The sequence below is a fragment of the Pseudomonas sp. v388 genome (assembly GCF_003935425.1).
In the GTDB taxonomy this organism is placed as follows: Bacteria; Pseudomonadota; Gammaproteobacteria; order Pseudomonadales; family Pseudomonadaceae; genus Aquipseudomonas.
In genome coordinates, this window is the sequence record NZ_RHQN01000010.1 from 55,973 (window position 1) to 110,566 (window position 54,594).

63 protein-coding genes and 4 pseudogenes (2 of these 67 only partly in view) are annotated in these 54,594 nt (G+C 58.0%); 24 read left to right on the plus strand and 43 right to left on the minus strand.

The window, feature by feature from the left end; all coding sequences use genetic code 11:
- The 6 genes and pseudogenes from EGJ27_RS21475 to EGJ27_RS21500 form a co-directional block, all read right to left on the minus strand.
- Positions 1-747, minus strand: the beginning of a protein-coding gene (locus EGJ27_RS21475; RefSeq protein WP_177523084.1) for a toprim domain-containing protein. 1,965 nt of this gene lie to the left of the window's left edge; only the first 747 of its 2,712 coding nucleotides appear in the window; the start codon lies at positions 745-747; the stop codon falls past the left edge of the window.
- 114 nt (positions 748-861) lie between these two features.
- Positions 862-1,158: a hypothetical protein gene (locus EGJ27_RS21480; RefSeq protein WP_177523076.1), complete on the minus strand. Its 297-nt coding sequence runs from the start codon at positions 1,156-1,158 to the stop codon at positions 862-864.
- A gap of 2 nt (positions 1,159-1,160) precedes the next feature.
- A complete protein-coding gene (locus EGJ27_RS25215) occupies positions 1,161-1,661 on the minus strand; it encodes an ogr/Delta-like zinc finger family protein (protein WP_306085292.1) in 501 nt (166 codons plus the stop codon).
- A 35-nt stretch (positions 1,662-1,696) separates the two neighbouring features.
- Positions 1,697-1,765, minus strand: a pseudogene (locus tag EGJ27_RS25365) (hypothetical protein); the annotation flags it as partial.
- Between the two features lie 19 nt (positions 1,766-1,784).
- Positions 1,785-1,976 carry a hypothetical protein gene (locus EGJ27_RS21495; RefSeq protein WP_125832769.1) on the minus strand — a complete coding sequence of 64 codons (192 nt, stop codon included), beginning with the start codon at positions 1,974-1,976 and terminating at the stop codon, positions 1,785-1,787.
- A 53-nt stretch (positions 1,977-2,029) separates the two neighbouring features.
- Positions 2,030-2,221, minus strand: a pseudogene (locus EGJ27_RS21500) (DNA-binding protein); the annotation flags it as partial.
- Between EGJ27_RS21500 and EGJ27_RS21505 the strand changes: the two are divergent.
- Positions 2,166-2,663 (plus strand): helix-turn-helix domain-containing protein, encoded by a 498-nt coding sequence (locus EGJ27_RS21505; protein ID WP_125832957.1) that lies wholly within the window; start codon positions 2,166-2,168, stop codon positions 2,661-2,663. The pseudogene EGJ27_RS21500 and the gene EGJ27_RS21505 sit on opposite strands and share 56 nt — an antisense overlap.
- A 333-nt stretch (positions 2,664-2,996) precedes the next feature.
- A complete protein-coding gene (locus EGJ27_RS21510) occupies positions 2,997-3,359 on the plus strand; it encodes a hypothetical protein (protein WP_125832771.1) in 363 nt (120 codons plus the stop codon).
- Positions 3,360-3,522: 163 nt separating this feature from the next.
- Here the strand turns inward: EGJ27_RS21510 and EGJ27_RS21515 are convergent, their stop codons facing one another.
- The 31 genes and pseudogenes from EGJ27_RS21515 to EGJ27_RS21660 all read right to left on the minus strand — a co-directional run bounded on the left by EGJ27_RS21515 (position 3,523) and on the right by EGJ27_RS21660 (position 24,112).
- The gene (locus EGJ27_RS21515; RefSeq protein WP_125832772.1) at positions 3,523-4,458 is read right to left on the minus strand and encodes a putative phage abortive infection protein; all 936 of its coding nucleotides are present in this window, start codon (positions 4,456-4,458) and stop codon (positions 3,523-3,525) included.
- A 108-nt stretch (positions 4,459-4,566) separates the two neighbouring features.
- A complete protein-coding gene (locus tag EGJ27_RS21520) occupies positions 4,567-5,520 on the minus strand; it encodes a hypothetical protein (protein ID WP_125832773.1) in 954 nt (317 codons plus the stop codon).
- A 63-nt stretch (positions 5,521-5,583) separates the two neighbouring features.
- Positions 5,584-6,831: a phage late control D family protein gene (locus EGJ27_RS21525; protein ID WP_256672895.1), complete on the minus strand. Its 1,248-nt coding sequence runs from the start codon at positions 6,829-6,831 to the stop codon at positions 5,584-5,586.
- Entirely contained in the window at positions 6,828-7,268 is a 441-nt protein-coding gene (locus EGJ27_RS21530) for a phage tail protein (RefSeq protein ID WP_125832774.1), read from the minus strand. The genes EGJ27_RS21525 and EGJ27_RS21530 overlap by 4 nt, the downstream gene beginning before the upstream one ends.
- Before the next feature lie 6 nt (positions 7,269-7,274).
- Positions 7,275-9,827, minus strand: coding sequence for a phage tail tape measure protein (locus tag EGJ27_RS21535; protein WP_125832775.1), 2,553 nt, complete (start codon positions 9,825-9,827; stop codon positions 7,275-7,277).
- Positions 9,820-9,936: a GpE family phage tail protein gene (locus tag EGJ27_RS21540; protein WP_125832776.1), complete on the minus strand. Its 117-nt coding sequence runs from the start codon at positions 9,934-9,936 to the stop codon at positions 9,820-9,822. The genes EGJ27_RS21535 and EGJ27_RS21540 overlap by 8 nt, the downstream gene beginning before the upstream one ends.
- An 8-nt stretch (positions 9,937-9,944) precedes the next feature.
- Positions 9,945-10,283 carry a phage tail assembly protein gene (locus tag EGJ27_RS21545; RefSeq protein ID WP_125832777.1) on the minus strand — a complete coding sequence of 113 codons (339 nt, stop codon included), beginning with the start codon at positions 10,281-10,283 and terminating at the stop codon, positions 9,945-9,947.
- A 21-nt stretch (positions 10,284-10,304) separates the two neighbouring features.
- A complete protein-coding gene (locus EGJ27_RS21550; protein WP_125832778.1) occupies positions 10,305-10,820 on the minus strand; it encodes a phage major tail tube protein in 516 nt (171 codons plus the stop codon).
- A gap of 15 nt (positions 10,821-10,835) precedes the next feature.
- Complete coding sequence (locus EGJ27_RS21555; RefSeq protein WP_125832779.1) at positions 10,836-12,005, minus strand: phage tail sheath protein; 1,170 nt, start codon at positions 12,003-12,005, stop codon at positions 10,836-10,838.
- Between the two features lie 44 nt (positions 12,006-12,049).
- Positions 12,050-12,979, minus strand: coding sequence for a DNA cytosine methyltransferase (locus EGJ27_RS21560; RefSeq protein WP_125832780.1), 930 nt, complete (start codon positions 12,977-12,979; stop codon positions 12,050-12,052).
- Complete coding sequence (locus EGJ27_RS21565) at positions 12,940-13,140, minus strand: Com family DNA-binding transcriptional regulator (protein WP_125832781.1); 201 nt, start codon at positions 13,138-13,140, stop codon at positions 12,940-12,942. Before EGJ27_RS21565 ends, EGJ27_RS21560 begins: the two co-directional genes overlap by 40 nt.
- Positions 13,141-13,266: 126 nt before the next feature.
- On the minus strand, positions 13,267-13,713 hold the full coding sequence (locus tag EGJ27_RS21570; protein WP_125832782.1) for a phage tail assembly chaperone: 447 nt from the start codon (positions 13,711-13,713) through the stop codon (positions 13,267-13,269).
- A 435-nt stretch (positions 13,714-14,148) separates the two neighbouring features.
- Positions 14,149-14,637 (minus strand): annotated as a pseudogene (locus EGJ27_RS25115) (phage tail protein); the annotation flags it as partial.
- Entirely contained in the window at positions 14,634-15,254 is a 621-nt protein-coding gene (locus tag EGJ27_RS21580; protein ID WP_125832784.1) for a phage tail protein I, read from the minus strand. The pseudogene EGJ27_RS25115 and the gene EGJ27_RS21580, both read right to left, overlap by 4 nt.
- On the minus strand, positions 15,254-16,165 hold the full coding sequence (locus EGJ27_RS21585; RefSeq protein WP_125832785.1) for a baseplate J/gp47 family protein: 912 nt from the start codon (positions 16,163-16,165) through the stop codon (positions 15,254-15,256). Before EGJ27_RS21585 ends, EGJ27_RS21580 begins: the two co-directional genes overlap by 1 nt.
- Positions 16,162-16,506 (minus strand): GPW/gp25 family protein, encoded by a 345-nt coding sequence (locus tag EGJ27_RS21590; protein WP_125832786.1) that lies wholly within the window; start codon positions 16,504-16,506, stop codon positions 16,162-16,164. Before EGJ27_RS21590 ends, EGJ27_RS21585 begins: the two co-directional genes overlap by 4 nt.
- The gene (locus EGJ27_RS21595; RefSeq protein ID WP_125832787.1) at positions 16,503-17,087 is read right to left on the minus strand and encodes a phage baseplate assembly protein V; all 585 of its coding nucleotides are present in this window, start codon (positions 17,085-17,087) and stop codon (positions 16,503-16,505) included. Before EGJ27_RS21595 ends, EGJ27_RS21590 begins: the two co-directional genes overlap by 4 nt.
- A 72-nt stretch (positions 17,088-17,159) precedes the next feature.
- Positions 17,160-17,468: a type II toxin-antitoxin system RelE/ParE family toxin gene (locus EGJ27_RS21600; RefSeq protein ID WP_125832788.1), complete on the minus strand. Its 309-nt coding sequence runs from the start codon at positions 17,466-17,468 to the stop codon at positions 17,160-17,162.
- Positions 17,446-17,694 (minus strand): CopG family ribbon-helix-helix protein, encoded by a 249-nt coding sequence (locus EGJ27_RS21605; protein ID WP_125832789.1) that lies wholly within the window; start codon positions 17,692-17,694, stop codon positions 17,446-17,448. Before EGJ27_RS21605 ends, EGJ27_RS21600 begins: the two co-directional genes overlap by 23 nt.
- 133 nt (positions 17,695-17,827) lie before the next feature.
- Entirely contained in the window at positions 17,828-18,289 is a 462-nt protein-coding gene (locus EGJ27_RS21610; protein WP_125832790.1) for a phage virion morphogenesis protein, read from the minus strand.
- The gene (locus EGJ27_RS21615; RefSeq protein ID WP_125832791.1) at positions 18,286-18,726 is read right to left on the minus strand and encodes a phage tail protein; all 441 of its coding nucleotides are present in this window, start codon (positions 18,724-18,726) and stop codon (positions 18,286-18,288) included. The genes EGJ27_RS21610 and EGJ27_RS21615 overlap by 4 nt, the downstream gene beginning before the upstream one ends.
- Positions 18,719-18,979, minus strand: a complete 261-nt coding sequence (gene lysC / locus EGJ27_RS24975) for an Rz1-like lysis system protein LysC (RefSeq protein ID WP_218568062.1) — start codon at positions 18,977-18,979, stop codon at positions 18,719-18,721. The genes EGJ27_RS21615 and lysC overlap by 8 nt, the downstream gene beginning before the upstream one ends.
- A pseudogene (locus EGJ27_RS21620) lies at positions 18,900-19,274 on the minus strand (LysB family phage lysis regulatory protein); the annotation flags it as partial. The gene lysC and the pseudogene EGJ27_RS21620, both read right to left, overlap by 80 nt.
- Positions 19,271-20,116: an N-acetylmuramidase family protein gene (locus tag EGJ27_RS21625; RefSeq protein WP_125832793.1), complete on the minus strand. Its 846-nt coding sequence runs from the start codon at positions 20,114-20,116 to the stop codon at positions 19,271-19,273. The gene EGJ27_RS21625 and the pseudogene EGJ27_RS21620, both read right to left, overlap by 4 nt.
- A complete protein-coding gene (locus tag EGJ27_RS21630) occupies positions 20,113-20,391 on the minus strand; it encodes a phage holin family protein (protein ID WP_125832794.1) in 279 nt (92 codons plus the stop codon). The genes EGJ27_RS21625 and EGJ27_RS21630 overlap by 4 nt, the downstream gene beginning before the upstream one ends.
- A gap of 1 nt (position 20,392) precedes the next feature.
- Positions 20,393-20,746 carry a putative holin gene (locus tag EGJ27_RS21635; RefSeq protein WP_125832795.1) on the minus strand — a complete coding sequence of 118 codons (354 nt, stop codon included), beginning with the start codon at positions 20,744-20,746 and terminating at the stop codon, positions 20,393-20,395.
- A 27-nt stretch (positions 20,747-20,773) separates the two neighbouring features.
- Positions 20,774-20,986 carry a tail protein X gene (locus EGJ27_RS21640; RefSeq protein WP_125832796.1) on the minus strand — a complete coding sequence of 71 codons (213 nt, stop codon included), beginning with the start codon at positions 20,984-20,986 and terminating at the stop codon, positions 20,774-20,776.
- On the minus strand, positions 20,983-21,444 hold the full coding sequence (locus tag EGJ27_RS21645) for a head completion/stabilization protein (RefSeq protein WP_125832797.1): 462 nt from the start codon (positions 21,442-21,444) through the stop codon (positions 20,983-20,985). Before EGJ27_RS21645 ends, EGJ27_RS21640 begins: the two co-directional genes overlap by 4 nt.
- A 95-nt stretch (positions 21,445-21,539) precedes the next feature.
- Complete coding sequence (locus tag EGJ27_RS21650) at positions 21,540-22,241, minus strand: terminase endonuclease subunit (RefSeq protein ID WP_125832798.1); 702 nt, start codon at positions 22,239-22,241, stop codon at positions 21,540-21,542.
- Between the two features lie 2 nt (positions 22,242-22,243).
- The gene (locus tag EGJ27_RS21655) at positions 22,244-23,266 is read right to left on the minus strand and encodes a phage major capsid protein, P2 family (RefSeq protein ID WP_125832799.1); all 1,023 of its coding nucleotides are present in this window, start codon (positions 23,264-23,266) and stop codon (positions 22,244-22,246) included.
- An 18-nt stretch (positions 23,267-23,284) separates the two neighbouring features.
- Positions 23,285-24,112 (minus strand): GPO family capsid scaffolding protein, encoded by an 828-nt coding sequence (locus EGJ27_RS21660; RefSeq protein WP_125832800.1) that lies wholly within the window; start codon positions 24,110-24,112, stop codon positions 23,285-23,287.
- A gap of 134 nt (positions 24,113-24,246) precedes the next feature.
- On the opposite strand from EGJ27_RS21660, the gene EGJ27_RS21665 reads away from it, so the two are divergent.
- The 3 genes from EGJ27_RS21665 to EGJ27_RS21675 all read left to right on the plus strand — a co-directional run bounded on the left by EGJ27_RS21665 (position 24,247) and on the right by EGJ27_RS21675 (position 27,710).
- Positions 24,247-26,004, plus strand: coding sequence for a terminase ATPase subunit family protein (locus tag EGJ27_RS21665; protein WP_125832801.1), 1,758 nt, complete (start codon positions 24,247-24,249; stop codon positions 26,002-26,004).
- Entirely contained in the window at positions 26,004-26,987 is a 984-nt protein-coding gene (locus EGJ27_RS21670; protein WP_125832802.1) for a phage portal protein, read from the plus strand. Before EGJ27_RS21665 ends, EGJ27_RS21670 begins: the two co-directional genes overlap by 1 nt.
- A 102-nt stretch (positions 26,988-27,089) precedes the next feature.
- Positions 27,090-27,710 carry a hypothetical protein gene (locus tag EGJ27_RS21675; RefSeq protein WP_125832803.1) on the plus strand — a complete coding sequence of 207 codons (621 nt, stop codon included), beginning with the start codon at positions 27,090-27,092 and terminating at the stop codon, positions 27,708-27,710.
- 188 nt (positions 27,711-27,898) lie between these two features.
- Here the strand turns inward: EGJ27_RS21675 and EGJ27_RS21680 are convergent, their stop codons facing one another.
- Positions 27,899-28,600, minus strand: a complete 702-nt coding sequence (locus EGJ27_RS21680; protein ID WP_125832804.1) for an SOS response-associated peptidase — start codon at positions 28,598-28,600, stop codon at positions 27,899-27,901.
- 119 nt (positions 28,601-28,719) lie between these two features.
- Here EGJ27_RS21680 and EGJ27_RS21685 point away from each other — a divergent pair, with 119 nt between their 5' ends.
- The 3 genes from EGJ27_RS21685 (at position 28,720) to EGJ27_RS21695 (ending at position 31,947) form a co-directional block, all read left to right on the plus strand.
- Positions 28,720-29,151 carry a LexA family transcriptional regulator gene (locus EGJ27_RS21685; RefSeq protein ID WP_125832805.1) on the plus strand — a complete coding sequence of 144 codons (432 nt, stop codon included), beginning with the start codon at positions 28,720-28,722 and terminating at the stop codon, positions 29,149-29,151.
- Positions 29,138-30,418, plus strand: coding sequence for a translesion error-prone DNA polymerase V subunit UmuC (gene umuC, locus EGJ27_RS21690; protein ID WP_125832806.1), 1,281 nt, complete (start codon positions 29,138-29,140; stop codon positions 30,416-30,418). The genes EGJ27_RS21685 and umuC overlap by 14 nt, the downstream gene beginning before the upstream one ends.
- A gap of 152 nt (positions 30,419-30,570) precedes the next feature.
- Entirely contained in the window at positions 30,571-31,947 is a 1,377-nt protein-coding gene (locus EGJ27_RS21695; protein ID WP_125832807.1) for an SIR2 family protein, read from the plus strand.
- Positions 31,948-32,033: 86 nt separating this feature from the next.
- On the opposite strand, the gene EGJ27_RS21700 is transcribed toward EGJ27_RS21695, so the two are convergent.
- The 3 genes from EGJ27_RS21700 to EGJ27_RS21710 all read right to left on the minus strand — a co-directional run bounded on the left by EGJ27_RS21700 (position 32,034) and on the right by EGJ27_RS21710 (position 36,725).
- Complete coding sequence (locus EGJ27_RS21700; RefSeq protein WP_256672896.1) at positions 32,034-33,431, minus strand: DNA-processing protein DprA; 1,398 nt, start codon at positions 33,429-33,431, stop codon at positions 32,034-32,036.
- A complete protein-coding gene (locus EGJ27_RS21705) occupies positions 33,428-34,666 on the minus strand; it encodes an HAD hydrolase-like protein (protein WP_125832808.1) in 1,239 nt (412 codons plus the stop codon). Before EGJ27_RS21705 ends, EGJ27_RS21700 begins: the two co-directional genes overlap by 4 nt.
- Positions 34,667-35,936: 1,270 nt before the next feature.
- Entirely contained in the window at positions 35,937-36,725 is a 789-nt protein-coding gene (locus tag EGJ27_RS21710; RefSeq protein ID WP_125832809.1) for an exodeoxyribonuclease III, read from the minus strand.
- A 190-nt stretch (positions 36,726-36,915) separates the two neighbouring features.
- On the opposite strand from EGJ27_RS21710, the gene EGJ27_RS24925 reads away from it, so the two are divergent.
- Positions 36,916-37,086: a hypothetical protein gene (locus tag EGJ27_RS24925; protein ID WP_177523077.1), complete on the plus strand. Its 171-nt coding sequence runs from the start codon at positions 36,916-36,918 to the stop codon at positions 37,084-37,086.
- The gene (gene thpR, locus EGJ27_RS21715) at positions 37,058-37,612 is read left to right on the plus strand and encodes an RNA 2',3'-cyclic phosphodiesterase (protein WP_125832810.1); all 555 of its coding nucleotides are present in this window, start codon (positions 37,058-37,060) and stop codon (positions 37,610-37,612) included. Before EGJ27_RS24925 ends, thpR begins: the two co-directional genes overlap by 29 nt.
- A 382-nt stretch (positions 37,613-37,994) precedes the next feature.
- Here the strand turns inward: thpR and EGJ27_RS21720 are convergent, their stop codons facing one another.
- Positions 37,995-39,578: an aldehyde dehydrogenase (NADP(+)) gene (locus EGJ27_RS21720; RefSeq protein WP_125832811.1), complete on the minus strand. Its 1,584-nt coding sequence runs from the start codon at positions 39,576-39,578 to the stop codon at positions 37,995-37,997.
- 396 nt (positions 39,579-39,974) lie between these two features.
- Here EGJ27_RS21720 and EGJ27_RS21725 point away from each other — a divergent pair, with 396 nt between their 5' ends.
- Both EGJ27_RS21725 and EGJ27_RS21730 read left to right on the plus strand, forming a co-directional pair.
- Positions 39,975-40,508 carry a GNAT family N-acetyltransferase gene (locus EGJ27_RS21725; RefSeq protein WP_125832812.1) on the plus strand — a complete coding sequence of 178 codons (534 nt, stop codon included), beginning with the start codon at positions 39,975-39,977 and terminating at the stop codon, positions 40,506-40,508.
- 95 nt (positions 40,509-40,603) lie between these two features.
- Positions 40,604-41,248: a TetR/AcrR family transcriptional regulator gene (locus tag EGJ27_RS21730; RefSeq protein WP_125832813.1), complete on the plus strand. Its 645-nt coding sequence runs from the start codon at positions 40,604-40,606 to the stop codon at positions 41,246-41,248.
- A 43-nt stretch (positions 41,249-41,291) separates the two neighbouring features.
- Here EGJ27_RS21730 and EGJ27_RS21735 read toward each other — a convergent pair whose 3' ends face one another.
- The gene (locus tag EGJ27_RS21735) at positions 41,292-44,045 is read right to left on the minus strand and encodes a glycoside hydrolase family 3 protein (RefSeq protein ID WP_125832814.1); all 2,754 of its coding nucleotides are present in this window, start codon (positions 44,043-44,045) and stop codon (positions 41,292-41,294) included.
- 480 nt (positions 44,046-44,525) lie between these two features.
- On the opposite strand from EGJ27_RS21735, the gene EGJ27_RS21740 reads away from it, so the two are divergent.
- The 12 genes from EGJ27_RS21740 to gspD form a co-directional block, all read left to right on the plus strand.
- Complete coding sequence (locus EGJ27_RS21740) at positions 44,526-44,744, plus strand: hypothetical protein (RefSeq protein WP_125832815.1); 219 nt, start codon at positions 44,526-44,528, stop codon at positions 44,742-44,744.
- A gap of 88 nt (positions 44,745-44,832) precedes the next feature.
- Positions 44,833-46,557 carry a type II secretion system ATPase GspE gene (gene gspE, locus EGJ27_RS21745; RefSeq protein WP_177523078.1) on the plus strand — a complete coding sequence of 575 codons (1,725 nt, stop codon included), beginning with the start codon at positions 44,833-44,835 and terminating at the stop codon, positions 46,555-46,557.
- On the plus strand, positions 46,554-47,756 hold the full coding sequence (gene gspF, locus EGJ27_RS21750) for a type II secretion system inner membrane protein GspF (RefSeq protein ID WP_125832817.1): 1,203 nt from the start codon (positions 46,554-46,556) through the stop codon (positions 47,754-47,756). Before gspE ends, gspF begins: the two co-directional genes overlap by 4 nt.
- Before the next feature lie 25 nt (positions 47,757-47,781).
- Positions 47,782-48,213, plus strand: a complete 432-nt coding sequence (gspG, locus tag EGJ27_RS21755; RefSeq protein WP_125829311.1) for a type II secretion system major pseudopilin GspG — start codon at positions 47,782-47,784, stop codon at positions 48,211-48,213.
- A 7-nt stretch (positions 48,214-48,220) separates the two neighbouring features.
- Positions 48,221-48,655: a Tfp pilus assembly protein FimT/FimU gene (locus tag EGJ27_RS21760; RefSeq protein WP_125832818.1), complete on the plus strand. Its 435-nt coding sequence runs from the start codon at positions 48,221-48,223 to the stop codon at positions 48,653-48,655.
- Positions 48,652-49,026, plus strand: coding sequence for a type II secretion system protein (locus tag EGJ27_RS21765; protein WP_125832819.1), 375 nt, complete (start codon positions 48,652-48,654; stop codon positions 49,024-49,026). Before EGJ27_RS21760 ends, EGJ27_RS21765 begins: the two co-directional genes overlap by 4 nt.
- A complete protein-coding gene (locus EGJ27_RS21770; RefSeq protein ID WP_125832820.1) occupies positions 49,023-49,652 on the plus strand; it encodes a prepilin-type N-terminal cleavage/methylation domain-containing protein in 630 nt (209 codons plus the stop codon). The genes EGJ27_RS21765 and EGJ27_RS21770 overlap by 4 nt, the downstream gene beginning before the upstream one ends.
- Positions 49,652-50,386: a type II secretion system protein GspK gene (locus EGJ27_RS21775; RefSeq protein WP_125832821.1), complete on the plus strand. Its 735-nt coding sequence runs from the start codon at positions 49,652-49,654 to the stop codon at positions 50,384-50,386. Before EGJ27_RS21770 ends, EGJ27_RS21775 begins: the two co-directional genes overlap by 1 nt.
- Positions 50,383-51,441, plus strand: coding sequence for a type II secretion system protein GspL (locus EGJ27_RS21780; protein ID WP_125832822.1), 1,059 nt, complete (start codon positions 50,383-50,385; stop codon positions 51,439-51,441). The genes EGJ27_RS21775 and EGJ27_RS21780 overlap by 4 nt, the downstream gene beginning before the upstream one ends.
- Positions 51,416-52,027, plus strand: coding sequence for a type II secretion system protein GspM (gene gspM, locus EGJ27_RS21785; protein ID WP_125832823.1), 612 nt, complete (start codon positions 51,416-51,418; stop codon positions 52,025-52,027). Before EGJ27_RS21780 ends, gspM begins: the two co-directional genes overlap by 26 nt.
- Positions 52,024-52,551 carry a general secretion pathway protein GspN gene (locus tag EGJ27_RS21790; protein ID WP_125832824.1) on the plus strand — a complete coding sequence of 176 codons (528 nt, stop codon included), beginning with the start codon at positions 52,024-52,026 and terminating at the stop codon, positions 52,549-52,551. Before gspM ends, EGJ27_RS21790 begins: the two co-directional genes overlap by 4 nt.
- A protein-coding gene (gspD, locus tag EGJ27_RS21795; RefSeq protein ID WP_125832825.1) for a type II secretion system secretin GspD crosses the window boundary here: on the plus strand, positions 52,551-54,594 show its 5' portion. 254 nt of this gene lie beyond the right edge of the window; the window shows 2,044 of its 2,298 coding nt (coding positions 1-2,044); the start codon lies at positions 52,551-52,553; its stop codon lies beyond the right edge, outside the window. The genes EGJ27_RS21790 and gspD overlap by 1 nt, the downstream gene beginning before the upstream one ends.

Below are 54,594 nucleotides of genomic sequence, written 5' to 3' on the forward strand. Positions count from 1 at the left end.
CAGGTCCCTGGCCATCTTCACCCAGCGCCGTGTGTAGGTATGGGCTCCGGGCTCATTGTCCAGGGCCCAGATCAACTTCGGCAATTTGCCGGCGCGGGTCTGTGCCAGATCCTTCAAAGACTGTTCGGGAAATGCGTTGGACGACATTGCGGCCACCGCCGTAATGTCGTGGTGCAATAGCGCGATAGCGTCGAAGATACCTTCGACGATCCAGATCTCAGTGACCGCAGCCAAGTCCACGCTGGGCGGGCACCACCACACGCCTCGATAGGATTCGCCCTTTTTGAAGCGGGCTTTCAACTTCCCGAACCGCTCCGGCCGATCGATAAGTCGTTCCCAGTAACCGCCTTTGTCCAGGGCAAACCGAACCGTGGCACTGCCGGCATTCAAATCCCGTGACCAAAACTGCTCTTGGGTATACCAGCCATTGATCAGATCGACCCGAAAGCCGCGGGCAAACTCAAGGTAAGCCCGGGCGGTTGCAACGGGGTCAGTGTTGGTCGACGGTGCACGCTCGCTCCAGTCGTTGAACAGATCTGTATAGATTTCTTTGATATGCCACGTCTGGCCGCAACGCCGTTGCCGGCCGCAGCGCAATATCCATGGGTTGGCATGGTGGGTATAAAGCTCTTTCTTGCCGCATGCCGGGCATCGACCGCCGCGCATGTACGTGGCACCAGGACCGAGCTTAAGGCCATAGTCCGCCTGCACCCTTTGAAGAACCTGCTGGCGCAGTTTTTCCTGCATCTGGCTCACGTCACGTCACCATCACGACTGCGTATCTCATGGTCAACCTCGAATTTCGGGCGCAGCTCACCCAAACCCATCGAACATGGGGCAGGGCGGTGGGTTAAAAGCGCGTCAGGAAGGGTGGCGCGGCGTGGTCCGGCGACACGTCAGGAATAGGTGTGGCAGTTGCAGCGACCCGATAGCGAGTCTTCGCGCCGCATGCGCGGTTTGCAGTTCCGTCCACGCGTTGTGCGTCAATCGCTGAGCCAGGACAGGCGGCACATTCAGGGAAAACGTAAGGTGCTCTACGCAGTTGTCGAACAGCAGGTCCGAGTCGATCAGGTATTGGGCGTCATGCCGCACCAGGTACGCGTAGGCTGCCCGTTGCATGCTGGAACGGTAGTCGTGGGTGAGTAGTTCATGCTTCATCGTCATTGCTCCATGTCGTCTGAATCGTCCAACAGATCAAGCTGGTCGTCCTTGACCTGCGTATCGCGCAACGCCTGCTTGCGCACCCGTGACGGTGCTTGCGGCACAACGTTGATTGGCTTTGCCAGCCCGGAAGGGCTCAACGCGTAATCAATCGTCTGACTGCCACCGTAGGTAGCACCGCAAACGAAGTTCTTGCACTGGTAGTACAGCGACCGAAAGCAGGGCGTCTGGCCTTCGGACGTCCTGATCACCAGAGGGCCGTAGCAGGCAGGGCAAACCAGCTTGTATGTGCTCATGCGCCACCTACACGTTAACGGCCCCGATGGATCGTACTTGCGAAGTGAGGCATGGCCGCTCTGTGCAGCGCCCATGAACAGGTAGTAGTCGAATTTCCATGTCTTTATCTCGATCCTTGAGGTTTGTAGTTCGCCGAATACAGCGCTCGGCTCCGTCCGCACAGCTTCACCGCAACGCGCCGAAGTCGCGTCCTGATCAGCCATTCAGCAGCCTGATCCAGATCGGAAAACCGCTGGGAGTCCCGAACCCGCTCCAGGACGAGGCGCTCTTCGTCGTTGTAGGTGAATCCTGTCTGATGCATATCAGGTGCTCTTGATCCGCTCTGTTCAGGAGGCCAGTGCCGTTAAAGTGGTTTCCGGCAACAACAGGGCACGAGCCTCGGTCATCACCAGTGCTCTCAAAAGCTGGGCTTTCTCGATGCCGGTGTAATTGACCAGCGCTGTGATCAAGTCCTGCTCGTAGTCATCCAGGCTCAACGTTGCGCGGTGTTTGCGGATTCGTTTTGCATCCTGATACATGCAATGTTCCTTGTTGGAGTGGTGGGGGATGTGTGAGTAAGCAAGCAGGCAGGCAATACGCCCGCCTTTATGCCGAGCAGAACCGCAGCCCTGTGCGCCTCGCCGCGGCGTCCTTTCTTGCGTCCGTTCAACAGGTCGCTGACCAAATTTTTGTTCAATGCATGGATGCGCGAGAACTCGGCAATGCTGATGCCTTGGCAATCAAGAGCAGCGCGGGCTTGCTCGGGTGTAAGGGGGGCGGGCATAGTGTTCATCGGTGTACGTTCGTGTTCATGTGGAGCTAATTATGCACGCATTTTTGTGCGTGTAAATATCTTCGCGCCTAATAAATTGTGCTTAGAGGTGTGTTCTGTGGTTGGGGCAGGGGATCGCTTGCGTGAAGAGCGGATAGCGCTTGGGCTAAAGCAGGAAGAATTCGCGCAGCTGGGCGGCGTCAATCGAAACACTCAAGGCAGTTATGAGAAAGGGGAGCGTAACCCTGACACGGCGTACCTCACCGCCGTTGCAGCGGTGGGAGTGGACGTGCTTTACGTCATTACCGGAGCAAGAGGCAGCCCGGCCCTGAAGGACCTCAGCGGTGCCGAAGCAGAGCTCGTGGACAAGTATCGCGCTATCTCGAATGAGGACCGGGACGCTATAGACCGGATCATTACAGCGATGGCCGAGCTGGCAACACGAAGGAAATAAATCGACTCGATTTAATTAGCTTGCTATCAGTTTAAAAGTCAAGATTCTAATTGCATTATGTAACTTCCTTCTGATGTTTGCGGAAAGGAGTAATCTAATGCGTCCCGAGAAAAAGTTGACTGACACTAGCCGTCCCTGTGCGAATGATCAGGGAAATCTCTCATATGAAGAAGAGAATTTTCTTACAGTGTTCAGGAAGTTGTCTGAGGACGACCAGCGTTATCTTTTACGTGCGGCGGAAGCGATGGCGCTTGTTCCCGGGGCCTCGGTTCGCTGCTGCCCTCACGATGTTCGTAATTGAGGCATACTGAGTACGCATTGGAGAGTGTAGTCATGGATAATATGAAATGGATTGTGGCAACCTGCCTATCGTTGCTGATCTTGGGGTGCGGCGAGAGCGACACCCCTAAAAAACCTTCGGCATCCGCCATATTAAGTTCCGAGCTTAGCGCGGTTTATACCGTAACAAAAGATGAGTACATGGGGCCGATTAAACGTAGCGTCGAGGTATTGTTAGAGAAAAAGATCTCGGATCGGCAACTAGCGGAGGTTGCAATTTTTATCAGGTCGTCCGCACTGCGTGACACTGAGCGCACGTTTATTGGATACTACTTGAAGGGGGTAAGTGAGCCGGGTTACTGGGCAACTAGCCATTTCAATCCCGAACTCAAAGTAGACATTAAAGATGCACGCTAGCCTCCCTCTCAGGAGGCAAGTGTCCCAAAGAGCCTGATGGCCCTGATGACGAACGGGCCTACGAGGCGGTCGATCTTTTAAATACCCTGCCATATAACTGCGCACTAATGCAGATAAAAATTCATTGAAGTTCTAAGGTCTGTTCCGCCTCGGTTTAGAAAAGCTACGAATTATCAATTAGATAGTAATCTTTTACTCTTGTTGGGAGATCGCTTCCGTTCAATACGATTGTAGGCATGTTATCCAATAAGTTATAGCTGATGACAAGCATTTTGAATCTTGTATCTGATTTCATTTCCGCCAAGTATGCGGCGTAGCAGCCTATCAAGCAGAGAGCTTTACCGCTCAAGTGAGCTTTGACGATGTCGACATACATCTCGTCCTCTCGACCGCTTTTTCCTCCTAAATGATAGCTAAGGGGCAGCATGCGGAAATGTGAGCCTTTTGTGTTCTTGCTGGCTGTGAACTCAAGGACTTGCAGAACCATGCGTAGGTACTCTATACAAGGTTCAAAAATGCCTTCGGAAACATTAAGCAGCTGAAGTTTTGTTCGTCCGGAAGCGCTTATTGCATGTAGACACTTTAGTAACTTTTGGTCTGTGTTAATGTCAGACATTCGCTGGTTTAGTTGCTCTAATAAAGCAAAAAACGTCCCTTCGAATTGCTGGAGTCTTTGGGTTTTTGATTGCTCGTCCATTACCTTTTGGGTGGCTTCTTGCGCCGCAGCACTTCTTTTGAGCTCGGATCGAGTGGCCTCAAGTTCTTTTCTTGTTAGTTCCAGTTCACGCCTTGATAGCTCTAATCCTTCATTTTGGATCAAAATAGTTTTGAGCAAGGCAATAAGAGCAAGGAAGCTGAATATAGGGTTTAGCGTACCCCCTATAAAGTCACCAAATGTTCCCCAGTCTCCGTTGAAAGTACTAAATGTCGATCCAGGAGCAAATCGCGCGAAATAAGCAGCATATACGATTACCCCTGACACTGCGGCTATGATGCTAACCCGGGCAAGCCAAGTCCTCAGCTGGTCTGCCCGATTTGGCAAATCGCTCCCTCTGCTGGTCAACGGTTCGGCCCTATTACTGGAAGTGCTATCTGACACTATATCCCCTTAATAATTAGTTTGATGGATCTATGAAGTATACGTTTTATAGATGTGGTGGACACGATCAAAGCGGATACCAGATATTTTGAATAGTGCTATCTGCTCTCATCGACTGGTCGTGGTCTGAACCGGATTGGCCAGCGTCCTACTGCATTCGACGACTATGAAGCGATATTTTAACTTCGGATCAGGTATGGCGACAGCCGCCTGACGAAAAGGCAGCAAAGCCATTGCACTGTTAGGCGGGGCGCTGATGTTGCATATTCCAGGGTCGAGGTGAAAGGAGGCCTCCACGATCAAAGTTTTTACTACGCCATTGATCGAGTCGCTGTCTATCTTCATGAAATATTGTAGGGGCGCTACCGTCGTTATAGTAGTACCAAGCATGAGCGTGGCGAGTGGATATAGGTTTTTGTTTCGCTCATTTTTTTTTGGAGTTGCAGAGCAAAGGCCGAACTTGTCTAAAGACTTTCTATCTAAGTACAGGTCTGCCGCGATTACTTTGATCGTTGTAATTAACGCGATCAAACAATATATAACCATGCTGGCGCACACGGCTATATATATCCATATTCCTACGGTGACGACAAATGTTAATATTTTTTGCGATTCGGGAAAGTTTGATGCATTTACTGTGGTGAATTCGGAAATTGTCGTGTCTGTAATTGCACTTGCAAGGAAGCCAACTATGATTGCGGAAAAAGCACCCAAGATTTTTATGGGCGTCGCATGCTGTTTATACTTTTCGGTAAGTTGGAAGTGCTCAATGAGTAGAGCAATGCTGCCAGTTATCGTCAGAAGCACCGGGCCTAAGCTCATCCTAATCATGTCTAGTTCGCTGAATATACTAATTTTGAGAATGCCTAGAGCCACGAACGACACATATCCCATCCATATAGCTGCAGAATAATAATCTGTTAGCCTCCAACGATAGAATGAATAGTTCAGTCGCATCCGAGGGGCGTACACAACTAGGTGTCTAGTCTCCAAAACGACTATTGTTGCAACTGTTATAACTGGCAGGAATGCGAGTAGCGTTAGTATTTTTACGGTAAGCATTTGTGGACTTCATCCGTGAACAGATCTGTAGCAGCTGATGTCGGGCAGAACCGACTCTAGATGTTATTGTGCCATCTTTGCGTGCTCCCTTTCCACCGCCCGCTTAGCACTCCCCAAACCACTATACAAATGCACCAACAGCCTAGGCTTGCTCTGGTCCCCAGCCGTCACGATTTTCTCTTTGCCCGTCTTCTCATCCCGGTAATACGCAATCACCCCGGTGTAATCGCCCCCGCTGTCATTAGCCAGATCCGCCACAGCATCCTCCGGCAACTTGCTCTCCAGGCTCAGGCTCATGGTGTATCCGGCATCAGCGCTCAGGCTGTGCTGGACGTTGCCGCCGTGCCAGATGATGCCGTCCACATCGGGCTTGATGCCTTGCAGCGTATAGGTCAGTTCTGGGATCAGTTCGGGGCGGGCTTTTGCGAGCGTGTAGGTGAGGGTGGCGCTGCCGCGTTGGACGCGGGCCCATTCGCTGCGTGCGGCGCGCAAGGCGGTGAGTTCGTCTGTGTAGGTGTGGCGCAGATCTTTGAGGTTGTCACCGCCGCCGGCAATGGCTTCGCGTTTCTTTGCCGTGTTTACGTCGTAGAAATAGGCGCGCACGCCGTCGTAGCTGTCCCTGTCGGCCTGCAGGTAGCTGTGCTGGTCTCCCTCGGCGCGGCTGAGGTTGATGTGGGGGAGGTCCGTGCCCGAGGCGGTCTTGCCTCCGTTTGCTGGCATGAAGATCAGGTGTCCAGCCTTGACCGTCGCTACGGCGTCGTACTCTTCGCCAAGTCGCGTCAACAGGTTCGCGTCTGACTCGTTCACCTGGTCGAGCTGGAGCACCGAGAGGCCGTCCAGTTCGCTGGCAACTGTCGCGTTTAAACCGTTGGTGGATGCGATATCGCCCAGCACGTCGCCCAGCGTCGTATCGCTCCAGCTTCGTTCCCGCTTGGTTTTCAAACCTTTGCGCAGATCCGCCGAACGCGCGCGAATGCTCAGCACATCGGGCGCGCCGCTGTGCTCAATCTCATCGACGGTGTAGGTGCCTTTGTCGATCAGTCCGGTATCGCTCCAGCCCAACCACAAGCGAATTAATGCGCCTCTTCGGGGGATGGCCAGCAAGCCGTCGTGGTCGCTGAGGCTGATGCTGAGCTGATCCGCCTCCAAGCCCCGGTTATCCGTCAGATCGAGGCTGATCAGACGAGGGCTGATCATCTTCGCGATGTCGTTGCCGTCCACGGTGATACGAAAAGCTGGGGCCGGATGAGTGACGTCCCGCTTGAGCTGGTCTGCCGTGCTACGCACCAAGCCGACAGCATCGTCGATCACAGCAGCTTACGTCCGAGGCTGCCGAGCACGCCGGTTGCCGTGCCTAACAGGTCCACGAGGCTGTCATCGATGCGTTTCAGGCTCAGGCTGAACTCGACACGCCTGGCTGTGCCATCGCGGAAGAACAGCGTCCTGGTTTCGCTGAGGCTTTCGATCACCCATAGGCCGTAGATTCGCCCGGTGCCCTCAACCAAAGGCCAGGCCTTACCCGTGTCCGCCATCAGGCGCAGCGCGTCCAGGCTCAAGGCGCTGCCGGCGAGTTCCGGAAGGATGACTCCCGGCAGGGTGATAGCGTCCTCTCCACGTCCGATGAATTGTCGCGCTGGCGCTGCACCGACCCGGCTGCTGGAAGGGTGTCGCCAGTCAGTCTGGCGCTGCATCTCCTGGTAAGCGGCGGTATGCAGGCTGAAAACGAACATGCCCAGGGCGAGCATCATGGGGTGTCACTCCAGATCCTGAAGGCTGCTGCGACGCCGAGCAGCTTTCTCGCTGTCGATGCGGGCCAACTCTGCCCGAACCGCTCGGGCGATAGCTTGGGCATCCATGCCCGGTGTCGTGTGAATGTTGATCTCGTAGATGTCACTGCTGCTGTACGTAGTTGCGCTGGCAGCGCTGACCGGTGGTGCATCGTCGATGGCCATTGCCGGGGGCACCGTTGCACCCAACGTCAGCGCGCCTGCGGCGGCGAGTTGCTTGCCTAAATTGCTCACCGCCTGCAGCGGGCCCGTTTGGCCGTCTTCAATGCCTTGAGTCAGTCCCGCCATGGTGAATCCGCCAAGCTCGGCGAATACGCGAGAGGGGCTATGAATGCTGAGCTTTTCCTTGAACCAGCCGGTAAGCCCGTCGCCGATCTCGCCGATCTTGTCTTTGACCAGGGTGTATTTTTCGGTAATACCCGACAGCAATCCATCGATGAGCATGCCGCCGAACTCGGTGAATTTTCCGGGCAGCTCGAATCCGAAATAATTGAGTACCCCTGCGAACGCGGTGTAGAACAGCCCTAGGGGCGAAAAGTTAACGATGGTTGTGATGATGCTGCCGATGCCACCGCTGAACCCGGTCTTGATCTCGGTCCACATGGACTGAAAGTAGGGCACGATCTGGTCCCAATACTGGTAGATCAAGAGCGCTGCGGTGCCGATGGCGGTGATTGCCAGGCCGATGGGGTTCATCATCAGTGCGCGCCCCAGCAGCACAATGGCTTTGGTCACAAAGGGCAGGGCGGTCTTGCCCAGATTCATAAACAAGCCGATCAAGCTAGGCAGGCGGATGCCGACCTGGGCGAGCATCAGGCGCAGCACCAGGAAAGGGCCGAAGATGCCTGCAAGCGTCAGTGCCAGCCCTCCGAAGCCCACCGCCAGTGCTGCCACGACGGCCGCAGTTTTCACGATGGCAGAGACGAGGCCGGGGTTCTCCTTCGCCCAGTTTTTCACGTCGCGGATAATGCCGGTAATCGACTGAGCCAGGTCGCGTAATGTGCCGTCCTGCTGCTCTTCCAGCTCGATGCCCAGATCCTGCCAGGCGCTGCTCAAGGTGGTGAGGTCGCCTTTGAGGTTGTTGCCCATGACCTTGGCTGTCTTGCTCGATTCGCCTTCGGTCTGGCGCAAAGTGCTGACGAACTTCTGTAGCTCGCCAATCCCGGCCTGATCCACCAGGTGCGCCATGCCCTTTACCGCTTCTTCGCCGGCGATGGCTTTGAGCAAACCGCCACGGGTCGCCGTACCCATGTGTTTGGTCTTGTCGTAAATCTCTTTGAGGATGTCCGGCATATCACGCAGGTTGCCGTTGGCGTCTGCGGTAAGGATATTCAGTTGCTCCAACGCTTTTTTCGCCATCTTCGGCGGTGCGGCGAGCCGGTTCATGATCGAGCTGAGCGCGGTGCCGCCCATGCTGCCTTGCAAGCCGGCATCGCCCAGTTTGCCCGCCATAGCGGCAGCCGTTTCCAGGTCGATGCCGTAGGTCTTTGCCATGGGCGCGGCGTATTTCATGGTTTCGCCCAGCATGCGCAGGTTGGTATTCGAGCGGGTGAAGGTCCCCACCAGCACGTCACCGACCTTGTTCATCTTCTCGGCGCTCAAACCAAGGCCGGACAGGATGTTGGATGCGATATCGGCCGTCTCGGCAAGCTCGCTCCCGCCTGCTGTCGCCAGATCCAGCATGCCTGGCATCGCGGCTTTGATCGCTTTGGGATCGAAGCCTGCCATACCGAGGAAGCCCTGCGCTTCGGCCGCCTGTCCTGCGGTGTATTGGGTCGATCCCCCAAGCTCACGTGCCTGAGCGCGCAGACCTTTCAGCTCTTCCGAGCCACCATCCAGCCGGGTGATGGCCTGGACCTTGCTCATGTTGGCGTCGAAATCGATACCGGGAGACAGCACTTTCGCGCCGCCGTAAAGCGCCACGCCCCCGGATGCTACGGCTCCCATGCCCTTGGCAGCCACGTTTCCTGCTGCCTGTTGGGCACGCTGGTAGGACTGGGTCGCAAGTGTGGCCTGCCGTTGTTGTCGTGCCAGCGCATCCAGCCTTCTGCGCTGGGCTTCCATCTGGTTGTTTGCGGCTGAAATGTCCTGACGGAGCCTGCGCTCGTGCATGCCCAGGTCACGGGTGGAGATTCCCGCTGCCTGGAGGGTGGCTCGCATCTGCTGCAGCTGTCGCGTCTGGGCATTTTCCTGCATGGCCAACTGCTGAAGGTTGCGCTTGGCCTGCTCGAACTCACGGGCCATCGCACGCGTTGGGTTTTGCGTTTGCGCTAGCGCCTGGCCCAATCGCTGGGCGCGCTGCCGAGCAGCATCCAGCGCTGTGCGGGTGGAGTTCAAACCCTGTTTGAGTTCGGTGAAGCCGCTGATCTGCTTCTGGGTGTCGGTCAGCGTCTTGAGGCGTTCACGCGTCGCTTTGAGCGCTTGCGCTGTCTGCGCGGACTGGCGCTGAATACCGCGCAGCGGGGCGGTAGCACGGTCGATGGTGTTGAGTAGAACGCGCAGTTGCAGTGAGTTAGCCATGCACCGCGCTCCTTGCCCGTGCGCGCTCGCGCCAGTCCATCAGTTCCTGAAGCGGCAGGCCGTCCATATCGGCAGGTGCCCAATGAAACACTACAGCCAGGTCAGCCATCGCATCCTCTACGCAACGAGGGACGCATCCGTTTTCGCCGACTTCTGCAACAAAAAACCAACAATCTTGCTTCCGATCGCCAACAGGTCGGCCGGATCCAGAGAGGCGACTTCCGGGGCAGTGAGCCCAGGTGTGCTCAAGCGCGGAATCACTTTAATCAGGCTGGCCACGTCGAGTTGGATCAACTCAGCGAGTTGTATGCCTCGCAGCTCGCCCGATGAAGGTTTACGGATGGTCACGTGGGTGATCTGGGTCTTGCCGCGCTTCAGCGGGCTGTCGAGGGTGACGGTGTTGTCCTCCGGCGGCGCGTTGTGGAGGGTGGTATCAGTTTCAAGGTCGGTCGTCATGGCAGGTTTCCGGGTGGTTGATCAGAAGCCCAACGCGGCACGTTGCTTTTCCAGCATGTCCACGCCGTTCACTTTTTCGATGAAATTGAGCAGGTCGATTTCGATGACTTCCTCGCCGTCCACGGTGAGCTTGTAGTAGCTGCAGGTGGTGGTCATGGCGTGCTCGGTGTCCTCGCCTGGCTGCGCGTCGCCCATCTCGATGGTTTCATGTCGGCCACGCACCACCAGCTCGACTTGGCTGTCTTCGCCTGTGTCGTCCTGCTGGTAAAAGCCTGTGAAGCGCAGCGGAACGCCCGCCGCTTTGATCGCGCCGAATTGGCGCAGAGAGATCAGGTCCAGCCCGCCGGTTTTCCATTCCAGCTGGATGCCGTCATCCGAGAAACCGAGGTCGGCTTTTACCGGGCCGTTCATGCCGCCGCCGCGATAGCTTTCCATCTTGCGACCGAGTGAGGGCAGGGTGACGCTCTTGGCAATGCCCAAGTAGCTGTTGCCGTCGTTGAACAGATTCATGTTCTTGAGTTTGCGTGGCAGAGCCATAGTCAGGCGCTCCGGTTAGCTGTTGATGCGGCTGGCGAAGTCCACCAGGTAGCGGTCGGTGATGCGCTGGCGCAACGTCAGGTCCTCCAGCGGCGGGACGGGCGTGTAGTCGTAGTCCAGATACAGCTTGCCGGCCTTGAGGGTGTCCTTGTCGTTGATCTCGTCCGGATACCAGCATTGGCCGTCGATGATGTAGCCCTGAGCTCGCAGCTCCCGGAATTTGGCGTTGATCCCTTCGATGATGTCGCGCACCAGGGATGGATGCATGGGCTTGTCGACCGCCCACATGTGCGCCTCGGCCATGGTGTCGGCCAGCACCTGGGCGGTTCGGGTGTAATTCTCGAAGGCAAACAGCGGGTCTTGACTACAGGTGCGGCTGCCCCAAAAGCGAAAGCCGCCCTCGTTGATCAGTGTGGTGACTTCGTTGCTGTTGAGGTAATTGGCGTCCGTCGCTGGGTTCTGTAGATCCCAGAACACGTCGGCGCTGATGCCGGTTACACCGTTCACCGGCACGTTGGAAAGGGTTTTATGCCAACCAATCTCCTGATCGATCTTGGCGCGCAAGCCTAATGCTCTGGCCACGGCGGGCGTATCGGCCGTGCTGCTGGTCGCGGTGTTCCAGTGCTGGAATTGCGGCCAGATCACCATCGCTTCCCGAGCTCCGAAGTTATCGCGATACGCTACCGCCTCCTCCTTGGTCTGACATTCCCAGGCACTGACGTAAGCGAAAGCGCGTAGCTGTTCGGCAACGGATACCAGCGCGGCCGCCACCGGTTGGCTGTCCAGGCCTGGCACGCCAAGGATGCGCGGCACTACACCGAGCCGGGCCTTTGCTGCCAGCAGCGCCTTAATCCCGGTGTACTGACCTGTCGACGAGGTGCCGCCGATGAGTGCGCTGGTCGTGGCCGCCTCATCCGCGCCTTCCATCACCCGTACGACGACCGTCATCGGCTTGGTTTGATCGGCAATGGCCTGAAGGCTGGTGGCTAACGTCCCTTTTGTACCGGCCTTGCCGATCGCGGTTTGCACATTGGTGAGCAGAACAGGGGTGTCCGCCGGGAAGGTCACAGGGTCGGCGTCATCGGCGGTGCACACCAGCCCGATGACGGCGGTTGAAACAGTACGGATCGGCCGCGAGCCCTCGTTGATTTCGATGACACGTACGCCGTGGAGGTAGTCGGCCATGGTTCGCCTGCTCACTGAATAGACACAGCGCAGGTTGCCGCTGCTTAACGTGATGGGCGAGCAGCACCGGGTGTAGATTCAGTGACTACAAGCAGGGGGTCACAGGCGGTTGCTAAAGGCTGACGATCCGTGCGAATCAGCTTCCGGCCGATCCACTCCGCGATTTGCGGCACAACGGCATTTCCGGCAGCGAAAGCTTCTGCAACGTTGGCCTCATCCAGTCCGAGGCAAATCCCATCATCCTCAGACGCTCGCTGCCGCTCAACCATCTGAGGCCATCGGTCCGGGTAAGCGACGAAAGTGGTACTGCCCAGAGTGATGCGCCCTGGGGTGTTGTCTGCCAGTAGAGTGTTGGCAGCCCAGCTATCCGCCGGCAATGGCCATTGGATCGAGCCAGACGCTGGAGATATTGCGTCCACTGGCGCGGCGTCAACCAGCAGCTCCATGGGGGGCATTCGGTGATGACCTGCGACCAGGAATAGGCGACGACGCTGCTGGGGGACTCCGAAATATTGAGCATTAAGCACTCGCCAAAATCCCACATACCCGCAGTCCGCAAGGGCCCGGACGACTGTCTCAAAGTCTTGGCTGTCGTTGATAGCGAGCAGGTTAACGACGTTCTCAAGGACCACCCAGCGAGGTTGAATCTCTTTGAGGATACGTATGACTTCCCAGAACAAGCCGCTTCGTTCTCCGCGTAGCCCTCGGCTCTGCTTGTCACGTCGGCCGGCGCCGGCTTGACTGATGTCCTGGCAGGGGAATCCGGCAGTGAGCACGTCGACAGGTTCCAGGTTGTGGGCGCCGCAACGGCGCACGTCTTCAAGTTGCTTGGCGTGGGGAAATCGATCGGCAAGGACAGCCCGGTTGATCGGGTTGAGTTCGACTTGCCAGGCGGTGCGGTAACCGGCGTTTTCGAATCCGACATCAAAACCTCCTATGCCTGCGAACAGGCTGCCGATGGTTGGCTGTGACACTGCGGTGTACTCAAGTGCAGATGCTCACGGCGTTCTGGCGGGAGGCTCGGGGCCTTCAAGTGATTAAGCGTCCGGCAGCGCGGACATTTGATTTGCAGTTCGGTGAAGCCGCTTGCGGCGGCGAGTTTGCGGTCGCAGTGGCCGCAGCGGATTTCATGCATCTGGGCGGGCCTGTGATGTTTGGCTGTCGGCCGACGCGAGGATGTGCTTGCATAACATCGCTAGCTCAACCTGCAATCGGAAATGCGCAGCAGCGCTTCATCGCTTACGGCAGCTACCTTATTGGTTCAGCGGCGTTGGGATTTTTGCTCTTCAATCAGCTCAGTCATCCAGAACGGACGGGCAGGGCGTGACGCCGCACCGGGAAATTCTTTGTGGTCCGGCCACTCTCGAAGTGCTTGTCTGTAGGCCTGCAGCTTTCGAAACCTCTCTTCACTCAGCGTTACTTGGCTTCCTTCGCTTTCCTGCTCATCTCGATGCCGATCAACAAGCCACTGAGTGCGCTGCAGCTCAATGTCACGCCATGCTCGCTCCCGTGAATGCTCGGTTGCATCAGGAATCGGCACCCGCTCAGGCAAGCCGCCGACATTGAAGCGCAACATGGTATTGGGCGCAGGATTGGTAACCAACTGGGAATATTGCGCATCCGTGAGCTTGATCGCGTCCGCAGGCACCTGAGCCCCATGCAGTTCCTGCAAGTAGAAGCCATAGGTGGAGGGTGAATACAGATACATACATCAGCTTCCTATCGAGATGATTCGGGCCGCAATGAGTCCGGTCGTCCAACCTGGACTTCCGACCAGAATCCCCGTGCGTATGGGGACTTGAGGGTGATCCGTCCAGGTCAGGTATGTACCAGGTGCGTTTCCTTGATGTGTCGCTACCGCGATATACACCGCGTTAGGATATGAAAGCGGCCATGTATTCAATTCTCCGATGCGAAAGTTATCGTGTGGTTGGGCGCTGGCTGTGCCGGTCACCCACTGGATAATCAGCCCACCCAGCCACGTAGGGAAGGCAATGAATCCATTGGCACCCAAGCTGATTCGAAAGCCCATCCGAAGTTTTTTTGGCGTGACTATTGCCGTGTCATCAGCCCCTTCTTCGACCTGCTTTAAGGAGGCGATCTTCGCAGTTCCAGGTAATTGCTCGGTCGCTGCGCTGCTGAGCATTTCCTCGACTATTTTTTCGTCGACGTATCTTCGGGTCGCTAATACCACGCTTGGATCAATCTTCAGAACGACATTGCTAGTGTTGGTGACGACAAGGTTTATGCGCACAACTTGGGTCCGGCCAGAACCTTGCGCGAGCAGGGGTTTAAATGATGGCGCGCAGTTCGCGATTGCCACCAGATCATCGTCCTCATCAAGCAAGCCGATCTCACGTATCCACCACCCACCGACCTCGGCTGGAATCACCTGTTCTGCAATGATCATCGCTCTGTTGTTAGGGTCGACCTTGAGCTGATTAAGCGGTGCTCGCCGTTGTTCATGAATGAGGGTCAGCTGAGTGACATCCGGTAATGGGTCCGTACCATTAGCGTCGCCGACTGCCATCTGCGTGATCTTCCAAGGGATACCGAGTGCGTCGGCTTTGGCTTGTTTTGCCACACCGATATCTGTAAGAACGGCAAAAAATTGCGAAGCCTGGTCAATCATGAAAAGACATCCATCGTGTCGATACTGTGTTCTCGGCCACCGCGGCCAATAAGTCCGCCGACATCGATGTCGCGCTGTGCGGGCGGGTAGACGTCCATTTCATCGCCGTCATACAGGTTTGCCGACACGCTAGGATTTCCTGATACAGCGAGGTGGATGGCCAAGCCAATCAAATGCCTGGACAGCGGTTTTGCATCGTCGATCAATGATGACAACTCAATGTACATCCCGTCAGTGATGCCTGTTTCCAGGATACCCACACTCAGCTCAAATGTGCCGGGGGCCCCTGGTGGGTTCTTTTCCCACCACTCCACTACGTCGATTAGATAACCAAGCGGCTCGACGACTCGGCGCAGCGCACCAATGGTCCCTTTGTGCGCATGAATGTAATGCGACGCTTTGATTGCGGCTCGTTTGCTTGCCGGCGACCATCGGCTGTCCCACCGGTCAACCGAAAAAGCCCAGGCCAGATAGGGGAGCAGCTCTTCGGGGCAGGTTTCTGGATTCATCAGTTGCCGAAGCGGCACTGGAACGCGTTCTATTTGGGTAGTGGCCTGTGCTGCTCTACGCTCAAGCCCGGTTGTATTTCCGGGAAGAAGGAGAGATCGAAGTCTCATCAGTCGGTACTCCTGAGCAGTACGACCGAGGTGCAATAGGGCGCTTGGTAGGCGCTGGCTCGAACATCTTGCCAATCAACCAGTACGACTTTGCGTACGCCCTCCACATGCAGTGCCGAGTGCAGGATCGAGGAGGTAACTTCCATCCCTAGGCGTCGGCGGCGGTTGACGAGGGCCAGCAATCGCGCTTTAGCGACAGCGAGGATGGGCTCTGATTCAGGCCCATCGCTGGTCAAAAAAATTTGAGCGTGAATCTTATAACGGATCACTTCCGCCGACTGGATCGTCAGCCGATCTGCTACGGGGCGGCGGTTTTCATGGTTTAGATACGCGCTGACGGAATGCAGCAGATCGGGCTCGGCGGCTCCTTCCCCTTGAGCCCCTTGGATAGTGACAACTACGCTTGCCGGTGATGGACTTTCTGCTGTGGCATCGGCCACCCTCCCATCGGCAGCCCTGGCGTGAAAGATGTAGCTGTTGCGCGGACCTGCCGTGCTCAGCCCCTCCCAAGCCATCTGCGCTCGCTCCCGCAAACTGTCGTCGCCTTCCATGATGCGCTGCTGAGGTGGCGAGGCTGTGGGATTGGCCTCCTTGATGATCAAGCGTTTTACGTTGAAGTTGGCTGCCAGTTGTTCCAGGTCACTGCGCTTCGCGCTGGATAGCAGATTCGCAAGCGCCGCTTCATTCACTCGCTGCCGCCAGACCAACTCGCGATAGGCATTCTCCTGGAGCAGCTTGCTCAACGGTTCGGATTCCAGGTCCAGCCGCGCCCGGATTTCCGCCTGTTCATCTACCGGCCACAGGCTGATGGCGTAGGCCTTACGCTGTGACAGGATCTGCTCATAATCCAGTTGCTCGACCACCTGCGGCGCGGGCAACTGGCCCAGATCGATGGGCGCGAAGGTGCTCATACGCTGCCTCCCAGTTGCAGCGGAATACTCAGGTTCAAGGGTTCGTAGCTATCGATCACCTCGCCGTACAGATTGAGCACTGACGCACCTTGTAGATCTGCACCCACCAGGTTCACCTGGCTGAGCCGCACGCGTGGCTCCCAGCGCAGCACTGCCAGGGTGGTGGCTGCATAGATGCGAAGGCGCGTCAGGTCATTGAAGGGGGCGTCGATCAGGTCAGGCAGCAGGCTGCCGTAATCGCGGCGCATGACGCGGGTTCCGATCCGGGTGGTGAGGATGTCGGTGATCGATTGGGCAATGTGTTCGCGCCGAGTCAGCGCGCCGCCTGTGACTCTGTTCATGACGGCGGACTCGTTGGTGCGCCGAGGTTTCCGACGTGGGTGTGCTTTACCAGGCTGATGCCGGCTGCCAGGACATCGGCGGAAGCCTGGACTTTCCCTGTGATGACCTGGTCGCCGGTCTGAGTGAAGTTTCCCTGCTGGATGTAGTCGCCTTCGTGGGTGACAGGTCCAACCAAGCGGATGCCGCCGTCGCTGATCAGCTCGGTTGTGCCGCCTTCGGGCAGCTGGGCTCTCAATTGGTGGGTGGAACTGTCGTACTCGATGACTGCGCCATCTCGATAGGTGCGGCGGTGCAGCGTCTCGTGATCGCCATTCGCAGGTATGGCATCGCTGTAAATGCCAGTGATCACCAGCCCATTGCTCACCTGGCCGGATGGGCTCAGAAGAACAACCTGTTCATCGACCGAAGGCGGGTCCCACTCGACGTCATTACCCGCCCGGAAAGCAAGCCAGGGGAGCCAGCCGGTTGTCAGCGATCCGGATTTGACGCGCACGCGTGGCGGGCTCATCTGCACATCGGCAATGGTGCCGAAACGGATGAGGTTTTCGATCAGACGGGAGAGGGTAGCGATGTCGTTCATGTCGCCAATGGTGAGGCGACATGGGCGTTAGTGCAGCTAATGCGGACTGTATTGGGAGGGGATACAGGACGCTCAGGAAGGGTCAGGAATTCGAGGAGTTGTCAGGCGTTCGTTTCGCTCGTGAAGAATGCGAACGATGAACACTATTTGGGCACGAACCACATAGCTCACAACAAACGGGTATCGGGTCAACACCAACTCGCGCACGTCTGGTGTCTGTGAAGGGCGGCCCATACCCGTAAACGTTGCCAGCTGTTCAATCGATTCGAGGATTGCACCGATGGCCGCATCAGCCCGTTCATAGCCCATCAGGCCGGCGTAGTGCTCATGGATTGCCTCCAGATCACTATCTGCCTTCTCACTTAACTCGATTCGCAGCACGTGCTACCCACTTGGCTTTAACGGTTTCCAGATCGATCGTCTTCCCTGCGTCGATGTCGGCAAGGCCTTCTTCAACGGCTTTGACGTGCCAAGACTCTGCTTCGACGTAGCGAGACAGAGCACGCTTCAAATGGTACTGACGATCCCGATCCGTCGCGAGGGCAAGCTGATCGAGCATTTCGACCAAGCCTTCTTCTGCGCGGAATGACAAAACAGGCGATGCCATTGTAGCCTCCTGGGCCGACAGGTGTATACAGTGTAAACAAGTCACTAATTAGTATACGCATAGATATGCGCATATCAAAGCCTCGTGCGGCAATTGCCGGAGAACACACGCGCAAGGCTCGCCGGAGCGGTGACTAATCAGGCCGCAGATGGCTGAGTAGCAGGTCTTGAATCATCTGCCGTTCGTCTGAGTTCAGGCCTAGTTGTTCACGCCGTGCATATTTCACCGCTTTGGCCCCAGGCTCAGCCCGGTCTTTCAACCCGTACTGATGCACTCGTGCTATGCGAGCGATCCTTCCTGTGAAACCCACGCTGATCTGCTCTCCGTCCCCCTTCGCCTTCAGAAACCGAGGCGACTTCAACCGGGTGAACATGGCCGCCTTACGTCTCATACGTCCGACCTTGCCGCGAAGCCCCCGAGGTTTGCGGGGCGCGTAGGGCGTCCCGTCGACATTGAGCTGCCGGGTGATGCGCTGCTGCTGACTGCGGCGCAGTCGCTTGGCCAAGTCCTTTGCCAGCTTCGCCCGTGCCCCAGGCTCCATCTGCCGCAGCAGCGGCGCAGCCCATTCTTCCAGGGCGGTGAGTGAATCGGTCACGATGAGGTCCTGCCGAACGCCTCATCGTAGGCGTTGTACTGCGGTTCCGGTGGGCGGCTGATCTGAAAGCTGTCGTCGGCCAGCTGCTTGACCACCACACGCTCGGTCAGCGGCAAGGTGATGCTCATGTCCACTTTGCTGTGATCAATGATGTCTACCTCGAAGGTGATGCCTTCAGCGGACTTGTCCAGGTTGACCAGCAGTTCAGATTGATGAACCCGCACCCAGCGCAGCAGCGGCAGCATGATCGTATCCGGATGGCCGGCGAAGTCGGTGAGGATGATCTGCAACTGGTAGCCATATTCAAACGACAGGGACGCTGCTGCCGTACAGCGCACTTTGCCGTTGTCGATGAAGATCAGCAGCCGATCCGGGTCGTGCTTGAGATCGGGCACCTGCTCAAGCAGGTAGGCACGCAGGCTGTCGGGCTTATTCACGTTGGGCCTGCTGTGCTTGATAGACCATATCAACCTGGGCGGCACATTCGGCCCAAGCGCTTTCGATGATGTCTTGGTCGTCGAGCAGCATGCCGTTACTGCTCGGGCGTGTTGCCGGTAGCTGGCAAGGGGTTACGGCTGGACAGCCACTGACGATAAGCGTCGGCGCCGGTAAGGGCGGGGCGCTCTCGCAGCCTGCGAGCCAGATCAGGCAAAGGCTGAACAGCCCAGTTCTGCAATGCTCGGTTTTCACGTTTCAGATCCTCGATTTGCCGCTGTCGATCCGCGAGGCTGGAGCGGAGCTGGTCGGAGGTGTTGCGCAGCTTCGTTTGAGCCAGGCGTTCCTGGTCCAGCGTGCTCCCCAGAGTCTGGATGGCCTCGCGATAACGACTCGCTTCCTGTTGCGCTGCGTTCGCCTGTTGGACGGCCAGCTGCCTGCGGGATTCGGACAGCGCGATCCGCTTTTGTTGCGACCAGATGAACAACGCCGCTGCCGCAATGAAAGCGGCTATCCATAGAGCCTTGCGCAGCGCTACGAGGGTGATCATGCGCCGGCCAGCTCATCGCAAAGGCATTCGCTGTGGGTGGCGTAGGCCTGTTTGAGTTTGATGTCGTAAAGGTTTCGGGCGTAGGCCGGCCCGTTGTAATTTCGGGCGAAGTCGGCCCACTTGCGAGCCTTCAAAGCTTTGTGCAAGGCGGGGTCTGTCTCGATGAAGGTGACGAACGCGGCGAACTGCTCCGATTCACTCGTACTCATGGCTTCGACGAAGCCGTGCACCGTTGCATATCCCAACCGTTGCCAGTGATAGCCCATTATCTGAAAAGCGCCCCAGGATGCGGACTCCAGCGCGGCCACGTCGTCGATCAGGCGCGCACTGCGCAGTCGCTGATGCTCGGCAGCGCCGCCCGCGTACCCACCGGGCTTTGGATTCACCAATGTGGGGTGCAGCTTCGCCAACTGGTTGGCCTGGCGTTCAAGTTCGGCCGGATCGTCCTCCGTGCTGTGCGGCGTCATGAGCCTGCGATACATAACGTGTCGCTCGAAGAGGATGACCGGCTTACCGTTGTCCAGAAACCCCTGGCCTTGCGACTCAACCTGATTGACGGCGTAGACCGTCGCCAAAGGCAGACCCAGGCGTGTTGCAGCTGTGCGCAGGTCGGCATGCTTGAGCAGCTTTGAGCAGTCAGCGCCGGTGAGACTCGCCAACGTCCTGGGGCCGGCAATTCCATCTGCGACCAAGCCCACGCTGAGCTGATAGCTTCGCACCGCAGCCTCAGTGGTGTCGCCAAAAACAGAATCAATCGCCAGCGACGCGCCCCAGGTATTTAGCCGTTTCTGCAGGTCGCGTACTGCTTGGGATCGATCACCAAAGCGCAGGGTAACGGTCATCTTCCCGACCTCATGAGCGCCGCGACATTTCCCCTGGATCGAAAGATCAGTAGGCAGATCAGTACGGTGGATACCGCGTGCCACAGGCTAACCGGCGTGCGGTAGAGCAGGATCTCAATACCGCACAGGCTCAGTGCCGCACCTGTCAGGCTCGCGAGCAGTGATATGCCCCGACGGTACTTTGCCTGGCCCCGGCAATAGCAGGCCAGGCGCAACGCGGCGAGCAGGTAGGCGGCAGCGGTCACTAGAAGCACCAACCAAGTGAGCGTCGGCATTTCAGCGTCCTCCCCTGAGTCGGCGAAGGATCTCGATCAGGTCGGTGCGCTCGATCCACATCATGGATTTGATGCTGATCGGTATGACAATCAGGGCGCAGGCGAAGGCCGCGCCGCCGCTGGTCAGTATGGGGGCGAGGTAAGATGCGGTCGGTGCAAAGAGATACCCCACGCCGGATGACAACAGAAGCGAGCCGATCCTTTGCCAGGGCTTGAGATTCTGCTTGGTGCTGGTAACCAGCCATGCCCCTAGTACTGCGCCGAACAGAGCGTCGTCATCGACAATCGGTCCGGCATTCGCCAGGCCAAGCCCAAGGAGCAAGCCGGTGACGGTGCTTGATGTAGGGTCAGCCATGGCGGGGTGCTCCTGCCGAGTCGGTGGTTAGTCCCATAGATTCACCATCTGTCGTGCCGGCGCACTGGGCTGGACCTCAGGCATGAACACAGCTGTCCCTTGAGGCAGAATCGGGCCTAGATCGGCCAGGCCGGGATTGGCCTGCAATACGGATTCGGTGACCCCTGCGGTACGCCCGTAATGGCGCCAGCAGATGGCGTCGACCGTTTCGTGCTGCTGGGCTCGGACGATGGTCATCAGATCAACTCCACAGTGCTGCGGGCTCGGTCGAGAAAGTCACGAATCGCCCAGCGCTGGTCGCGGCGGTACTCATCGATGCTGAGCCCCAGTTCCTGCGCGTTGTGCTGGCCGCTGTTGGTGCTGTCGTAGCTGCGGTAGCGCTCGCACACTTCGGCGGCCGTCGCGGCATACACCGCGCGCAGGTACAAATGAGTGCGCTCTGATGTGTCGTTCACCTGCGGTCCCGGCACTGCGTCCAAGGTCGGATAGCCTTCGGATTCGCGGGCCATCCGCCACGCAGCCAATTCGCGATTGATGCTGATGGCTGCTGCTACAACGGCGGTTTCGAGGCGAGCCTGGCTCACGCTGGCGTCAATGCGCTGCGCCGCTCGTAGCGTCTCCAGGTCAATGCGCGGCCAGAAAGGGCCGGTGTCGAGTTGGCCGTGTTGGATTGGTCCGCTGGCGATGAATCCGCTCATGGTGTGCCCTCGGTAGTCGCCGGTGGTCGGGGCGCGGCGCTCAGCATGTCGTTGAACGCTCGCCCCGAGCCGGCGGGGTGCGTGGGGACGCTCTTTCAGCTACCAGAGGCAGCGTGTTTTTTCAGGAGGCGTTCGGCGCTCTCCAAATCCTTCTTGCCGCCGCAGCTGCTGTGGAGATCAATTGCCCGCTTGAGCAGGCTGATGCCGACCTGCAACTGGCTTCGCGTGCCTGGGTTGTCGTTATCTATGCCTGCCAGGGTCGCCCGGCCCAAGGCCAGAAACAGCTTGGCGCGGGCTTCGTCCGGCATGTCCTGCTGTTCGGTTAGGTCTGCGGTACGCTCCAGAACTGCGCGGTCGAAAGGCTCGCCGGTCTTCTGCGCTTTGAGCGCGGCAATCGCGATTTCTTCGGCTACCAGGCAGCCGGTGGTTCGCTCGAATCGGTCGGGCATAAGCAGCTGGTGGGCAAGTACATACTCGGCGATGTCCAGTGCGCCGCTGTAATCACCTGCATCGATGCGCCAGACCATGACGGTCGTCAGCACCTCGTCCTGAGCCCCTTGGCCGGACGTCAGGACGCCTTGTACGTAAGGGACGTATCCGGGCAATAACTGCCGTTTGAGTTCGGCCTTGCCCTGGTTGGACTGCACCTGCTTGAGGCGCAGCCGATCCTGGAGCAATTGGCTGAGTTGATGTTCGTAGGCGGTCGCACCGGCCATCGAATGTGGCGATGCGGTTTTCGCCGCTTCCAGCGCAGCGCGGACACGGCGTTGATGAGCCTGGGCCAGACTGAGAGCCATGGTCACTCCTGCTCGGGTGGCGCTTCGGCGGCCTTGATGTTTTCCAGCAGGCAGCCCATGCCGTATTCCTCGACCACGTAGGCTTCGTTGGAGGACTCGAAATTGCTTATGCGATCCCACTCCGGTTCCTCCTTGAGGTAGCGGCGACGCGCGCCGATCTGCCAGTAGATCGAGAGGTTGCTGAAAGGGGTGATGAGCATTGCCCCTTCAGGGATGTACGGCACTTCGTAAAGCGGCAACCCGCCTATGCGACGTTGGGCGATGATCAGGTCGCTGGCCAGCACCTCGGTGGACTCCTGTTCCTTGTTCACCAAGGCCAGAAACTTGTCGTGTACCAGCTCGCGCCCGGTCAGAACGATCAGGCCTGGGTGGCGGCGGAACCATGGGTCGAGCAGCTGGATAGCGTCGTAAACCAAAGCATCGATATTTTTGAAATCACCGTCTTTGCCGATGCTGATCTGCCCAGGTTTTTTGCCCTCGCTCATTACCCGATCCGACGCATGGGTGCGGTATTGCTGCAACCAGCCGATGTTCACATCCTGCAGGAGAGGGTTGGCGGCACGATCGGTTTGCACGGCAGCTTGGGTACCGTAGAAACCGACCTGAATACGGTCTAGCGCCTGGCGGTGCGCGATGGCGGCGGACAGACGAACCTGGAAGTCTGGAAATTTGGCCCAGGTGTCGAGCTGCTTGTACTTGATGAAGGTATCGAAGTCGGTTTTCTCGGTCTTGTATTTGTCCGAGGACAGGGTGCCAATGCCTTGTGGCTTGCGCGGATTTTGAGTGGTATCGGTGCGGCTTGCCACTGTGCCTCCCACACCCAGGCCGATCTTTTCACCTTCCTGTTCGTCGACGCCGATGATATTGATCTTGCCGAGGAATTCGCTCGATTCCTGAATCTTGGTTTCCAGGCGCTGCTGGATAGTCGGGTCGACGTTGAAGGTGGCCGTGGCCGTCTCGACGCCGTTGAGCTTGGCGACCTGGCCCAGGTAGCTGCTGAACTGTTTTCGGGTGTCGTTGCGCATGTAGGGCTCCGGGCGGAATCAGAATTGGGTCAGCGCATGCTGGCTGCTGCCGGTCGCATGGGGACGCGTGGCTTGTGAGGGATCAGGCGTGCAGCTGAGTTCGGTCTTGAGGGCGATGAAATCGGCGGTCAGTTGCTGAAGGGCACCGCGCAGGTCGGCAGTGCACTGCTGCTGGGCTGCAATGTCGTCAGCCATGTGTTTGCTGTGCAGGGCGATAGCCTCGACGGCTTCACTGACTGCGCCCAGTTCGCTGTCGTCTCTGGCCTGCTTGCCTTTGAGCAGAGCCTGCACCTTGGTGAACAGCTGCACACCGATGCCGGGTTTGTCCTCGTACTCTTCAAACTCCAGCTCGGTTTCCAGCGCGGCGGTGAACAGGTTGTCCACCGCCTGCTTGCGTGAGGCCAATGGGTTGCTTGGGAGCTGGGCGGCGAACTGCAAGGCTTCAGTGCCCAGACTGGCCGGGGTGTCGGTGACGGCCAGCCCGACCAGGTACGCTTGGCCAGTGCCGGCAAATTTCTCGGCGACCTCGATGCTGGTGAAGATCTTCTGCTTGCGCTTGTTCATGTTGACCAGATCGTCGGTCGGCTCGATCTGCGCGAACAGGGCCAGGCGTTTTTCCCCATCGATCACGACCTCTTCCGACCGCGTGGCGACTACGTCGCCATAGGCGCGAAAGATGCTGTCGTCGGTCATCCCGCGAATGTGTTCCATCCAGATCCGCGCGCCGTACTTGGCGCGGTCATAGGACGCGGCCATCTGCTCGATCCACGACCGCTCGATCTTGCGACCATCTGTGGTCATGCCCTCAACAGCTACGCGGAAAAATTTGCTGCGGAATTTCTTCATGCCTGGGTTCCTCACTGGAATGAGAGGCATGGTCGTGATGCTCGCCGGTTGCGGCAACGGCGTGGATTTGTAGAGGGCGGGGGTACAACGGGGGGCGCTACTGGGACGCCTCTGGGGTGGGCAGCATCGCCGCCATGACACAGATCGAAAGGCTCCCCCTCGACCCGCGCCGCCAGGCCAAATTCCTGTACTGGATGGGGTGGCGCGTTTGCGAGATTGCCGAGGCTACCGGCCAGAAGGATAAAACGCTACACAGCTGGAAGGCGCGGGACGCGTGGGACCGTGCAGACAGTGTCGAGCGTATCGGCGGCGCGCTGGAAGCTCGGCTGGTGCAGCTGATCCTCAAAGACGCCAAGAGCGCCGGCGATTTCAAAGAGATCGATCTGCTCCATCGCCAGTTGGAGCGCCAGGCGCGAATTCAGCGCTATCAGGGCGGCGGAACCGAAACCGATCTGAACCCTAATCTGGCGAAACGCAACGAAGCGCCCAAGAAAAAATCGCCGAAGAACGACATCAGCGAGGAACAGGTCGAGCAACTGACTTCGGCCTTTCTCGATGGCTGTTTCGATTATCAGAAAGATTGGTATCGAGCGGGTGGCCAACGCACGCGGGTAATCCTCAAAAGCCGCCAGATTGGGGCCACCTATTATTTTGCACGGGAGGCGTTCATCGACGCGCTGGTGACCGGGCGCAATCAGATTTTCCTGTCTGCTTCGAAAAATCAGGCCTACCTGTTCCGGGGTTACATCCAGGCGTTCACGCGTGAGGTGATCGGAGTCGAATTGACCGGCGACCCTATCGTTCTACCCAATGGTGCCGAGCTGTATTTCCTGGGCACCAATGCCCGTACCGCTCAGGGGTATCACGGCAATTTTTACTTCGACGAGTTTTTCTGGACTTTCAAGTTTGAGGAATTGAACAAGGTCGCCTCAGGCATGGCGATGCACAAGAAGTGGCGCAAAACCTACTTCTCGACGCCTTCCAGCATGGCGCATGAGGCGTACACATTCTGGACCGGCGAGCGCTTCAACAAAGGCAAGCCAACCGCGCAACACACGAAAGTGGACGTCTCCCATAACGCGCTGCAACAGGGCCGGTTCTGTGAGGACCGGTTATGGCGACAGATCGTCACCATTCTCGACGCGGAGCGGGGCGGTTGTGACCTGTTCGATGTCGAGGAACTACGGCGCGAGTACAGCCCGGAAGCTTTCGCCAACCTGCTGATGTGTGAGTTCGTCGACGACGGTGCAAGCATCTTCCCGCTGGCCATGCTCCAGCCGTGCATGGTCGACAGCTGGGTGGAGTGGGCCGAGGACTACAAGCCGTTCGCGATGCGGCCGTTTGGTGACCGGCAGGTTTGGGTCGGTTATGACCCTGCCGAAACCGGCGATTGTTCCGGGCTGGTGGTCGTCGCGCCGCCTGCTGTACCCGGCGGCAAGTTTCGCATTCTGGAGCGACACCAATTCCGAGGGATGGACTTCGCCGCCCAGGCAGCGGCGATCAAAGCCGTGTGCGACCGCTACTGGGTGACTTACATCGGCATTGATATAACCGGCCTGGGCAGCGGCGTGGCCCAGCTGGTGCGCCAGTTCTTCCCGAACGTGACGACGTTCAGCTACTCCCCCGAGGTCAAAACCCGCTTGGTGCTCAAGGCCTACGACGTGATCCACACCGGCCGCCTGGAGTTCGATGCTGGCTGGACAGACATGGCCCAGTCCCTGATGGCGATCCGCAAGACCGTGACGGCCAGCGGTCGGCAATTCACCTACACCGCTGGACGCAACGACAACACCGGCCATGCCGACCTGGCGTGGGCACTATTTCACGCACTGCACAACGAACCGCTGGAAGGGCAGACCGCTGCCAACACCGGGCGGATGGAGATTTACTGATGGACACTGCAATCCAGACCGCTGCCCCTCATGCTGGAAAAGTTGAGGTTTTCACCTTCGGCGAACCGGCCCCGGTTTTGGGCGGGCATGAGATGTTCGACTACCTGGAGTCCTGGTTTAACGGGCGTTGGTACGAACCGCCGCTGTCCCTCGACGGCCTGGCGCGCTCGATCCGCTCCAGCGTGCACCTGAATTCGGGGTTGATGTTCAAGCGCAACATGCTGAGCAAGTACTTCACCCCGCACCCGCTGCTGTCCCGCGCCGCGTTTGAGCAGTTCGCGTTGGACTACCTTTGCTTGGGCAACGCCTACCTGGAAGTGCGCCGGTCAAGGTTGGGCAAACCGCTGGAGCTGGTACCGCCTTTGGCGAAGTACATGCGGGTAGGGCGGGACGGCCGGTACTTCATGACCCAGGGCTGGAAACAGGTGCACGAGTTCGAGCCTGGGACGATTTTCCATCTGCGAGAGGCTGACCTGCATCAGGAGGTGTACGGCGTACCTGAGTGGATCTGCGCGCTGCAATCGGCGTTGCTCAATGAGGCCTCGACGCTATTCCGCCGCAAGTATTACGAGAACGGTAGCCATGCGGGGTTCATTCTTTACCTGACGGACCCTGCGCAGAGTGAGGCCGATATCGACGCACTGCGTCACGCGCTCAAGAATGCCAAGGGGCCGGGTAACTTCCGGAATCTGTTTGTGTACTCGCCTAATGGGAAGAAGGATGGTTTGCAGCTGATACCGGTGAGTGAGGTGGCGGCTAAGGACGAATTCAACTCGATCAAGAATCAGACACGGGATGATGTGCTGGCCAGCCTGAGGATACCGCCGCAGCTGATGGGGATCGTCCCGCAGAATGCGGGTGGGTTCGGGTCGATCAAGGAGGCTACGGAGGTTTGGGTGGAGAATGAGTTGGGGGTGATTCAGGGGAGAATAAATGCAGTTAACTATTGGCTCGAAGTCTGCGTCCTGAATTTTACTCAATGAATGACAGATAGCATTAAGCCAAGCGAAACTCGAAACTTTGTAAAGTATAAGTAATTGTTTTTGAGTATACTCGCTATTTTTCACTACGCAGGGAGGGGTGTAATGGGTTGGAAGGATCATCCGGTAATCGTTGCGGCTTTAACCGCAGCGGCGACACTAGCATTTAGTACGACAGTGATCTTGCCTATCTGGACGAAGGTCCAAGACAACCGAATCGAGGAATACCAGCTGAGTGAGAAAGGTCTTAAAGAACGGGTAGAAGTTGCCGAGTCCCTAGCGGCAGAGTTGTCAAGATTGAACAAGATTATGACAGCGGAAGGCACGTTTAGAATTAACGACCGTTATCCTAAAGGTCTACGAGATTTGAAATTAGGAGATACTGTCGATAGCCTTAAGAGAAAGTATCCGAACGCTAAGGATGAAGATGAGAATTATTGGTTCAATATCAATATAAAAGATAATTCTGTGTTTAAGGGTGTTTCATATCACTACTCGGACAAGACTCAAAAAATTACTGGGATACTTTATTTTTTTAAAGATCCAGATGTACCTGCTAAAGGGGGGGCGAGTCATCAGCAGTCGGCTATGCTTGAGCAAGTAAAATATGCCTTTCCTGATGCGGAAGTTGTTGAGGTCAAGCGGGGTAAGGAGCTAATATACGAGCTTTATCAAAATAAAACTATTTTGCTAAGAATAAATTTAGCAGGTGTGAGTTTGCTATAGCGATTTAGTGTAGGTGCAGCTAAAGATTATTCTGCGGTCATATCAGTTTCATAACTTTTAGGGCCGCATATTTCGAATTGATCGTGGAGGGTACGTTCGCTCAATAGGCTGCAGGCGCATGCGCGCTTTAATTAGACTGGAAAATCATGCTTCGCAGTTTTCCGACATTACATGAATACATCCAGCATTCATTGAGGTCGCTTTTCCAGCGACTCAATCAACCCCGCCCCCTGATTCCCCACATTCCCCACCGCCTTACCCACCCGATACCACTCAAAATCCTCTACCGGCCGGCAAGCTTCCCGCGCAATCACCTCGGCACGGCCGGACGACAACCCCGGCTCGACCCATTCCCGCGCGGCCTCCGGCGACAACACCACCGGCCGCCGATCATGGATATCCACCATCCCTGAATCACTGGCCGCCGTGATGATCACAAACCCATCGCCCTCATGCGGCTCCAGCCCCGGATGCACCTGGGCGAGGGCGGCGAAGAACATCGGTTCCTGGCTCTTGAGTCGGATGAAGTAGGGCTGTTTCTTCTTCGGATCGACGGGATCTTTCACCCACTCGAACCAGCCACTGGCCGGTGCCAGCGCTCGACCGTTGGGCCACAGCTCCTTGAAGAACTTGCCGGTCATGACCGTTTCAACCCGCGCATTGATCGGGTCCGGGCGTTTGCCCTTGGCCCAGAACGGTGACCAGCCCCAGCGCACCTTGTCGACGCTCAGTCCTTCACCCGCCGGGCGGATGATTTCGACACGGGTGGTGGGAGCGATGTTGTAGCGCTCGATGGGCCACTCGTCATAGCCGTTGATGATCAACTGCTCTGGCGCGAGGGTTTTGAGGTAATGGTCCATCGGTTCGTAGAGCGAGTAGCGTCCGCACATGATGTCACCCGTAGTGTCACTCGTCGAAATTTCCTACATCTCACGTTGACCACCTGCGGGCCGCAGAGTTTACTGTATATACATACAGATAACCCAACCACCCACAGCAGGCTCGCATTATGAGTGTCACCATCCTTGGCCCTTTGTCGGCAGGGGGCGCAGAGCTCCCACTCCTTTCTTCCCTGGTAGCAGCAGGATTCCCATCGCCGGCGGCGGACCACATCGAGAAGCACATCTCGCTCGATGAGTTGTTCGAGATACGAGCGCCGCATGTGTACCTGGTGAAGATCGAAGGCGACAGCATGCAAGGAGCGGGGATCTACGGCGGTGACATCGTGATCGTGGATCGCAGTCTGCAGGCCGCGCATGACGATATCGTCGTGGCCTCGATCAACTGCGAGCCTGTGTGCAAACGCCTGCACAAGCGGGATGAGGTGGTGATCCTCAAATCCGAAAACCCCAAATATCCGGCGCGACACATCATGGAGGGTGACGAACTGGTCATCTGGGGTGTGGTGAAGTACAGCGTGCGCGATCATGGCCACGCCTGAGCCGGTATTTGCCCTGATCGACTGCAACAGCTTCTACGCCAGTTGCGAGCGAGTGTTCCGGCCGGACCTGGCGAAAACGCCCATCGTCGTGCTCAGCAACAACGACGGTTGCGTCATCGCCCGCAGCTACGACGCCAAGCCTTTCGTGAAAATGGGCGCGCCGTATTTTCAGATCAAGGACGTGCTGCGGCAGCACGGCATCATGGCGTTCAGCAGCAACTACGCGCTGTATGGCGACATCAGCGAACGGGTGATGTCGATCATCGAATCGATGGTGCCGGCGGTGGAGGTCTACAGCATTGACGAGGCGTTCGCTGACCTCACGGGCATACCCGGCAACCTGACTGCGTTCGGGCGAGACATTCGGAGCAAGGTCTATCGGGGTACCGGCATTCCGGTTGGCGTAGGCATCGCCCAGACCAAGACGTTGGCCAAGCTCGCGAACCATACGGCCAAACGCCTGCAGGACGTCACCGGCGGCGTGGTCGATATCACTGACCCGTTCAAGCGCGATTGGGTACTGCGCAACACCGCTGTGTCCGAAGTCTGGGGCGTGGGCAAGCGCATGAAAGCGCACCTGGAAGCGATGAACATCCACACGGCGATGGACTTGGCCAAGGCCGACCCGCGCAGCCTGCGTGATCGGTTCAGCGTGGTCATCGAAAAGACCGCCCGCGAACTGGCCGGCACGCCATGCCTGGAACTGAGTGAAGCCGACCCGCCGAAGCAGGAGATCTGCTGCAGCCGCATGTTCGGCAAACGCCTGACCACTATCGAGCCAATCAAGGAAGCGGTGGCCACCTACACCCAGCGCGCCGCCGAAAAACTCCGCGCGCAGAACTCGCTGTGCAAAAAGATGCGCGTCAGCATCCGCACCGGCATGTTCAACCCGGAAGAGGCCAAGTACGCCAACGGCGCACTGGTCGAGCTGCCGTATCCCACCAACGACGTGCGCCTACTGGCCAAGGCTGCGGCCGAAGCGGTCAACCGTCTCTTTCGGCCGGGGTTCAAATACAGCAAGGCTGAGGTGCTGCTGATGGATCTGCGGCAGCCTGGGGAGTTTACCGACGACCTGTTTACGGCTTCGCAGCCGGTGGCGGCGGAGAAGGTGATGAGCGTGCTGGACGAGATCAATATGCGCTGGGGCAGGGGGACACTGCGCACGGGGAGTGTGCCGGCGGACCCGGAGTGGGCGATGCGGCGGGATTTGATGAGTCGGAGTTATACGACGAGGTTGGATCAGTTGTGGGTGGTTAGGGCGGGATGAGTATGCAGTCCCTGCATATCAAAACACGTGTGTGCAGTTCGCTCGATGAGACGTATGTACCTAGATAATTAGAAAAGTTGAGAAAAAAAACCAACGTTGATCCATGATGGAAGCTGATGTGACCAGTTTTTACCAAACCGTAGGGGGTAATTATGGCAAGGGATTACGCAAAATATATAGATGATGTAAGTGATGATATCAAAAATTGTATACAAGACATGGCCTGTCAGCCGATCTTATTCATTGGTTCAGGTTTCACGAAGCGATACTTAGGGGGGGCGGGATGGGAAGAGCTTCTAAAATATTTGGCGGAAGAATGTCCCGAGATAGACCGACAGTTTGCGTATTACAAACAAAGGTACCCTGATTTCGTCGATATCGGTACAGTATTTGCGGAAAAGTATAATGATTGGGCGTGGGGGAAGGAAGGTCACCCATTTCCGGACAGTCTGTATGATGAGGGTAACGCACCTGAGGCGTATATAAAGTACAGTGTGGCGGAGCTTTTTAAAGAGTTGTTAACTAAGGAAGAGCGACATCTCCCTGAAGAAATTGAGTTGTTAAAATTAATCAGGCCTCACTCTATAATAACTACTAACTATGACGGGCTTTTAGAACACATTTTCCCTGAATATACACCAGTTATCGGGCAAAAAATCCTATACGCCAATCACGCTAGTATTGGAGAGATATTTAAGATTCACGGATGTGCCACCTCTCCAGAAAGTATTGTGTTAACCAGAAATGATTATGAAGAATTTGTGAGGCGGAAGAAATATCTTAGTGCAAAGCTTTTAGCTTTTTTTGCGGAGCACCCTTTGATATTTATTGGGTATAGTGCAGAGGATGTAAATATTCGTTCTATACTTTCGGATATTGACGAGATCCTATCTGAGGATGGGAAGCTTATACCTAATATATATATTCTTGAATGGGCGAGCGAGGATTCAAAAGATGCGTATCCAAGACGCGAGAGGCTCATACCGGTTTCAGATCATAAAGGTGTCATTATAAAAAGTATCATCGCAAACGACTTTTCATGGGTTTATAAGGCATTCGCCTCTCATGAAGCTATGATAAATATAAATCCTAGACTCCTGCGCTCGTTGCTTGCGCGAACCTATCAGTTAGTACGTTCTGATATACCTAGAAATCCGATTCAAGTAGATTATAAAGTTCTTTCTAACGTATCGGAAGAAGAGGGTGAGCTCGCTAAGCTATACGGGATATCAGATACTTCGGATGGTTTGTCATTTAACGTTAACTACCCGTATACCTTGACGACTATAGGCCAAGTGTTAGGGTATAAGTTTTGGCATAAGTGTGCGAGGTTTATAAGGGTGATCGAGGATGAAACCGGTATCGATATAAAGGCGTTTGATAACAAATATCACTGTGCAATCATGAATGGAAGTGAAGTTCAGTCACATCGCTATTCGGAAGCATTTAAGGATTTGATTGAGAAAGTCCGAAGTGGGGAGCCTTTTTCCGAGGAGGTGCTCGCTGAGGGAAAAGCAAAGGGGCGTTAATTTGCGTACCAAAACAGCACTGTAGAGGCGCTGTTTTGGTTAGTATCTTGTTTTATTGCTATTGCTATCTCTGTTTGGTAATCGGATTACGTGACTGTGGAGTATCTAACCATTAGGCTTAGGAAAACTAGATGGGGGTCTTTGGATGGGGATGATATCCGTATTTGTAACTTAGGGGCAATATCAGTGCGGATGGAGGCAAGATCCAGCTGGAACTTTTCTCCTAACTGATCTGGTGAATCCAAAGTGGGGTCAAAATTTATAGTGAGTTCGTCGTTACAGTCAGTGAGTTTAAATTGTATCTGGGTGCTAGGCTCCGAAGATTGCGCAATTCCGGATAATGCTGTGATCGTGAAGCCCGGCTCATGTTTAAGTGCAAGGGTAAAGGTCACCGACGAATCATCGCTTACGGAATGTGGATTATGGTGTGCAAGTCGCCATTTGAAGCTGGGGGTGAGGCGGTGATGAGCTGAGAATAAGTCGGAGTGGTTTTCCTTATTCTCATTTCTCGACGAGGAAGCTTCCCGAAAATAGCCTTGTGGGAGAATATTAGTGAGTGACGTATAATCTTCTCGGCTTCTGAGAATATGCACGCGATCAAACTTGGACGAAGTGCAGCGTAATAATGCGGGGGCGCTCCCATCAAAATTATCGGCTATGAGTAGGTTGGCCTGAATCTTAGGCTCATTGTTTGCTATATCTTTTCTTGTCGGATAAGGAATGGCAAGCCAGCGCTCGTAGTCCAATGACGCACGTGAAGCGTGCAGACTCCCGCCTTTGAGGTCAGATTGGATCATGACTACCCCTCGCGCCAGACCAGCCTGAGTTCGGTCTCTTTTTACGAATTGTTGGGGTAATGCTGCTTGGCCAAACTTGTATTCGCTGACTAATGCCCCGCCGGAACTTAGGATTCGGTTAGCTAAATCCTTGTTTCTGGATGGCGAAATCGTATGTAACCCGTGAGCGAGAACAGCTACTGTATGGCCCCCTGCCCTAAGCGCGGATTCATGTGCTATTGAGTCGCAGCCTATAGCTAAGCCGCTAACTATGCTCCAGTTTTGTTCGCAAAAGTACCTAGTAATTCGCTCAGTAATCTCAATACCATGAGCTGTAGGCTCACGTGTACCGATTATTGCAACTGCTGGGGTAGAGTTAGGAGCCAACGAACCTATGCAATAAATTATGAATGGGTCATCTTTAGTCAGGCGGAGTAAATCGGGATATTCAACATCCATTGCTGAAAGAATACGTGCTGAAAAGCGGTTGGCTTCCTCAACTTGCGTGTTGGCTTCCGCTAGAGCTGCTGCCCATGCACCCTCCTCGAAAAGAGATTTCTTTATTCTTTGCGGCAGCCCTTCAAGATCATATGGATCCGCAGATGCAAAGCCCGGAATGCTGGCTATTATCCTGAGTGACGCGGCGCCTACACCTTTAAGCATGGAATAGGCTAGTAGTCTAAAGGTAGCATCTGAAATAGTAGTCATGTGACGTCGCTAATGTTTTTGGCGATTGAAAAACAGGTTACTTCTCTGACGCCTGCTTCTCTAAGGTACTGGCTGGCATAGACGAGTGTCGCCCCAGAGGTAGCCACGTCGTCAATAACCAAAACATTACTAGGGATTGGCCCTGCAGTATTGACCGATAGATGATCTCGAACATTTATAAAACGTTCCGGCTTGGTGAGGTGCTCACGACTACTGGATACAACTCCGTCTTTATAAGTTAAGAGTTTTGGCTCGAAAGCTATTTTGGCTTTGCCCCATGCGGCAAGCTTAAAGGAATTCTCCAGCTGAGAGAGAAGGCTTTCCAAGCGGGGTTCTCGTCCAGGTCGAGCTGGAATTACAGTAACAGTGAGGCTGCCTGCATAAGCTAGTAGAGGGTATTTATATCTGATGAACGCTCTTAACGTGTCAATCCACTCCGGCGGGAAAAGCTTCGAGTCTTTATTGATATGCACCGAGTTAGTAAGTGTATGCCATTTTTTGCGTTCTGATAAGGACGCATAGTCAGAGAAGTGCCTTCCTCCAATGAATACAGGTGTGGGTTTTTTTGAAGCGAAAACTTCTTTGGGGAAGAAGTAATTGGTTTTGTCAAAGCGACATAGAGAGTTCTGATTGGCGATTGGGTTCAAACGGTATTCAAGGTCCGGCAGAGTTAAGCCGGGTTCATTGAGCCACGTCAAAAAATCGGAAGGAGAATCTAGAATTCCATCTGCTGTTAAGTCTAAAGAATTCCAGTGCATGAATTGCCGCTCCGCCGGCCATGCAGATTTGTCAAGGACGGCCAAGCAGCCAGCATTATAGGCTGCACGAATGTCTACATCCGCGTCACCGACTAGCACCGTTCGGTCTAGCCTTGTCAGGTCGAAGGCTTTCATCGCTAGCTTGATACCTTCCCCGTGAGGTTTGTGACGCCTAACATCTTCATAACCTATTACGATATCCCACGTAAAATTAGGATACAACCATTGCAGCATTAAATCTGCGTAGGCGCGTGGCGATCTCGTGAACACGCCTAATTTGATCGCGGGAAAACGCGCTCTGATGGAAAGCAATATCTGTTCGGAATAGATAGCTCTGTTAGGAATCTTAAGATATTCAATCTTCAATTCCCGCTCATATTGAGGAGTGCGGTTGTGTACACCGCGCGGTCTTACGGCGCTCAAGTCATCTGTCTTTGCAAGCGTCTGATCTAGGTCAAAAAGACATAACTCGATCATGATTATCCGTCCATGTGATAGGGCAAAGTGCCATTGATGTCACTATGCCTACGCTGGCAAAAATTGGATAGATCACCTCATGCAAATTGTTGCGGTCACCATGATCGTTCAAACGCGCTCGCGCCGTCGTCCCCCCACCTCTCCTGCGGCCTAAGTGCGCTCTCTATTCTGCGTGACTGAGGGCTGGCTATGCGCATCCAGGGTCTGCCTGTGCTCCGGAGCTGGCCCCCAGCCCCCTACCTTCAAAACCCTGCGAGGTCTCATTGTCTGCCGGTAGGGAGTAACGCACTCTCCCGGTCTTTTTCCCGAACGATGTCGGAGAAAGGTAATAAAGGTAATTGCCACCCAAAACAGGCCTGAAGGCCGCGAGATACGTGGCTTCGGTCGATTACCTTGCAGGGTAATTTTAGGTAATTGAAAAGGTAATTTTTAGTCAGGTGCCTGTTTTTAAACAGTTTTTCGAATCTGAGAACTGACCCTGGTAAAAGGTAATTCACTTACCTTTTTATTACCTAAAAATTACCTTTCTGAGTTTATAAAAACTCCATAGAAATCAATAGGATGGTGGAGATTTAAGCTTTTTCTAACCTTTCTTACCTTTTCCCGATGCCTTTCCTGAAAATTGTCGTTGCTTCCGGCGTGCACAGGTTAGTGCTTCTTAACGTTTCTTCCGTGTTCGATGCTTCCAGGTGCAGTTGTGCTCGTTACGGACGCGACGTGAGCAATGAGTCGCCCGCAGCGTTGGTTACGCTTGTCCGTGACATCGAAGTCGCCGACTGCCCGAGGCATCATTGATGTGTGCCTGCGGTGTGGGGTGGAGGCGGGGAAGGGAGATTTGAGGCTGGAGCGAAACGAGTGAGACCGAAACAAACAATTGGAAATGATGCGCAATGCATCCATGCCGTAAGGGCTCAAAAATCCGTTCCGCATCTGAAAAGCGAGCCCTCACAGAATAGGCGTTCCAGAGGACTAAAAAAAATGGAAATGCGGAAGCGATTGGAGCGTAACTGATTGAGTTTTGGGGATTTTACTCATGGACTTGAAAACTGCCGACTGTAACAGGTCCTAGAGTTCGAATCTCTATGTCTCCGCCATCTTCGACACGCTAAAGCCCTGAAAATTCAGGGCTTTTTCGTTTCTGCCGCGCGCACGGTCAACACAGCCACGAAGGCCGGGCGTCCCGCATTTTCCAGATCACTTGCGCAACTAAGGCCCAATTGTTCTTAACCGCTGGGCGTAATGGCGGTCCCACCCGACGAAGCACGCCGCATCAGCCCGGCCGGCTCAGCTCGATCCAGGTCGGCGCATGATCGCTGGCATGTTCTTCACCGCGCACCCAAGTGTCTACACCTGCACTCATCAGCCTCGGTGCCAGCGTCGGATTGAGCAGCAGGTGGTCAATTCTCAGGCCGGAGTTTTTTTGCCAGTGCTGCCGGAAATAGTCCCAGAAGGTGTAAATCTGTTCCTCGGGGTGCATGTGCCGAACTGAGTCGACCCAGCCCTGGGCGAGCAGTCGCTGGAAGCATTCGCGGCTTTCCGGCTGGAGCAGGGCATCCTTGAGCCATGAGCGGGTGTTGTAGATATCGAAGTCCGTCGGCACTACGTTGTAGTCGCCAGCCAGCACGACCGGGTGTTCGCTGGCCTGCAGGCTGCGGGCGTGAGCGATCAGTTGCTCGAACCACCTGAGCTTGTAGTCGAACTTCGGTCCCGGCTGCGGGTTGCCGTTGGGGAGATACAGGCATCCGACGATCACCCCGTGAGCCGCTGCTTCGAGGTATCTGGATTGTGTGTCATCTTCAGCGCCTGGCAGTCCTTTGCGGATCAGCAGCGGGTCATCGCCGCGAGCCAGAATCGCTACGCCGTTCCACGATGGCTGGCCGTGATGCAGTGACCCGTAGCCCGCTGCTTCCAGTTCCGCAGCCGGGAAAGCCGCATCGCGTGCCTTGAGTTCCTGCAGGCAAACGATGTCCGGCTGTTCCCGCGCCAGCCAGTCCAGAAGGTTAGCCAACCTGGTCTTGATACCGTTGACGTTGAACGTGGCGATTTTCAGGTTATCCATGCCGGGCTCCCTTGACCCTCGCCCGACGGTGGGCGCGTTTATCTTCTGAGGCACCCAGGTCGTTATAGTTCGTGATTTCTCAACGTGCCTGGGGTGCGAGCGGGCGAGCGTCCGTCCTGGCTGAACGTTCGAAGCCTGTTTGCGTCAAAACCCGCACTAACCGCGGTATCTCATTACGCTGGAGGCAGCCATGCAACCCGAAACCGAGGGCAAGGAAGAAAAAGGCCCGAACCACATTCCCTACATCAATGATCCCGGCAAGCGTCCGCACCCCGATTCAGGCGCTGGCGAGCCGGAGGATTCCTACGAATCCGAATTCGAGACCACCGACGATGCCGAAGAAGCTGGTCGTGAAAGCTGACCCGCAGCAGCCGGTCAAGCGACTGTTCTTCGCGCTCAGTTGTGCGCCGCAACAGAGAAAGGCTATTGCGCAGTGGCGCGGGCAGCTTGAACTGCGCGCTGGCCGTCCGGTGCCGACGGCAAATTTTCATCTGACTTTACTGTTTCTGGGGGACGTCGAAGTCTCCCGGCTGCCGGACCTGCTCGCGGCGGCAGCAAAGGTTCGAGTGCCCGGCACCGCCCTGAGGGTCGTGCTGGACCGGCTGGATGTCTGGCGCAAGGCCGGTGTCATGGTGCTGGCGCCCCAACAGCCCCCGCCGCCTCTGCTGCAGTTGGTCTACGCGCTGGAGCAGGCGATGCTGCCGTTCGGGTCGGAAGAGCGGACGAGGGAATACCGGCCTCATTTGACCTTGTTGCGTGACTGCCGAGTGGATGTGCCCGAGTGGCTCACGCCGCCTGAATTTGTTCTGCATGCCGATCACTTCACCCTCTATGAATCTCACAAGGGCAGTTATCGCGTGCTTATGGAATGGCCACTGATTTCGTAGGAATCGTCTTTGGTCAGATAGGATCCACGCAGCACTTGACGGCATTTATTTTCACGATCCGGGCTTGCGCTGGTGACGGGTTTTGAGATCCGGATTTCAACAAAAGTTGTCCACCAAAGTCGTGGGTATGTCTGTGGGTAACTTGTTGTAAGTCCCGTATTTCGTGGCCTGCAGCCATATGGCTATTTTATGAACAGCACTGAAAATGCACTGCAATGGAGCCTGAAAGGCCTGTGGGAATGAGCCGGGGAGCGGCGCATTACGCGTTAAAATTCGTGCGCTGACAGAAAATTTATAGCCACTTGAATCAGGCTTGCCAGCGTTAAACCAAAAAAAACGCGCCCTTGCGAGGCGCGTTTTTTATCGGGACGGTGGGAAACGATCAAGCAATGGCCTGGTCGCTCCACTCACCGTTGACCAGGCGCCGCAGGCCCAGCGGGTTGGCATTCTGCAAAGCAGGCGGCAACAGGCTGTCGTCGTGGTTCTGGTAGCAGACCGGACGCAGGAAGCGGTCGATGGCCAGGGTGCCCACGGAGGTGCCGCGTGCATCGGACGTCGCCGGGTACGGGCCGCCGTGGACCATGGCTTCGCAGACTTCGACGCCGGTCGGGTAGCCATTGACCAGGATGCGGCCGACTTTGTCTTCCAGCAGTGGCAGCAGCCAGCTGTAACCGGACAGGTCCGAAGGCTCGCCAATCAGCGTGGCAGTCAGTTGACCGCGCAGGGCCAGCAAGGCATTTTTCAGCTCTTCATCGTCCGCCACTTCGATCACCAGTGTGGTCGGGCCGAAGACTTCTTCCTGCAGCAGAGGATCGCCATTGAGCAGCAGGCTGACATCGGCCTTGAACAGCTGGGCCTGAGCCTGTTTGCCTTCCTGGGGCTTGCCGGCCAGATGAGTGACGCCCGGATGCGACAGCAGGTGCTCGACGCCTTTGCTGTAGCTGCGCAGGCCGCCCGCATTGAGCATGGTCTGCGGAGCCTGTCCGCCCATCTGTTCGGTCAGTTGCTCCAGGAATGCCGAGAAGGCGGGGGAGCGCAGGCCGATGACCACGCCTGGATTGGTGCAGAACTGGCCGGCACCCATGACCACCGAAGCGGCCAGATCCTTGGCCACGGTTTCGCCACGGGTCGCCAGCGCCTGCGGCAGCAGAACCACCGGATTGATGCTGGACATCTCGGCGAAGACCGGAATCGGCTGCGCACGTTCGGCCGCCATTTTGCACAGGGCGTTACCGCCATTGAGCGAGCCGGTGAAGCCGACGGCCTGGATGGCCGGATGCTTGACCAGGCCTTCGCCCACACCGTTACCGAAGATCATGTTGAACACGCCCTTCGGCATCTGGGTGCGTTCAGCTGCGCGGATGATGGCGCTGGCGACCAGGTCGGCAGTCGCCATGTGACCGCTGTGGGCCTTGAATACCACCGGGCAGCCTGCCGCCAGTGCCGCTGCGGTATCGCCGCCGGCGGTCGAGAAGGCCAGCGGGAAGTTGCTGGCGCCGAACACGGCGACCGGACCGACACCGATGCGGTACTGACGCAGATCGACGCGCGGCAGCGGCTTGCGATCCGGCAGCGCCAGGTCAATGCGCGCGCCGACGAAGTCACCGCGACGCAATACCTTGGCGAACAGGCGCATCTGGCCGCTGGTGCGCCCGCGCTCACCCTGGATACGGGCTTGAGGCAGCGCGGTTTCCTGACAGACGACGGCGACGAAGTCATCGCCCAACTGATCGAGTTCATCGGCGATGGCGTCGAGGAAGTCGGCACGCTTTGCAGGACTCAACTGACGGTATTGTGGGAAAGCAGCCTTGGCAGCCAGCGCAGCGGCATTGATTTCGTCATCGGTGGCCTGGTGAAAGCCGTATGGCAATTCTTCACCGGTGGTGGCATCGAGGCTCTTCTGCAGGGTTTGACCCAGGGCGCTGCGGCCGCCAGCGATGAAGTTCTGGCCGAGAATGGTAGGCATCGGTATCTCCTGTTGTTTTGAGAGTGGAGGCAGGTTCAGTCAAGAATGGACCTGCTTTCCTTATGGGTTGCCGAATCGCTTTACGGTGGATGCTTGCGCGATGAAAAGAGTACAGGGTTTGGGCGTCTATCCGTCATTCGGTGAAAAAAGTTAGCAGTCATCGTACAACCTCCCTCGGGGGGCTGGCAACTGCCGACCGGCTTTTACCGCGCCTCGGCTGAAGTAATAAATGTTGTGAGGCACCCGGCTATTTATAGCCCTTGATCGTGACAATGCGCGGACTGGCTCAAGGTTTGCCGTGCGTGCCAGAATGTTCCCGGTGATGAGCGGCGTTCACCGCCTCGTCTGGAAAATGATCGTCCCCACCTCCTGCATTTCTCGCCTTGAGACTGACCCATGCCCGATTCCCTGATACTGCGCGACGCCTGTGACCAAGACATGCCAGGTGTGCAGGCTATTTATGCCGAGCACGTGCTGGGCGGGATTTCCAGTTTCGAGCTGGAGCCGCCCGACCAGGCGGAATTGCTGCGCCGTCGCGCCGATGTGCTCGCCAGGGGCCTGCCTTACCTGGTCGCCGAGCTGCGGGGCGAGGTGGTCGGTTATGGCTACGTCACGCCATACCGGCCACGCCCGGGCTATCGATTTACCGTGGAAGATTCAGTCTATGTGCGTGAGGGCATGGGTGGGCTTGGTATCGGCCGGCAGATCCTTGAACTGCTGGTGGCGCGCTGCGAGCAAGGCGGCTGGCGACAGATGATTGCGGTGATCGGCAACAGCGAAAACACGGCGTCGATTCGCTTGCACGAGACACTGGGATTTCGCCGGGTCGGGGTGTTCGAGGCGGTGGGTTTCAAGCACGGCCGCTGGGTGGACACGGTGCTTATGCAGCGTGCGTTGGGCGACGGCGCGCAGAGCCTGCCCCGGCCTTGAGGAGATCGACAGCGAGCGGTATAGGACTTTGATAGCCTTGCGAACCACGGCCTGTCTGGCTTACGGTAGCCGGCTGTTGATTGAAGGAGCCTGATATGACTCGGCAAGACCCCACGGAAGCGGGTCCGGTAGTAACCCGACAACGACGTGCGCCCAAGGGTGAGAAACGTCGCGAAGAATTGCTCGACGCTGCCTTGCAAGTGTTTTCCCTGGAAGGCTACACCGGTGCATCGGTCGCCAAGGTGGCCGCCATCGTCGGCATCTCCGTGGCCGGACTGCTGCATCATTTCCCCAGCAAGATTTCCCTGTTGATGGCGGTTCTGGAACGCCGCGATGAGGTCAATCGCAAGCTGGCTGACGAAGTTCGCCGGGAAAACACGCTGACAGGGCTGCTCGAAAGTCTGCGTGCGATCAACCGTTCCAATGCCACCGCACCCGGTGTGGTGCGTGCTTTTTCGATCCTCAATGCCGAAAGTCTGCTGGATAATCAGCCGGCCTGGAGCTGGTACCAGGGACGCTACGAAGATATCCGTGCGCGCATGCTGACGCAGTTCACAGGATTGGTAGAGCGAGGCGAGGTGCGCGGGGATGTGGATCTGCCGAAACTGATCCAGCAGATTCTGGCCATGATGGACGGGTTGCAGATCCAGTGGCTGCGCTTTCCCGATGAGGTGAATCTGGTGGAAGCGTTCGACAACTACATTGCGCAGGTCGATGCAGCGATAAGGGCTCGTCCTTGAGCCTGGTTATTCCCTGATTACTCAGTCACAGGTTGTGACTGTCTTACTCGTCAACAGTCTGGTCGAACACGCCACCGGTCTTCACCGCTGGTTTTTCGACCTTGATCTGGTTGAATGCTGAACGTGGCAGCGGGTTGCTGGTGGTGGTCGACAGTTCCTGGCGGAACGGGTTGACCAGCTTGGCGTTGAGGCGGATGTCCTGCGACGACGCACCCAGCGACAGGTTGAAGGTGTCGGCGTCGACCACCCAGTTCTTGCTTTCGGTGTCGTAGTAGGCCAGCGAGCGATCGTTGAGCTCGATGGTCACGCGGCGGCTTTCACCCGGCTCGAGGAACACTTTCTTGTAGCCCTTGAGCTCTTTGAGAGGACGCTCCACTTTCGGGTTCTGCTGGCCGACGTACAGCTGCGCGACTTCCGAACCGCCTACCTTGCCGGTGTTGGTCAGGTCGAACGAGACCTTGATCGGCGTGCCGCCGACTGCCACACCCGGGGTGACCTTGATGTTGCTGTAGCCGAAGGTGGTGTACGACATGCCGTAGCCGAACGGGTAGAGCGGCTTGATGCCTTTCTTCTCGTAGCCGCGATAACCCAGGAACAGGTCATCCTTGTAGCTCATCTCGGTCAACGAGTTGTCGTTGGCAAATTTCGGGAAGGTCTCGAAGATCGGGTTGTCTTCGATGTTGCGTTCGATACTGATCGGCAGCTTGCCCGACGGGTTGACCTTGCCGAACAGAATCTCGGCCAGGGCCTGACCGCCGTTCTGGCCAGGGTAGAACGCATGCAGCGCGGCCGGAACCTGATCGACCCAGTCGTTCATCTTCAGACCGGTGCCACCGAACATGGTAACGACGGTTTTCGGGTTGACCTTGGCGATGCTGCGGATCAGCTGGCTCTGGTACTCCGGCAGTTCGAACATGTGGTCGAAGCCTTCACCTTCGTACTCGTTGCTGTTGCCCACGGCAACAACGACGGCGTCATACGCGGACAGATCCTGCGGAGCGTTCAGCGACGCCCAGCTCAATTGCACGCCCACCAGGCCGCCCATGGTCGACAGGTAACCGGCACGGCGCGAGTACTCAAGCTTCACGTCATAGGACTTGCCGGCTTCCAGTTCGATCTTGGCGAACTCGGGAATGGTCGGCGGGATGCTGTTGCCCGGAATCGGGTTGCCGTCGCCATTGTCGATGATCTTCTTGCCGTTGACCCACAGGCGTACCGCACCGTCGGCGCGAACCTTGAACACCTGTTCGCCGCTTTGGGTCGGCGTGACCTTGCCGCTGTAGCGGATCGAGGTGGAAGAGGTGTCGCCGTTGAGCGAACCGGAAGTCGAGCCCTTGTTGGTGTAAGGGTCGGACGACGAAGTGTTGCTGTCGAACGGCAGGTCGGAATCGTTGGCCCAGTCAAGATCGATGTGTTTCTCGGTACGGGTCACGGCAGCGTCGCCGGACCAGTTGGCATTACTGAAGTACTCGGCCTTGAGGCCCTGGACTTCATCGCCCTTGACGTTGGTGCTGGTCCACGGCGTGGTGGTCGGGTCCAGCGACAGGCCGTCGATGAACTCGACCTTGGCGTTGGGGGCCATCTGCTGCAGGCCGCTCAGCTCGCTGATGTAGTTGCGGGCCATGACGTTGGCGCTGCCGAAGCCTGTCGGCGGCGCGTACTTGGCAAGGTTGCCGACCACGGCGATTTTCTTGACCTTCTGCTTGTCCAGCGGCAGCAGGTTGTCCTGATTCTTGAGCAGCACGATGCCTTCGCGTGCAGCGTTGAGCGCAACCTTGTTGCTGGTCGAGCTGTTCATGTTGTTGATGTTGTGCGCGGTCAGGATTCTTTTCTGATCGAAGTTGTACAGGTAGATCAGCTTGAGAATGCGGCGCACCTTGTCGTCGATGGTCGCGGCGCTGAGCTCGCCGCTGTCCAGATACGGCTTGAGCACCGTGCTGTTCATCTGGTAGCCCATCATGTCCAGGTCGGTACCGGCCTGGGCGGCGTTCAAGCCATGGACCACCGCGTTGTAGTCGCTTTGCACCATGCCCTTGTAGCCCCATTCCTTGCGCAGGATCTGGGTGATCAGGTGCTTGTTCTCGCAGGCGAACTCGCCGTTGATCTTCTGGAACGCGCACATCATCATCGCGACGTTGCTGTTCTTGGACGCCGATTCGAAAGCCGGCAGCGACATCTCGCGCAGTACACGCTCGCCCATGATCTGGTCGAGCTTGAAGCGGCTGCTTTCCTGGTCGTTGGCAGCGAAGTGCTTGGCGTTTGCCCAGATATTACGTGCCTGGATGCCGTTGATGACGCCGGGTGCCAGGCTTGCGCCCAGGAACGGGTCTTCACCGGAGAGGTATTCGAACGCACGGCCGCCGTAGGGCATGCGATACAGCGCTACACCGGGGCCGGTGATGAACTGATAACCACCGCTGGCGGTGTCATAGCCCAGCGCGCGGCCCAGATCGATGGCGCGGCGCGGGTTCCAGGTGGCCGCCAGGTTCGGGCCGGACGGATAGACCACGCCCTGTGCGTTACCTTCGCTGGTGTAACGCACACCAACGCCGCCGTCGGCGCCGTGGATCTGTGGAATGCCGTAGTTGGAAAGAGGCTTGACGTCCCAGCCGCCGGTGCCGCCGATGTAGTTCAGTTTTTCTTCCTGGGTCATCTTGTCCAGGATCTTCTGCGCCGCTTTTTCAGCACGCGCTTCGCGGGCTTCCAGCTGGGACGCATCGGTCGCGTGCACCTGTGAAACCGCCAGCGCCAACAGCGCCAGGGCCGATTGCGCACCGATCATTTTCCGTTTGCTCATCTAACTCTCCAACTACTTTTCAAGTAAAGGTTCGCGCATGAAAGCGCGTGCCGTTGCACGTGCTTCATAACTTTTCTTTAGGCAACAGTGACCCGTTGTCGCGTTTCCAGTCGATTTAAACTGGCGCGACCTGGGCTGATTTATTAAGTTTTAATGTTGTAGTGATTATATTTTTATTAGTGCCGTGTGCTACTAAAAGGCCACTACGTGATGGCACTTTGATCTGTCAAAATCGATACAATTAAGTCTAAAACGGAGCGTAAATGTCAAACGAAAGCGTAATTTTGTTGAAAATCGTATTTTTTCGTTACACATCAGGAACTCTCGGTAAACCTACTGGTCGATGGGTTTAAGATTTTTCGCGCGTTCTCCCGGTATTGCCGTTGCGGTCGGCTTAGTTGTAGTCTTGTTTTTGAGTTTGCGGGTCTATAAAGCCTGCAAGTTGTCCGGTCTTTTATTTTCTTATGTGGAGTACATGATATGAAGTTTCCTCTTGTGGGTGCGGGTGTCGTTCTGAGCCTGGCGTTGGGTAATGTAGCCTTCGCTGCTGAATCCACCGATGTCGATGCCACCTCCGGTACCACCGATTCCACCCTGATGACCCAGGCCACCAACCCGAAAGCGGCCAAGCAGCAGAAGGTCGAAACCGCTAAAGGCGGCCGTCCACAGAACGGAACCGCGCAAAAGCAGTCTGATTGACCGCTTGACGCTTCCGACCGCAGCACGGCCTTCTCGATGAAGGGGTGCTGCGACCTTGTCCCTCCGATGTATGCAGAACTCCTCGCCCATGCAGTCCAGACCCGTCGATGCCACTTCAATACTGATTCCCGATGCAGGGCAGGTCTGTGCCTGGCTGACCGAGAACGCCGGTCTCAAGACTCAGGATCTGGAGCGTGCACAACGGTTGCAGCAGGAATCCGAAGGCGCCGACCTTCCCGGTTTGCTGACACGTCTGGGCCTGGTGTCCGAATTCGAATTGGCGCGGGCCTGGGCGGCGCTGCTGCAAGTGCCGCTGTTGATGGCCGACGCCGTGCCGCCGCTGCTGGACCCATTGCCGCCGCTGACCGAACGCTTCATGCGCGACTATCAAGTGGTGCCGGTGGGCTGGAGCGATGACGGCTTGCAGGTGCTCAGCGCCCGGCCGACCAGCCTGTACCCGTTCCAGGCGATCGCCTACGCCTGTGAAGTGCCGGTGCGGGTCGCCATCGGGCCACGCAATGAAGTGGAAACCCTGATCGAGCGTTATTACGGTCAGGGCCGCTCGGCGATGGGCACGCTGATTGAAAACCTCGACGATGACGGCAACTCGTCCGAAGACATTGAACACCTCAAGGATCTCGCCTCCGAAGCGCCGGTGATTCGTCTGGTCAACCTGATCCTGCAACGTGCAGTCGAACAGCGCGCCTCGGACATCCACATCGAGCCGTTCGAAAGCCAGCTCAAAGTGCGTTATCGCATCGACGGTGTGCTGCATGAAGCCGAAGCGCCGCCGTCCAGTTCCTCGGCGGCGGTGATCTCGCGGGTCAAGATCATGGCGCGTCTTGATATCGCCGAGCGTCGCTTGCCTCAGGACGGCCGCATCATGCTGCGCATTCAGGGCAAGGAGCTGGACCTGCGGGTGTCCACCGTGCCCACCAGTTTTGGCGAGTCGGTGGTGATGCGTCTGCTGGATCGCCAGACCATCGACTTCGATTTCCCCAGCCTGGGTTTCGACGGCGAGCGCCTGGAGCATTTTCTCGACGTTCTGGAACGGCCCCACGGCATTCTGCTGGTCACCGGCCCGACCGGTTCGGGCAAGACCACCACCCTTTATACGGCGCTGTCGCGACTCAACACCGCCGAACGCAAGATCATCACCGTCGAAGACCCGGTGGAATATCAGCTCGAAGGTATCAACCAGATTCAGGTCAAGCCGGCCATCGGCCTGGACTTCGCCGGAGCGCTGCGCTCCATCGTGCGCCAGGACCCGGACGTGATCATGATCGGTGAGATGCGCGACCTGGAAACCTGCCGCATTGCGATCCAGTCCTCGCTGACCGGTCACCTGGTACTCTCGACCCTGCACACCAACAGCGCCGCGGCGAGTATCACGCGCCTGCTGGACATGGGTGTAGAAAGTTACCTGATCGCCTCGACGGTCAACGGCATTCTCGCCCAGCGCCTGGTGCGTCGTCTCGATCCGGCTACCCGCGAAGCGTTCGACGCGCCACCGGAGCTGATCGCCGAACACGGCCTGGAACGTTTCACCGACGAGCGCCCGATTCGCCTCTATCGTCCCCGCGCCGATGCGCCGGGCGGTGGCTATCGCGGCCGTAGCGCGATCACTGAATTGCTGGTCATGAACGAAGAGCTGCGCAGTCTGTTGATGCGCCACGCCGACGCCTCGACCCTGGAAGAAGCTGCCCGCCGTGGCGGTTTGCGCACCCTGCATGAAGAAGGTCTGCGCCAGGCCGTGGCCGGCGTGACCTCGCTGGAAGAAGTGCTGCGCGTGACCCGAGGCGAAGGCAATTGAGTCTGTTCAAGTACCGCGCACTGGATGCTCAGGGCGTCGCGCAGAACGGCACCCTGGAAGCCAGGGATCAGGATGCCGCCGTGGCCGCGCTGCAAAAGCGCGGCCTGATGGTTTTGCAGGTCGACAACGCCGGTCTGGGCGGTTTGCGCCGCGCATTGGGCAGCGGCTTGCTGAATGGCGCGGCGCTGGTGAGTTTCACCCAGCAGCTGGCGACCTTGCTCGGTGCCGGCCAGCCGCTGGAACGCTCGCTGAGTATTCTGCTCAAGCAGCCCGGCCAGCCGCAGACCCGCGCGCTGATCGAGCGCATTCGCGAACAGGTCAAGGCCGGTAAACCGCTGTCGGTGGCGCTGGAAGAAGAGGGCAGCCAGTTCTCGCCGCTGTATATCAGCATGGTCCGCGCCGGTGAAGCGGGTGGCGCGCTGGAGAACACCCTGCGCCAGTTGAGCGATTACCTGGAACGCAGCCAGTTGCTGCGCGGCGAGGTGATCAACGCGCTGATCTATCCGGCCTTCCTGGTGGTGGGCGTGCTTGGCTCGCTGGCCTTGCTGCTGGCCTACGTGGTGCCGCAGTTCGTACCGATTTTCAAGGATCTCGGCGTGCCGATCCCGATGATCACCGAGGTGATTCTGGCCCTCGGAGAATTTCTCAGCAGTTACGGGCTGGCTGTGCTGGCCGGTGTGATTCTGCTGATCTGGGGCGTCGCGCTGGGCATGCGCGATCCGCAGCGCCGCGAGCGTCATGACCGCCGCGTGCTGGGCCTGCGCATCGTTGGTCCTTTACTGCAACGCATCGAAGCGGCGCGCCTGACTCGCACGCTGGGCACCTTGCTCAGCAATGGCGTGGCGTTGTTGCAGGCACTAGTGATTGCCCGGCAGGTCTGCACCAACCGCGCATTGCAGGCGCAGGTCGAACAGGCCGCCGAGTCGGTCAAGGGCGGCGGCACGCTGGCCAGCGCATTCGGTGCGCAACCACTGTTGCCGGACCTGGCGCTGCAAATGATCGAAGTCGGCGAACAGGCCGGCGAACTGGACACCATGTTGCTCAAGGTTGCCGATGTGTTCGACGTGGAAGCCAAGCGCGGCATCGACCGCATGCTGGCTGCGTTGGTGCCGGCGCTGACCGTGGTCATGGCCGGGATGGTGGCGGTGATCATGCTCGCCATCATGCTGCCGCTGATGAGCCTGACCAGCAATATCTGAATTTCGAAACGAGGATTTTTTCGCCATGAACATGAGCCGTATCCGCTTCAAACCCGTGCGTCGTCAGGGTGGTTTCACCTTGCTGGAAATGCTCGCGGTGATCGTGCTGCTGGGCATCGTCGCCACCATCGTGGTGCGCCAGGTCGGCGGCAACGTCGACAAGGGCAAGTACGGCGCAGGCAAGGCGCAGCTGGCGAGCCTGGGAATGAAGATCGAAAGCTATGCGCTGGACGTCGGCTCACCGCCCAAGACCTTGCAGCAGCTCGCGGAAAAGCCGGGCAACGTTTCGGGCTGGAGCGGCCCTTACGCCAAGCCTTCTGATTTGAAAGACCCGTTCGGCCACGCGTTCGGCTATCGCTTCCCCGGCCAGCACGGCAGTTTCGACCTGATCTTCTACGGCCAGGACGGCCAGCCGGGCGGCGAAGGCTACAGCGCCGACCTGGGCAACTGGGAATGACAGCGCAATGAAAGCGCCGGTGGCGAGCCGCGGCTTCACCCTCATGGAAATGCTGGTGGTGCTGGTGTTGATGAGCATCGCCGTCGGGCTGGTGGGCTTCGCGCTGCAACAGGGTTTGAGTTCGGCCAGCGAACGTCGCGCGGTGGGCGATATGGTCGAGGCGCTGCGTGCCACACGGGTAAAGGCCATCGTCACTGGCCAGCCGGCCAAGACTGAATTCGACCTGCGCCGCCTGACCGTCAAGGCGCCGGGCAAACGTGTGCAGCACTTGCCAGAGCATTTGCAGATCAACCTGCAGACCGCTTCCGAACTGGGCTCGACCGTGGAGTTCTATCCGGACGGCGGCTCCAGTGGCGGCAATCTGCTGGTGGTGGGCGGCGACAAGCGCTGGCGGATCAACATCGGCTGGCTGACCGGCAATGTTCAGGTGCGGGCACTTTGAGGCACGCATCGCAGTCGGGCTTCACGCTGTTGGAGATGCTCGCCGCACTTACGGTCATGGCCGTGTGCAGCGGCGTGCTGCTGGTGGCCTTCGCCCAGGGTGCACGGTCGCTGCAACAGGTCTCGCGCAGTGACCGTTTGAGCCACGCGGCGCGCACGATCCTGGAACAGGAAGGCGCAGGGCCTCTGGAAAGCGGCGACCGGCAGGGCGTGCTGGCCGGTATCGACTGGAACCTGAGCGTGCGGCAGCTGCCGGGCCGTAACGGTCAGGCGCGATTGTTCAGGCTGGATCTGGTGGTCAAGGAGCATCAACGGCAGGCGCATTTCAGCACCTTGAAGTTGCGCGGCGCTGTCAGCGGAGCCGACTCGTGAAGACCGGCCAGCGTGGCTTTACGCTGCTGGAAGTGCTGCTGGTGATCAGCCTGCTGGGCATTCTGCTGGTGTTGGTGGCCGGTGCCTTGCTGGGCGCCAATCGCGCGGTGCTCAAGGCTGAGCGTTACACCACCAGCCTGGATGAAAGCCGCGCGGCACAAGCGTTTTTGCGATCCTCGATCAGTCAGGCGCTGCCCCTGGACACTTCCGAGAATGACGACGCCAAGAGCGGTTTCTTCGAGGGTTCGGCGCAGCGCCTGCAATTTGTAGCGACGCTGCCCGGCGAGCTGGGCGGCGGGATTCAGGTGCATACCGTGGAGTTGCATGGCCCGCAAGGGGCGCGGGATCTCCAGGTGGCGTTCGCTCAGGTGCAGACCGCCGCGAATGCCACAACGGTCAAGCCGTGGGGCGAGCCGCAAGTGTTGTTGCAGAACGTCGAGTCGCTGACGTTCAGCTATCGCGGCTTGACCCCCAAGGGCAAACCCACCGGCTGGCTCAATGACTGGCCGTGGCCCAATCGCCTGCCCGGCGCGGTGCGTATCGACATGCGCGTGAAAGGCGCAGTGCCTTGGGTGCCGGAAGTGGTGGCCTTGCGCCTGGATTTGTCCGGCGGAGCAGGCGGCTGATGAAGCCTGTACCGCAACAACAGCGTGGCGTCGCGTTGCTGGTGGTGCTCTGGGTGCTGGCCCTGTTGAGCCTGTTGCTCGGCGGACTGGCCGGTTGGGTGCAATTGGAAAGTCGCCAGGCGCTGTGGTTGCGACAGAACACTCAGGCGCTGCTGTCTGCGGAAGCCGGATTGAACATGACCGTGCAAGGCTTGCTCGACCCGACTCAGCGCAAGCGCTGGGTAGCGGACGGCCGATTCACCGCGCTGCGTCTGGACGATACGCAACTGACGATCAGCATCCGCAGCGAACGCGGCAAGCTGGACCTCAACAGCGCACCGGCGGCTGACATGGCGCGAGTGTTCCAGGCCTGTGGCGCCGACAAGCGTCAGGCGAGCGCCCTGGCCCAGGCTGTGGCGGCGCAGCGCAATGACGGCGAGTCGCCGCTGCGGGTGGTCGAAGAAGTCCGCGTCCTGCCTGGCATGACTCGGGCGCTGTATGCCCGGCTGTTGCCGGAAATTACCGTGCTGAGCGGGCTGGACCGGCCCGATCCGGCATTCGCTTCGGCGCTGTTGCGCCGGGCGCTGAATTTACCGAACCAGAGTGCGGTCGGTGCCGATCCCGGCGCGGTATTGAGCATCGATAGCCGCGCAGAACGACCGGGCGGCGTAGTCGCCCTGTTACAGACCACCGTTTTATTGAGCCCATCGGAGGGAGGCGCGCAACCGTATCGGGTGCTGCGCTGGCAAGAATGAATTCATCTGTTTCAGCACGTCTGGCGCCGGTCTTCGCGTTACGCGATCAGGTCGTCCAGCAATGGCGTGGCAGCCCGGCGCAACGCGCCTGGCAATGGTGGCTGGCCGAGTTGCAAGGCTGCCTGCCGCCGCGTGCCCGCCAATGGCTGGTTCACGAAACCGTCGAGCAGGTCTGCCCCTGGCCGCTGGCCGAACCGCTGGCTGCGCCGCACGCCGACGCCCGCAAAATCCTGCTGCTACCGACGTCCCAGGTGCTGGTGCAAACCCTGCAACTGCCGGCAGCAGCGGCGCGCAATCTGTCTACTGTGATCGGCTACGAGCTGGACCGCTTCACGCCGTTCGATGCTGCGCAGCTGTACTTCGTCGCCCGCCAGGAAAGCCGTACCGGCAGTTTCATTCAGGTCACGCTGGTCGCCATTTTGCGCGAGCGGCTGGACCGTATCCTCGCCGACTGTGTTGCCCAGGGCTTGCGGCCTGACGCGGTCGATGTCGGCACCCAGGATCAGCGCCTGGGCGTGGACCTGTTGCCCGTGCCATCGCGCCCGCAACAGACCCGTTCGGGCCATCGTCTGCGCCGCGGGCTGGTCTGGCTGTGCGTCGGCCTGTTGCTGGGCAGCATGTCGTTATGGCTCAACGACCGCCAGCGCCTGCTGGAACAGATGCAGGCCGAGGTGCAGGCACAACGCGCTCAGGCCGCCGAGATCCAGCAGCTGCGCCAGCAACTGACCAACACCCTCGGCGCGGCCAACTACCTGCAGCGCCGCAAGTCCGAACAATTGCCGTTGTCGGCGCTGCTCAGCGAATTGACCGCCTGCCTGCCGTCGGACACCTGGATCGAGCATCTGGAAATCAACGACAGCGCCGAGCTGGCGTTTTCCGGCCAGAGCGGCAAGGCCAGCGCCCTGATCGCCCGCGCCAAGGACTGTCACAGCCTCGACAACGCCCAGTTCCAGGGCGTGATCCAGCCCGATACCAAAACCGGGAAGGATCAGTATTCCCTGCGTGCCCATTTGCATCAGGAGAACGTCGATGCGTCGTCCACTGACCAGCCGTGAGCGGCGGGGCGCGGCCCTGATCATTCTGGCGTTGGTGCTTTATCTGGCCTACTGGCTGTTGATCGACAGCTGGTTCGCCGGGCCATTGCGCGAGATCAACGAGCAGGCCGACCAGCTGCGTGAACAGCAGCAGCGCTACGCCGGGCTGTTGCAACAGGGCGATTCGCTGCGTGAGCAACTGGAGCAGGCGCGCCGCGACCCGGCCAGCAGCACCAGCCTGTTGCCCGGCGAAGACCCCAGCGCGGTGGCCGCCGACCTGATGCAGCGCATTGCCGATTTGATCAGCAGTCACGCCAGCCAGGGCGGCGGTTGCGAGTTGACCCAGCGTATGCCGATCACTCCCGAACAAGAGGGCGCCGAGCCGTACCGTCAGGTGAAAGTCAGCCTGACGCTCAACTGCGCCATCGAGCCGTTGACCGCCATCCTGCACGCACTGGAGTACCAGCGGCCGTTTCTGTTCGTCGATGAAATGAGCCTGCGCCGCGATGCCAACGCTCCGGCCAGCGGTGGCGCGGGCAAGCTGGTGGCGCATCTGCTGGTGCGCGGCTATCTGCAACCGGCCAACGCCTCGGAGGGCGAACAATGAACGGTTCATTGCGTCCGCTGGAGTGGACGTTGCTGGGAACGGCGACGCTGCTGGCGTCTACCATCGCCCTGATTCTGAGTGGCAGCCTGCAGTCGCCGGACTGGCTGCCGGTGCCTGCGCCGCGGGATTCCGCCGGGCAGGCCGCGCCGGTTCACGAGGCGCCCAAGGCCAGCCTCGACAGCCTGTCCAATACCTGGAAAACCCCGCTGTTCAGCACCGACCGCAGCCCGGACATCGCCGTGCGCCAGAACGCCCAGGCCACTAGCCTGGCGGGGCTGACCCTGACCGGGGTGATCATCGACGGCTCGACCCGCGTGGCGCTGCTCAAGCAGTCGGGCGGCAAAGCCCTGAAAATCAAACAGGGCGAGCGTTTACCCAACGGCTGGACCCTCGAATTGCTCGATCCGATGCAGGCCACGTTCAGCCTCGATGGTCGCAGCGAGGTGCTACGCCTGCCCGCGCCGCGCCTTCCGCCACCTTCGAATACACCTCCGATTACCTTAACCAATGATCCGACCCTGTGATGGGTATCAGTTCTGGAGTGACCACCATCGCTACCTTGCGCACACCTCTGCTTTGTCTGGCCACCGCCGTCGCTCTCGGCGGCTGCGCGTCCCAGTCCAACACCCTCGACCCCGACAATGGCATGCTGCAGGAAGCGCTCCAGGGAACAGGCTCGCAACGTCCGCCGGTGGATCCGCGCAGCGAACAGGCGCCGGAGCAACCGCAGCCGTCGTCCGCTGCCGTCTCGCCGCAGCGACAGATCATCAAGGGCAATCAGCGTTTCATTCGCCCGCCGGCCGTGGCGCCTGCGTCGCAGGAGGCCGAGAGCGGCGACATTGTGTTCAACTTCACCAACCAGCCGATCCAGGCGGTGGTGAACAGCATCATGGGTGACCTGCTGAAGGAGAACTACAGCATCGCCCAGGGCGTGAAAGGCGACGTGAGTTTCTCGACCTCCAAGCCGGTCAACAAGACCCAGGCGCTGTCGATTCTGGAAACCCTGCTGTCCTGGACCGACAACGCGATGATTCGCCAAGGCAATCGTTACGTGATCCTGCCGGCCAATCAGGCGGTAGCCGGCAAGCTGACCCCGGAAATGCGCGTGGCCCAGCCGTCGGCAGGCATGTCGGCACGGCTGTTCCCGCTGCGCTATATCTCGGCTACCGAGATGCAGAAACTGCTCAAGCCGTTCGCCCGCGAGAACGCATTCCTGCTGGTCGACCCGGCACGCAACGTATTGAGCCTGGCCGGCACGCCTGACGAGCTGGCCAACTATCAAGACACCATCGACACCTTCGATGTGGACTGGCTCAAGGGCATGTCGGTGGGCGTGTTCGGCCTGCAACGCGCGTCGGTGGGCGAACTGATGCCCGAGCTGCAGAAAATGTTCGGTCCGGACAGCGGCATGCCGCTGGCCGGCATGGTGCGTTTCCTGCCGATCGAGCGGACCAACTCGGTGGTGGCGATTTCCTCGCAGCCTGAGTACCTGAGCGAAGTCGGCCAGTGGATTCACACCATCGATGAAGGCGGTGGCAACGAGCCGCAGATGTACGTTTACGACGTGCGCAACATGAAGGCCACGGACCTGGCCAAATACCTGAGGCAGATCTACGGCACCGGCTCGATCAAGGACGACTCGCCTGCGAAAGTGGCGCCGGGGCTGCGCACCACCACGTTATCGTCGCTCAATTCCAGCAGCGGCATGAACGGCAGCTCCGGCATGAACGGCAACGGCGGCCTGGGCGGCACCAGCGCCAGCGGCGGTTTCGGCAACAGCCAGAGCATGAGCAGCCAGAACACCGATGACAGCGAAGGCGAGGGCGAAGAGTCATCCTCCAGCGAAGGTGAGACCGACGGTTCACAAGGCGGCAGCGGCGCCAAGTCCCTGGATGCCAGCACCCGCATTACTGCGCAGAAGAGCAGCAACCAGTTGCTGGTACGCACCCGTCCGGCGCAATGGAAGGAAATCGAATCAGCGATCAAGCGTCTGGATAATCCGCCGCTGCAAGTGCAGATCGAAACCCGGATTCTGGAGGTCAAACTGACCGGCGAACTGGACATGGGGGTGCAGTGGTATCTGGGGCGTCTGGCCGGGAACTCGAGCAGCACCACAGTTGCCAACGCGGCCGGCAGCCAAGGCGCATTGGGCGGTGGCGGTGCAGGCTTGGGCGCGACCGATTCGCTGTTCTACTCGTTCGTCAGTACCAATTTGCAAGTCGCGCTGCATGCGCTGGAAACTAACGGACGTACCCAGGTGCTGTCGGCGCCGTCGCTGGTGGTGATGAACAACCAGCAGGCGCAGATTCAGGTTGGCGACAACATCCCGATCAGCCAGACCACGGTCAACACCAGCCTTTCCGACACCACTCTGAGCAGTGTCGAATACGTGCAGACCGGTGTGATTCTGGATGTAGTGCCGCGCATCAATCCGGGTGGTCTGGTGTACATGGACATCCAGCAGCAGGTCAGCGATGCGGACACCAGCGGCACCACCGACGCCAATGGTAATCCGCGTATTTCGACCCGTTCGGTGGCAACCCAGGTCGCCGCGCAGAGCGGTCAGA

Coding starts and splice junctions, on each gene's coding strand:
- EGJ27_RS21480 (WP_177523076.1), bottom strand. CDS start 1,158: ATGAAGCATGAACTACTCACCCACGACTACCGTTCCAGCATGCAACGG.
- EGJ27_RS25215 (WP_306085292.1), bottom strand. CDS start 1,661: ATGGCTGATCAGGACGCGACTTCGGCGCGTTGCGGTGAAGCTGTGCGG.
- EGJ27_RS21495 (WP_125832769.1), bottom strand. CDS start 1,976: ATGTATCAGGATGCAAAACGAATCCGCAAACACCGCGCAACGTTGAGC.
- EGJ27_RS21505 (WP_125832957.1), top strand. CDS start 2,166: ATGCCTTGGCAATCAAGAGCAGCGCGGGCTTGCTCGGGTGTAAGGGGG.
- EGJ27_RS21510 (WP_125832771.1), top strand. CDS start 2,997: ATGGATAATATGAAATGGATTGTGGCAACCTGCCTATCGTTGCTGATC.
- EGJ27_RS21520 (WP_125832773.1), bottom strand. CDS start 5,520: ATGCTTACCGTAAAAATACTAACGCTACTCGCATTCCTGCCAGTTATA.
- EGJ27_RS21530 (WP_125832774.1), bottom strand. CDS start 7,268: ATGATGCTCGCCCTGGGCATGTTCGTTTTCAGCCTGCATACCGCCGCT.
- EGJ27_RS21535 (WP_125832775.1), bottom strand. CDS start 9,827: ATGGCTAACTCACTGCAACTGCGCGTTCTACTCAACACCATCGACCGT.
- EGJ27_RS21540 (WP_125832776.1), bottom strand. CDS start 9,936: ATGGCTGACCTGGCTGTAGTGTTTCATTGGGCACCTGCCGATATGGAC.
- EGJ27_RS21545 (WP_125832777.1), bottom strand. CDS start 10,283: ATGACGACCGACCTTGAAACTGATACCACCCTCCACAACGCGCCGCCG.
- EGJ27_RS21550 (WP_125832778.1), bottom strand. CDS start 10,820: ATGGCTCTGCCACGCAAACTCAAGAACATGAATCTGTTCAACGACGGC.
- EGJ27_RS21555 (WP_125832779.1), bottom strand. CDS start 12,005: ATGGCCGACTACCTCCACGGCGTACGTGTCATCGAAATCAACGAGGGC.
- EGJ27_RS21565 (WP_125832781.1), bottom strand. CDS start 13,140: ATGCATGAAATCCGCTGCGGCCACTGCGACCGCAAACTCGCCGCCGCA.
- EGJ27_RS21570 (WP_125832782.1), bottom strand. CDS start 13,713: ATGTATCTGTATTCACCCTCCACCTATGGCTTCTACTTGCAGGAACTG.
- EGJ27_RS21580 (WP_125832784.1), bottom strand. CDS start 15,254: ATGAGACTTCGATCTCTCCTTCTTCCCGGAAATACAACCGGGCTTGAG.
- EGJ27_RS21585 (WP_125832785.1), bottom strand. CDS start 16,165: ATGAGCACCTTCGCGCCCATCGATCTGGGCCAGTTGCCCGCGCCGCAG.
- EGJ27_RS21590 (WP_125832786.1), bottom strand. CDS start 16,506: ATGAACAGAGTCACAGGCGGCGCGCTGACTCGGCGCGAACACATTGCC.
- EGJ27_RS21595 (WP_125832787.1), bottom strand. CDS start 17,087: ATGAACGACATCGCTACCCTCTCCCGTCTGATCGAAAACCTCATCCGT.
- EGJ27_RS21605 (WP_125832789.1), bottom strand. CDS start 17,694: ATGGCATCGCCTGTTTTGTCATTCCGCGCAGAAGAAGGCTTGGTCGAA.
- EGJ27_RS21625 (WP_125832793.1), bottom strand. CDS start 20,116: ATGACCGTTACCCTGCGCTTTGGTGATCGATCCCAAGCAGTACGCGAC.
- EGJ27_RS21630 (WP_125832794.1), bottom strand. CDS start 20,391: ATGCCGACGCTCACTTGGTTGGTGCTTCTAGTGACCGCTGCCGCCTAC.
- EGJ27_RS21635 (WP_125832795.1), bottom strand. CDS start 20,746: ATGGCTGACCCTACATCAAGCACCGTCACCGGCTTGCTCCTTGGGCTT.
- EGJ27_RS21645 (WP_125832797.1), bottom strand. CDS start 21,444: ATGAGCGGATTCATCGCCAGCGGACCAATCCAACACGGCCAACTCGAC.
- EGJ27_RS21650 (WP_125832798.1), bottom strand. CDS start 22,241: ATGGCTCTCAGTCTGGCCCAGGCTCATCAACGCCGTGTCCGCGCTGCG.
- EGJ27_RS21655 (WP_125832799.1), bottom strand. CDS start 23,266: ATGCGCAACGACACCCGAAAACAGTTCAGCAGCTACCTGGGCCAGGTC.
- EGJ27_RS21660 (WP_125832800.1), bottom strand. CDS start 24,112: ATGAAGAAATTCCGCAGCAAATTTTTCCGCGTAGCTGTTGAGGGCATG.
- EGJ27_RS21665 (WP_125832801.1), top strand. CDS start 24,247: ATGACACAGATCGAAAGGCTCCCCCTCGACCCGCGCCGCCAGGCCAAA.
- EGJ27_RS21670 (WP_125832802.1), top strand. CDS start 26,004: ATGGACACTGCAATCCAGACCGCTGCCCCTCATGCTGGAAAAGTTGAG.
- EGJ27_RS21675 (WP_125832803.1), top strand. CDS start 27,090: ATGGGTTGGAAGGATCATCCGGTAATCGTTGCGGCTTTAACCGCAGCG.
- EGJ27_RS21680 (WP_125832804.1), bottom strand. CDS start 28,600: ATGTGCGGACGCTACTCGCTCTACGAACCGATGGACCATTACCTCAAA.
- EGJ27_RS21685 (WP_125832805.1), top strand. CDS start 28,720: ATGAGTGTCACCATCCTTGGCCCTTTGTCGGCAGGGGGCGCAGAGCTC.
- umuC (WP_125832806.1), top strand. CDS start 29,138: ATGGCCACGCCTGAGCCGGTATTTGCCCTGATCGACTGCAACAGCTTC.
- EGJ27_RS21695 (WP_125832807.1), top strand. CDS start 30,571: ATGGCAAGGGATTACGCAAAATATATAGATGATGTAAGTGATGATATC.
- EGJ27_RS21700 (WP_256672896.1), bottom strand. CDS start 33,431: ATGACTACTATTTCAGATGCTACCTTTAGACTACTAGCCTATTCCATG.
- EGJ27_RS21705 (WP_125832808.1), bottom strand. CDS start 34,666: ATGATCGAGTTATGTCTTTTTGACCTAGATCAGACGCTTGCAAAGACA.
- EGJ27_RS21710 (WP_125832809.1), bottom strand. CDS start 36,725: ATGGATAACCTGAAAATCGCCACGTTCAACGTCAACGGTATCAAGACC.
- EGJ27_RS24925 (WP_177523077.1), top strand. CDS start 36,916: ATGCAACCCGAAACCGAGGGCAAGGAAGAAAAAGGCCCGAACCACATT.
- thpR (WP_125832810.1), top strand. CDS start 37,058: ATGCCGAAGAAGCTGGTCGTGAAAGCTGACCCGCAGCAGCCGGTCAAG.
- EGJ27_RS21720 (WP_125832811.1), bottom strand. CDS start 39,578: ATGCCTACCATTCTCGGCCAGAACTTCATCGCTGGCGGCCGCAGCGCC.
- EGJ27_RS21725 (WP_125832812.1), top strand. CDS start 39,975: ATGCCCGATTCCCTGATACTGCGCGACGCCTGTGACCAAGACATGCCA.
- EGJ27_RS21730 (WP_125832813.1), top strand. CDS start 40,604: ATGACTCGGCAAGACCCCACGGAAGCGGGTCCGGTAGTAACCCGACAA.
- EGJ27_RS21735 (WP_125832814.1), bottom strand. CDS start 44,045: ATGAGCAAACGGAAAATGATCGGTGCGCAATCGGCCCTGGCGCTGTTG.
- EGJ27_RS21740 (WP_125832815.1), top strand. CDS start 44,526: ATGAAGTTTCCTCTTGTGGGTGCGGGTGTCGTTCTGAGCCTGGCGTTG.
- gspE (WP_177523078.1), top strand. CDS start 44,833: ATGCAGTCCAGACCCGTCGATGCCACTTCAATACTGATTCCCGATGCA.
- gspG (WP_125829311.1), top strand. CDS start 47,782: ATGAACATGAGCCGTATCCGCTTCAAACCCGTGCGTCGTCAGGGTGGT.
- EGJ27_RS21760 (WP_125832818.1), top strand. CDS start 48,221: ATGAAAGCGCCGGTGGCGAGCCGCGGCTTCACCCTCATGGAAATGCTG.
- EGJ27_RS21775 (WP_125832821.1), top strand. CDS start 49,652: ATGAAGCCTGTACCGCAACAACAGCGTGGCGTCGCGTTGCTGGTGGTG.
- EGJ27_RS21780 (WP_125832822.1), top strand. CDS start 50,383: ATGAATTCATCTGTTTCAGCACGTCTGGCGCCGGTCTTCGCGTTACGC.
- gspM (WP_125832823.1), top strand. CDS start 51,416: ATGCGTCGTCCACTGACCAGCCGTGAGCGGCGGGGCGCGGCCCTGATC.
- EGJ27_RS21790 (WP_125832824.1), top strand. CDS start 52,024: ATGAACGGTTCATTGCGTCCGCTGGAGTGGACGTTGCTGGGAACGGCG.